General features: G+C 59.2%; 54 protein-coding genes and 1 tRNA gene (1 of these 55 cut by a window edge). 29 read left to right on the plus strand and 26 right to left on the minus strand.

Annotated elements, in window-relative coordinates:
- Positions 1-2,870 (minus strand): GAF domain-containing protein (locus NW814_RS00460; RefSeq protein WP_414404775.1); only part of this gene is annotated, 2,870 nt, incomplete at its 3' end.
- Between the two features lie 437 nt (positions 2,871-3,307).
- Between NW814_RS00460 and NW814_RS00465 the strand changes: the two genes are divergently transcribed.
- Positions 3,308-3,685: a hypothetical protein gene (locus NW814_RS00465; protein WP_414388824.1), complete on the plus strand. Its 378-nt coding sequence runs from the start codon at positions 3,308-3,310 to the stop codon at positions 3,683-3,685.
- A gap of 42 nt (positions 3,686-3,727) precedes the next feature.
- On the opposite strand, the gene NW814_RS00470 is transcribed toward NW814_RS00465, so the two are convergent.
- Positions 3,728-3,810 (minus strand) — tRNA-Leu (locus tag NW814_RS00470).
- Positions 3,811-3,931: 121 nt separating this feature from the next.
- On the opposite strand from NW814_RS00470, the gene tgt reads away from it, so the two are divergent.
- On the plus strand, positions 3,932-5,029 hold the full coding sequence (gene tgt, locus NW814_RS00475; RefSeq protein WP_414404776.1) for a tRNA guanosine(34) transglycosylase Tgt: 1,098 nt from the start codon (positions 3,932-3,934) through the stop codon (positions 5,027-5,029).
- Positions 5,030-5,320: 291 nt separating this feature from the next.
- Here the strand turns inward: tgt and NW814_RS00480 are convergent, their stop codons facing one another.
- The 3 genes from NW814_RS00480 to NW814_RS00490 form a co-directional block, all read right to left on the minus strand.
- A complete protein-coding gene (locus NW814_RS00480) occupies positions 5,321-6,949 on the minus strand; it encodes a hypothetical protein (protein ID WP_414404777.1) in 1,629 nt (542 codons plus the stop codon).
- A gap of 192 nt (positions 6,950-7,141) precedes the next feature.
- Positions 7,142-8,014, minus strand: coding sequence for a shikimate dehydrogenase (locus NW814_RS00485; protein ID WP_414394341.1), 873 nt, complete (start codon positions 8,012-8,014; stop codon positions 7,142-7,144).
- Positions 8,015-8,054: 40 nt separating this feature from the next.
- Positions 8,055-8,699, minus strand: coding sequence for an SIMPL domain-containing protein (locus tag NW814_RS00490; protein WP_414404778.1), 645 nt, complete (start codon positions 8,697-8,699; stop codon positions 8,055-8,057).
- 345 nt (positions 8,700-9,044) lie between these two features.
- Here NW814_RS00490 and NW814_RS00495 point away from each other — a divergent pair, with 345 nt between their 5' ends.
- A complete protein-coding gene (locus NW814_RS00495; RefSeq protein ID WP_414404779.1) occupies positions 9,045-9,308 on the plus strand; it encodes a DUF4404 family protein in 264 nt (87 codons plus the stop codon).
- Positions 9,309-9,510: 202 nt separating this feature from the next.
- On the opposite strand, the gene NW814_RS00500 is transcribed toward NW814_RS00495, so the two are convergent.
- Entirely contained in the window at positions 9,511-9,738 is a 228-nt protein-coding gene (locus NW814_RS00500) for a DUF2555 domain-containing protein (protein WP_414394335.1), read from the minus strand.
- Between the two features lie 62 nt (positions 9,739-9,800).
- Positions 9,801-10,151, minus strand: a complete 351-nt coding sequence (locus NW814_RS00505; RefSeq protein WP_414394334.1) for a hypothetical protein — start codon at positions 10,149-10,151, stop codon at positions 9,801-9,803.
- A 217-nt stretch (positions 10,152-10,368) separates the two neighbouring features.
- Between NW814_RS00505 and gltX the strand changes: the two genes are divergently transcribed.
- Positions 10,369-11,808 (plus strand): glutamate--tRNA ligase, encoded by a 1,440-nt coding sequence (gene gltX / locus NW814_RS00510; RefSeq protein WP_414404780.1) that lies wholly within the window; start codon positions 10,369-10,371, stop codon positions 11,806-11,808.
- Between the two features lie 36 nt (positions 11,809-11,844).
- On the opposite strand, the gene def is transcribed toward gltX, so the two are convergent.
- From def to NW814_RS00530, 4 genes are all read right to left on the minus strand, one after another.
- The gene (gene def / locus NW814_RS00515) at positions 11,845-12,396 is read right to left on the minus strand and encodes a peptide deformylase (protein WP_414404781.1); all 552 of its coding nucleotides are present in this window, start codon (positions 12,394-12,396) and stop codon (positions 11,845-11,847) included.
- 28 nt (positions 12,397-12,424) lie between these two features.
- Complete coding sequence (gene purF / locus NW814_RS00520) at positions 12,425-13,996, minus strand: amidophosphoribosyltransferase (RefSeq protein WP_414404782.1); 1,572 nt, start codon at positions 13,994-13,996, stop codon at positions 12,425-12,427.
- 95 nt (positions 13,997-14,091) lie between these two features.
- The gene (locus NW814_RS00525; protein WP_414404783.1) at positions 14,092-14,292 is read right to left on the minus strand and encodes a hypothetical protein; all 201 of its coding nucleotides are present in this window, start codon (positions 14,290-14,292) and stop codon (positions 14,092-14,094) included.
- 6 nt (positions 14,293-14,298) lie between these two features.
- Positions 14,299-14,721 carry a thiol-disulfide oxidoreductase DCC family protein gene (locus tag NW814_RS00530; protein ID WP_414404784.1) on the minus strand — a complete coding sequence of 141 codons (423 nt, stop codon included), beginning with the start codon at positions 14,719-14,721 and terminating at the stop codon, positions 14,299-14,301.
- A gap of 355 nt (positions 14,722-15,076) precedes the next feature.
- On the opposite strand from NW814_RS00530, the gene NW814_RS00535 reads away from it, so the two are divergent.
- Together NW814_RS00535 and NW814_RS00540 are read left to right on the plus strand one after the other, a co-directional pair.
- Positions 15,077-16,159: a glycosyltransferase family 4 protein gene (locus tag NW814_RS00535; protein ID WP_414404785.1), complete on the plus strand. Its 1,083-nt coding sequence runs from the start codon at positions 15,077-15,079 to the stop codon at positions 16,157-16,159.
- Between the two features lie 58 nt (positions 16,160-16,217).
- Positions 16,218-18,383, plus strand: coding sequence for a glycogen debranching N-terminal domain-containing protein (locus NW814_RS00540; RefSeq protein WP_414404786.1), 2,166 nt, complete (start codon positions 16,218-16,220; stop codon positions 18,381-18,383).
- A gap of 8 nt (positions 18,384-18,391) precedes the next feature.
- Here the strand turns inward: NW814_RS00540 and ispF are convergent, their stop codons facing one another.
- Positions 18,392-18,865 (minus strand): 2-C-methyl-D-erythritol 2,4-cyclodiphosphate synthase, encoded by a 474-nt coding sequence (ispF, locus tag NW814_RS00545; RefSeq protein ID WP_414404951.1) that lies wholly within the window; start codon positions 18,863-18,865, stop codon positions 18,392-18,394.
- A 364-nt stretch (positions 18,866-19,229) separates the two neighbouring features.
- A complete protein-coding gene (locus NW814_RS00550) occupies positions 19,230-19,523 on the minus strand; it encodes a TIGR02450 family Trp-rich protein (protein WP_414404787.1) in 294 nt (97 codons plus the stop codon).
- A gap of 107 nt (positions 19,524-19,630) precedes the next feature.
- Here NW814_RS00550 and NW814_RS00555 point away from each other — a divergent pair, with 107 nt between their 5' ends.
- The 8 genes from NW814_RS00555 (at position 19,631) to NW814_RS00590 (ending at position 30,048) form a co-directional block, all read left to right on the plus strand.
- Positions 19,631-20,038, plus strand: a complete 408-nt coding sequence (locus NW814_RS00555; RefSeq protein ID WP_414394318.1) for a hypothetical protein — start codon at positions 19,631-19,633, stop codon at positions 20,036-20,038.
- A gap of 93 nt (positions 20,039-20,131) precedes the next feature.
- Entirely contained in the window at positions 20,132-21,484 is a 1,353-nt protein-coding gene (locus NW814_RS00560; RefSeq protein WP_414404788.1) for a TldD/PmbA family protein, read from the plus strand.
- A gap of 146 nt (positions 21,485-21,630) precedes the next feature.
- The gene (locus NW814_RS00565; protein ID WP_414404789.1) at positions 21,631-23,100 is read left to right on the plus strand and encodes a glutamate-cysteine ligase family protein; all 1,470 of its coding nucleotides are present in this window, start codon (positions 21,631-21,633) and stop codon (positions 23,098-23,100) included.
- A gap of 190 nt (positions 23,101-23,290) precedes the next feature.
- Complete coding sequence (locus NW814_RS00570) at positions 23,291-24,319, plus strand: M14 family metallopeptidase (protein WP_414404790.1); 1,029 nt, start codon at positions 23,291-23,293, stop codon at positions 24,317-24,319.
- 277 nt (positions 24,320-24,596) lie between these two features.
- Positions 24,597-25,367, plus strand: a complete 771-nt coding sequence (locus NW814_RS00575) for a hypothetical protein (protein WP_414404791.1) — start codon at positions 24,597-24,599, stop codon at positions 25,365-25,367.
- 12 nt (positions 25,368-25,379) lie between these two features.
- A complete protein-coding gene (uvrB, locus tag NW814_RS00580; protein WP_414404792.1) occupies positions 25,380-27,467 on the plus strand; it encodes an excinuclease ABC subunit UvrB in 2,088 nt (695 codons plus the stop codon).
- Positions 27,468-27,550: 83 nt separating this feature from the next.
- On the plus strand, positions 27,551-29,362 hold the full coding sequence (locus NW814_RS00585) for a mechanosensitive ion channel family protein (protein ID WP_414404793.1): 1,812 nt from the start codon (positions 27,551-27,553) through the stop codon (positions 29,360-29,362).
- Positions 29,363-29,379: 17 nt separating this feature from the next.
- A complete protein-coding gene (locus NW814_RS00590; RefSeq protein ID WP_414404794.1) occupies positions 29,380-30,048 on the plus strand; it encodes a DUF721 domain-containing protein in 669 nt (222 codons plus the stop codon).
- On the opposite strand, the gene NW814_RS00595 is transcribed toward NW814_RS00590, so the two are convergent.
- On the minus strand, positions 30,032-30,877 hold the full coding sequence (locus NW814_RS00595) for a prepilin peptidase (protein ID WP_414404795.1): 846 nt from the start codon (positions 30,875-30,877) through the stop codon (positions 30,032-30,034). The genes NW814_RS00590 and NW814_RS00595 overlap by 17 nt on opposite strands.
- A 76-nt stretch (positions 30,878-30,953) precedes the next feature.
- Positions 30,954-31,154 (minus strand): hypothetical protein, encoded by a 201-nt coding sequence (locus NW814_RS00600; RefSeq protein WP_414394303.1) that lies wholly within the window; start codon positions 31,152-31,154, stop codon positions 30,954-30,956.
- A gap of 226 nt (positions 31,155-31,380) precedes the next feature.
- Here NW814_RS00600 and NW814_RS00605 point away from each other — a divergent pair, with 226 nt between their 5' ends.
- From NW814_RS00605 to NW814_RS00615, 3 genes are all read left to right on the plus strand, one after another.
- A complete protein-coding gene (locus tag NW814_RS00605) occupies positions 31,381-33,633 on the plus strand; it encodes a ComEC/Rec2 family competence protein (protein ID WP_414404796.1) in 2,253 nt (750 codons plus the stop codon).
- A gap of 97 nt (positions 33,634-33,730) precedes the next feature.
- Positions 33,731-33,820 (plus strand): cytochrome b6-f complex subunit PetN, encoded by a 90-nt coding sequence (locus NW814_RS00610; RefSeq protein WP_414404797.1) that lies wholly within the window; start codon positions 33,731-33,733, stop codon positions 33,818-33,820.
- Positions 33,821-33,846: 26 nt separating this feature from the next.
- Positions 33,847-34,008, plus strand: a complete 162-nt coding sequence (locus NW814_RS00615; RefSeq protein WP_414404798.1) for a hypothetical protein — start codon at positions 33,847-33,849, stop codon at positions 34,006-34,008.
- A 23-nt stretch (positions 34,009-34,031) separates the two neighbouring features.
- On the opposite strand, the gene NW814_RS00620 is transcribed toward NW814_RS00615, so the two are convergent.
- From NW814_RS00620 to NW814_RS00630, 3 genes are all read right to left on the minus strand, one after another.
- A complete protein-coding gene (locus NW814_RS00620; protein WP_414404799.1) occupies positions 34,032-34,403 on the minus strand; it encodes a DUF309 domain-containing protein in 372 nt (123 codons plus the stop codon).
- 4 nt (positions 34,404-34,407) lie between these two features.
- Positions 34,408-36,906 carry a GAF domain-containing protein gene (locus tag NW814_RS00625; protein WP_414404800.1) on the minus strand — a complete coding sequence of 833 codons (2,499 nt, stop codon included), beginning with the start codon at positions 36,904-36,906 and terminating at the stop codon, positions 34,408-34,410.
- A gap of 225 nt (positions 36,907-37,131) precedes the next feature.
- Entirely contained in the window at positions 37,132-37,944 is an 813-nt protein-coding gene (locus NW814_RS00630) for a TatD family hydrolase (protein ID WP_414404801.1), read from the minus strand.
- A 154-nt stretch (positions 37,945-38,098) separates the two neighbouring features.
- Between NW814_RS00630 and NW814_RS00635 the strand changes: the two genes are divergently transcribed.
- The 3 genes from NW814_RS00635 (at position 38,099) to NW814_RS00645 (ending at position 42,332) form a co-directional block, all read left to right on the plus strand.
- Positions 38,099-38,692, plus strand: coding sequence for a thioredoxin family protein (locus tag NW814_RS00635; RefSeq protein ID WP_414394410.1), 594 nt, complete (start codon positions 38,099-38,101; stop codon positions 38,690-38,692).
- 176 nt (positions 38,693-38,868) lie between these two features.
- Entirely contained in the window at positions 38,869-39,294 is a 426-nt protein-coding gene (locus NW814_RS00640; protein WP_414404802.1) for a hypothetical protein, read from the plus strand.
- Between the two features lie 158 nt (positions 39,295-39,452).
- Complete coding sequence (locus NW814_RS00645) at positions 39,453-42,332, plus strand: ATP-binding protein (protein WP_414404803.1); 2,880 nt, start codon at positions 39,453-39,455, stop codon at positions 42,330-42,332.
- On the opposite strand, the gene rlmN is transcribed toward NW814_RS00645, so the two are convergent.
- Positions 42,329-43,411 (minus strand): 23S rRNA (adenine(2503)-C(2))-methyltransferase RlmN, encoded by a 1,083-nt coding sequence (gene rlmN / locus NW814_RS00650; protein ID WP_414404804.1) that lies wholly within the window; start codon positions 43,409-43,411, stop codon positions 42,329-42,331. The two genes, NW814_RS00645 and rlmN, sit on opposite strands and share 4 nt — an antisense overlap.
- A gap of 136 nt (positions 43,412-43,547) precedes the next feature.
- On the opposite strand from rlmN, the gene NW814_RS00655 reads away from it, so the two are divergent.
- Positions 43,548-44,144 (plus strand): chromophore lyase CpcT/CpeT, encoded by a 597-nt coding sequence (locus NW814_RS00655; RefSeq protein ID WP_414394291.1) that lies wholly within the window; start codon positions 43,548-43,550, stop codon positions 44,142-44,144.
- Here the strand turns inward: NW814_RS00655 and NW814_RS00660 are convergent.
- The 5 genes from NW814_RS00660 to NW814_RS00680 all read right to left on the minus strand — a co-directional run bounded on the left by NW814_RS00660 (position 44,141) and on the right by NW814_RS00680 (position 46,622).
- Positions 44,141-44,671 carry a hypothetical protein gene (locus NW814_RS00660; protein ID WP_414394289.1) on the minus strand — a complete coding sequence of 177 codons (531 nt, stop codon included), beginning with the start codon at positions 44,669-44,671 and terminating at the stop codon, positions 44,141-44,143. The genes NW814_RS00655 and NW814_RS00660 overlap by 4 nt on opposite strands.
- Positions 44,672-44,803: 132 nt before the next feature.
- Positions 44,804-45,562 carry a hydroxyacylglutathione hydrolase gene (gloB, locus tag NW814_RS00665; protein WP_414404805.1) on the minus strand — a complete coding sequence of 253 codons (759 nt, stop codon included), beginning with the start codon at positions 45,560-45,562 and terminating at the stop codon, positions 44,804-44,806.
- Between the two features lie 6 nt (positions 45,563-45,568).
- Positions 45,569-45,832 carry a DUF3143 domain-containing protein gene (locus NW814_RS00670; protein ID WP_414394285.1) on the minus strand — a complete coding sequence of 88 codons (264 nt, stop codon included), beginning with the start codon at positions 45,830-45,832 and terminating at the stop codon, positions 45,569-45,571.
- An 88-nt stretch (positions 45,833-45,920) separates the two neighbouring features.
- Positions 45,921-46,337 carry a J domain-containing protein gene (locus NW814_RS00675; protein ID WP_414404806.1) on the minus strand — a complete coding sequence of 139 codons (417 nt, stop codon included), beginning with the start codon at positions 46,335-46,337 and terminating at the stop codon, positions 45,921-45,923.
- A 102-nt stretch (positions 46,338-46,439) separates the two neighbouring features.
- The gene (locus tag NW814_RS00680) at positions 46,440-46,622 is read right to left on the minus strand and encodes a 50S ribosomal protein L32 (protein ID WP_414394282.1); all 183 of its coding nucleotides are present in this window, start codon (positions 46,620-46,622) and stop codon (positions 46,440-46,442) included.
- 174 nt (positions 46,623-46,796) lie between these two features.
- Here NW814_RS00680 and NW814_RS00685 point away from each other — a divergent pair, with 174 nt between their 5' ends.
- The 6 genes from NW814_RS00685 to NW814_RS00710 all read left to right on the plus strand — a co-directional run bounded on the left by NW814_RS00685 (position 46,797) and on the right by NW814_RS00710 (position 52,808).
- Positions 46,797-47,909, plus strand: coding sequence for a CsgG/HfaB family protein (locus NW814_RS00685; protein WP_414404807.1), 1,113 nt, complete (start codon positions 46,797-46,799; stop codon positions 47,907-47,909).
- Positions 47,910-48,076: 167 nt separating this feature from the next.
- Positions 48,077-48,736, plus strand: coding sequence for an SDR family oxidoreductase (locus NW814_RS00690; protein WP_414404808.1), 660 nt, complete (start codon positions 48,077-48,079; stop codon positions 48,734-48,736).
- A 134-nt stretch (positions 48,737-48,870) separates the two neighbouring features.
- On the plus strand, positions 48,871-51,393 hold the full coding sequence (locus tag NW814_RS00695) for a dynamin family protein (protein WP_414404809.1): 2,523 nt from the start codon (positions 48,871-48,873) through the stop codon (positions 51,391-51,393).
- A gap of 390 nt (positions 51,394-51,783) precedes the next feature.
- Positions 51,784-52,152: a KGK domain-containing protein gene (locus tag NW814_RS00700; protein ID WP_414404810.1), complete on the plus strand. Its 369-nt coding sequence runs from the start codon at positions 51,784-51,786 to the stop codon at positions 52,150-52,152.
- Positions 52,153-52,193: 41 nt separating this feature from the next.
- Complete coding sequence (locus NW814_RS00705; protein ID WP_414404952.1) at positions 52,194-52,541, plus strand: KGK domain-containing protein; 348 nt, start codon at positions 52,194-52,196, stop codon at positions 52,539-52,541.
- Between the two features lie 12 nt (positions 52,542-52,553).
- Complete coding sequence (locus NW814_RS00710) at positions 52,554-52,808, plus strand: HNH endonuclease (RefSeq protein ID WP_414404811.1); 255 nt, start codon at positions 52,554-52,556, stop codon at positions 52,806-52,808.
- Between the two features lies 1 nt (position 52,809).
- Here NW814_RS00710 and NW814_RS00715 read toward each other — a convergent pair whose 3' ends face one another.
- Complete coding sequence (locus NW814_RS00715) at positions 52,810-53,808, minus strand: YgfZ/GcvT domain-containing protein (protein WP_414404812.1); 999 nt, start codon at positions 53,806-53,808, stop codon at positions 52,810-52,812.
- Positions 53,809-53,889: 81 nt separating this feature from the next.
- Here NW814_RS00715 and NW814_RS00720 point away from each other — a divergent pair, with 81 nt between their 5' ends.
- Both NW814_RS00720 and NW814_RS00725 read left to right on the plus strand, forming a co-directional pair.
- Positions 53,890-55,455: a hypothetical protein gene (locus NW814_RS00720; RefSeq protein WP_414404813.1), complete on the plus strand. Its 1,566-nt coding sequence runs from the start codon at positions 53,890-53,892 to the stop codon at positions 55,453-55,455.
- Between the two features lie 30 nt (positions 55,456-55,485).
- Complete coding sequence (locus tag NW814_RS00725) at positions 55,486-55,680, plus strand: hypothetical protein (protein ID WP_414394261.1); 195 nt, start codon at positions 55,486-55,488, stop codon at positions 55,678-55,680.
- On the opposite strand, the gene NW814_RS00730 is transcribed toward NW814_RS00725, so the two are convergent.
- On the minus strand, positions 55,677-56,287 hold the 3' portion of the coding sequence (locus tag NW814_RS00730) for an AEC family transporter (RefSeq protein ID WP_414404814.1). 352 nt of this gene lie beyond the right edge of the window; only the last 611 of its 963 coding nucleotides appear in the window; the start codon falls outside the window, past its right edge — the gene reads right to left on this strand; its stop codon occupies positions 55,677-55,679. The genes NW814_RS00725 and NW814_RS00730 overlap by 4 nt on opposite strands.

A 56,287-nucleotide genomic window follows, 5' to 3' on the forward strand; every position in this document is an offset into this window, starting at 1 on the left:
TAGCGCGGCACTTCCGGCGGCATGAGCACTGCCAGCTCCAGGCCCTTGGCGTGGGCAGTGGAAGCAAACAGATCCGCCACCTCTTCTAGACACGAGCGGAGATCAAAATCCAGGATCTCCAGCTCCATTTCCCCGGCCTCCAATTTGGAGAAGTCCAGGATGTCGTTGATGAGGGTGAGCAGCGCATCGCCGCTGACGCGGATAGTCTCCACAAAATCCCGCTGCTCTGGGGTAAGGGGCGTCTCCAGCAACAGACCCGTCATCCCCAACACCGCGTTCATGGGAGTACGGATCTCGTGGCTCATGGTGGCCAAGAAGCTGCTCTTGGCCTGGGCAGCTTGCTCTGCCGCTTTGCGGGCTTGTTCCAGCTCGAGGCTGCGCTTTCTCTCCCGCTCCAAAAGGGCTGCTTGGGTGAGGGCAATGCCGATTTGGTTGGCCAGTTGCGATAGCAGCTCAATCTCAAACGGCTGCCACTGGCGGGGTGCCGAGCACTGGTGAGCCAGCAACAGCCCCCACAGCCGCTGCTCCATCAATAGGGGCACCACCAGGTTGGCCTTGACCTGCATTTTTCGCAGCAGCTCCAGGTAACAGGGCTCCAGCCCTTCGGTCTCCACGTTGCTGACGGCGCAAACCCGGCCCTGGCTGTAGAGCTGGGCGTACTTTTCCTGAAAACAGGGATCCTCGATCACCTCTCCCATCAAGGAGGGGATCCCCGGCTGAGTTTTCTCGTTGGAGATGATCCCGGATCCATCCGGCTGGAAGTGATAGACCAAAACGCGATCTGCCTTGAGCAGGGCTTGGATCTCCGTCACTGCCGTTTCCAGGATCTCGGCAATATCCAAAGATTGGCGGATCTTTAAGCTAAGATCGGCCAGGAGTTGAGCCCGCCGGCTCTGGCGCTCCAGCTCTTCGGCAGCTTTTTTGCGCTCGGTGATGTTGCGGAAGATGCCCCGCGTGGCGACCATCACCCCATCTTCAAAGCGGCAGTTGACATTGCCCTCCACCCAGACCGTTTCCCCGTTAGCAGTTACAAAGGCCGCCTCGACGTTTTCCAATAGCTCTCCTGCCATGAGCCTTTGAAAAAGCATCTGGCAGTGTTGCCGATAGTCGGGGTGGATGATGTCGAAAACCCTCATTTGCTGGATTTGAGTTTCGTCGTAGCCCAGGGTTTCTTTCCAGGCGCGGTTGACATACAAAAAGCGCCCTTCGGCATCCACGCTCTGGATGAGGTCGCTGGCATTTTCAAAGAGATCCCGGTAGCGCTCTTCGCTTTCTTTCAGGGCCAGCTCTGCCAGCTTGCGGTCGGTGATGTCGAGACCGGTGCCTATGACAAACTCCACCTTGCCATCGGCGCTGACCAGGGCAGTGTTGGTCCAAGCAATCAGCCGCAAGGCCCCCTGCTTGGTGCGCCAGAAGTTTTCATGGCGGTTCAAGAATAGGGAGGGATTGCCCCTGAGCTGTTCAAAAGCCTGCTTTACACCAGGCACATCCTCCGCTGGGATCAAACCCAAATCCCACAGCAGCCGGTTCTTAACTTCTGCCAGCGAGTAGCCAGAGAGTTGCTCGGCGGCCCGGTTAAAGCGCAGGATGCGCCCTTCCGGATCCATGACCACCACCAGCGCCCCTGCCGTATCGATAACCGCGTTGGTAAAATCTCGCTCTTGCTTGAGGGATCGTTCTGCCTCTTCTCGCTCGGCAGTCTCCCGGCGGATGAGGAAGTAAACGGCGCTCAGAACCAGGTAAGTGAAAATCAGCCCCCCCAGGGCAACAAGATTGGTTCTCACCCAGGTTAACTGCAGTTCCTGATTGCGTTGCTCCAGAAGGCGATTCTCCTCCTGCTGCAGCACCCGAATCAACTCGACAATTTGCTCCGTTAACCTTGGCCCTTCGCTGCTTTCTAGAGCTTCCTGAACGGCAGGTAGCCCCTCTTGCTCCCTCAGCCGGATCAAATCCTGGAAAACCCTCAGCCGTTGCTCCAGCAGCAGCTCTAGGCGCTCCAGGCGCTCTTGCTGCAGGGGGTTGTCAGCAGTGAGCTCTTTCAACAAGCGCAGATGGGTGGAGGTGGCTTCAAGGCTGGCTTGGTACTCACTGAGATAGCGAGGATTATTGGTCAGAAGATAACCATATTGACCGGCCTCGGCGGCTCCGGTTTCCGCCAACAATCCCTCCAAGCTTTGGATTGCTTTCAGAGTGTGGGCCACTCGGCTTGTCAGTTGCGGCAGTTGAGAGGCATTCCGCTGAGCTGAGTAGGTGATCCCGCCCAAAAGCAAGGCAGCCAGGCCAAAACCGGCGGTAACTTTGAGGAGAAAGCGGTTTTTGCGGGCAGGTTTAGTATCCCCCGACTTAGGCAGCAGAGGCGTCTGAGCCAGTTCCCTCAAGCTACGGCGCAGCTCCAACTGAGCTACTACCTGATGGGCCAGAGCCTTGAGCTGCTCCAATTGCTCCGGGCTAAGCTGCCGAGGCTGATAATCGATAACGCAAAGCGTGCCTAAGGCTTGCCCTTCTGGAGTTACCAGAGGGATGCCAGCATAGAAGCGGATGTGGGGCTCTTGCGTAACAAGCGGGTTGTCGGCAAAGCGCGGATCCTGGGTAGCATCGGGCACCACCAGCGGCTCTTGGGGAGACAAGATGGCGTGGGCGCAGAAGGCCACATCCCGGGGAGTCTCCTGCACATCGACGCCGAATTTGGCTTTAAACCACTGGCGGTGTTCGTCGACAAGGCTGACCAGGGCAATGGGCGTGCCGCAGATGTAGGCGGCAAGGCGGACGATCTCGTCAAAGGCAGTTTCAGGTGCCGTATCGAGAATCTGGTACTGCCGCAGGGCAGCCAGCCGCTCTTTTTCGTTGGGAGGGAGGGGGGCTTTGGGCATAGGCCAGGAAGGGTTCCGATCCACCGATCTCGGAGGTCGATAGTCTCAAGGTAAAAGAGGTAACCCCAGCATAACCTCCAAGCCTCTCCACCGGAAGCTACAGGGATCCGCTCTCCAAGCCCGCTTCCTGCTGGATGAGCTGTCTGCATTCTCGCCCTGCTCAGCAGCTCCGTCAGACGAGGCAAAATTACAGGCCCAGACCTGACCTATCCAGATCCGCTGTAGGCAGAAGAGAAAAAAGCTGGTCGGATCTCAGTCTCGACATTCGTACTGGTGTCAAAGCCAGGGAAGATTGATACAATAAACTCCAATCTATGGTGTTAGTTAAGATGACCAGGCTATTTCCTATCGTTCGTATGGGAACTTCAGGTTGAAACTTTTTAACAAAGGGCCTAGCATGATACCACAAGCTCGGCAAAAGGAGAATAGATTTAGCTATGCAAAAGCTCCAAGATAGCCTGGTAAAGGCCTTGAGCATTGATGGTGCCTTGGGGGTAGCACTGGGGGATTGGAAAACCGGGATGTGCCTGGGATACAAGGGTACCAACAGCCCTGCCTTTCCCGAAGCTAATCTAGAGCTGGCTGTTGCCGGAAACACAGAGGTGATCCGCGCTAAGATGCGAGTTGCGGAGTCCCTTGGATTCACTGACAGAATTGAAGAGATACTTATCATTCTGGAAACTCAGTACCACCTGATGTATCTACTCAGGAATATACCTGGCTTGTTTTTCTATCTGGCCCTGGATCGAGAGAAAGGAAACCTGGCCCTTGCCCGTATTAAGCTGGCTCAAATTGAAAAGGAGCTGACTCTGTAAGAGGAAGTAGAGGTGAAGCCAGAGATCTTAGCTGTACTTAGATGCGGAACCGGGGACTTGAACCCCGATGGCATTGCTGCCACTAGAACCTGAATCTAGCGCGTCTACCATTCCGCCAGTTCCGCAGCGATCTATAAGTCTGCCCAAGAAAAGGGATCCCTGTCAAGGGCAGAGGCAGGTTCTGCAAAGGGATCCTACTCTTATGCTAAGCTCGGCTGCGCACGCAATGGATCCAGAGCGCTAACTTTGGCGGCTTTTACTTTTGTTTGCGAGGGCACCTGCCCCAACACACAGGCGCGGGCGGGATATTTCATCACCCCCCACGGCGAAATTCCCACCCCTTGCTTCATGCCGGTGGGAACTCTGGCCAACGTGAAGACCCTCACCCCGGCTCAGCTCAAGGAAACCGGTGCCCCCATCCTTCTCTGCAACACCTACCACCTCCACCTGCAGCCTGGCGAGAGCATCATCCAAGAAGCAGGGGGGCTACACCACTTTATGGGCTGGCCGGGCCCCATCCTCACCGACTCGGGGGGTTTCCAGGTCTTCAGCCTCAGCGCCATTCGCAAAATTGACGAGGAAGGGGTGACCTTCCGCTCCCCCTACGACGGGCGTCTGGTTCGCTTTACCCCTGAGCTTGCCATTCAAATCCAAAATGCCTTGGGCGCGGACATCATCATGGCTTTTGATGAGTGTCCCCCCTACCCTGCTAGTCCAGAAGCGGTAGCTGCAGCGGTGCGGCGAACCAATCAGTGGCTGAAGCGCTGTGTAGAGGCCCATCGCCGTTCAGATCAAGCCTTGTTTGGCATTGTCCAGGGAGGGGTTTACCCAGAGCTGCGCCACCAGGCGGTGGAAGAGGTCTGTCGGTTGGATCTGCCGGGGTATGCCATTGGCGGGGTGAGTGTAGGAGAGCCAGTGGAGCTGATGCACGCCGTGGTGCGGCAAACAGCCCCTCTACTGCCGGCAGATCGCCCTCGCTACCTTATGGGGGTGGGCACCTATGCTGAGATACGGGCCGCAGTGGCTGCTGGAGTGGATTTGTTTGACTGCGTGATCCCCACCCGTTATGCTCGCCATGGTACGGTAATCAGCCGGGGCAAACGCTGGAACATCAAGAATGCCGAACACCGCCGCAGCCTAGATCCCATTGATCCCGACTGTCCCTGCTACACCTGCCGCCACTTTAGCCGCGCCTACCTGTGTCACCTCATCCGCGCAGGGGAGCTCCTGGGCTACACTCTGCTTTCTATCCACAACATCACTGAGCTAGTGCGCTACATGCAGAAAATGCGCCAGGCCATCCTGGAAGGTAAGTTTCACGAAAATTGGGATCCCTGGAGCTAAGCCGGCCAGAAGTCTCTACCTTGTTTTCAAAGCCCACCGCGGACCTAATCGCCGGCACACCCTGTGCAGGACAGCGTTGTGTCTGCGGCTCAGGCTTTAATGGACTACGCCGAGCGCTACGCTCTGGTCCTAATCTCAACTTTGTAGCTCTGCGCCTATCTTCCGCAGCTGCCTGCCTGCTACTTTGCTCACGGCTCTACGACGCCGCTGCCGAGGCCGAGCTTCTGGAGCAGTTGCAGCAAGTGGTTGAGTCGAGGATTTAGACAGCAGCCTCCTAGATTGGTACGGGCGTTAAAGCTGGCAGGCACGGCGGCTGCGCTCTAGCTCCGGCTCGATCCAGGAGAGGGAGAAGTGACTCACACAGGACAACTGCGGGAAGCGGCGGGCCAGGGCTGCCATCTGGGTTTCTAGACTGGGGCGGTTTCGCTGCGCTTGTCCCCACAGCCCAGCAATAGCGGGACAAACAAAGGTTTGGGGAGAAGCTACAGCCAAAACTCGCTCCACTTGCTTGACCACACAAGAGCTGTCCTCGCACTTGGCATAGGCCATGGGGTGCCATTCCATGTTTGGATCAAAGCGATCCCAAGGCTGGAGGCGAGCATCAAACCCCTCCCCTACCTTCAGGTTGCCATCGGGGAAAAAGACAGCCCCGCTTGGAATTCCCCTTTTCCAGACGAGCTGGGCAGCTTGTCGAAGGTAATCGAGCACCCCCTGGCGAGCGAACTCAACGCTGAGCTCCCAGAGCTGCTGCTGCCAGCGTACTTGGCGAACGGCGGCAGGAGGGGTGGGCGTGGGAGAAGGAGTGGGAGCCGCCAACTTTTCTAAACTGCTCCTCCCTGAATGGGCAGGGGTGGAATGCTGCTCTCCCTGCCAATTCTTGCTTGCTGTGCTCCGGGTAACCCAGGTCGATAGCTCTGGAGAAAATACCCATTCCTCAGTCGCGCTGGGCCTGGGATCCCCTGGCCGACGCCACTTCGGCTCTTCAGAATAGGTGGCATCCAGGTGGAGAACATCCGCTACGGTAATGTAGCCCTGCCTTAGGTAACGCTCCAGCAAGGCTCGCCCCGCTGGGTTTTCTGCCAAGTCCAGGTAGGCCTGTCGGGCCCCCTCCCCGTGGATCCACAGATCCCGGACGTTAGTGGCTAGGCTTGAGGCCCCCGAGCCGCGGGGATAGCGAATGTAGTCGAAGAGGATTCCGTCCGGCTGCCGCTGCAAGATCCGGCGGATGAGCTCGGCAAGATCCCGTCGCGCCAGGGGGTGAAAGGGATCCACAAACACTTCATCGGGGCTACCCAAATCTTCGGGGAGGGCTGCTGCCGGATCCAAGAGGGTAGCAAGGCCACGACCGTTGCGGGCCAAGACGGACTGGCGATCCGGGCGCTGACCGTAGCTGTAGCCGAAATTGAGGGAAGACACCCACGCATAAGCCGAAAGCCCCCGCCGTCGCGCCGCCTTGAGAGCCAAGTCCAGCAAATCGGCAGTGGGCTGCAGGCTGGGCCAGATCCCTCCTGCCCCATCCGGCAAGATGGAGCGGCCGTCGTGCAGGGTCTCGATAAAGACGCGGTTGTAGCCTAGGTTCACCACTTGGTCGAACACCTGATCCAGCACGCCCGGATTGGCATCACAAGGATGCAGGCGCACCCAAATGGCCTGGACTTGCGGCCAACGGCGGCTGCGGCAGGCGAGCAAGGCAGCGCGATGTTCGGCTAAAACTTGGGTGTATTCGGCCCAAGCCGCATCCGACTGGGCAGCCCGCTGGCGCAGTTGAGCCTTGCGCGCCACTTCCTCCGGTGGCTGGCGGCAGTAGGCGTCAAGCCGAAAAGCCAGGGGAGATCCCCCTGGGAAAGAGAAATGGCCTGGCCACTGGAATTCGGCTTGGGCAGCACTCCTGGGCCCCAGCAGTATCAGGGCGCCAAGCACACCTGCCAGCCAGGGGATTCCGGGTGTTTTCCACTGCTGCCTTGGCAACCCCAACACCCTTAACTCCTACAGAAGCCTTAGCCCCGTCTCTCCTTAGAGATCGGCAAACCAAAGGCAATTGTTCCCGCCTAGCCAAGCCAAAGGACAACACCGCCAGAACTCGATATCCCCCGACTTCCGCATCTTCTGGGGTCAAGACTCAATTCGGTACTTAGCCAACTGCTGTCGAGCTGCCTGCCGCATTACCTCCACCGGCACAGGCTTGCCCCCCAGCCAGAGGGAGAGAGCTTTGGCCCCCTGGTGAACCAGCATCTCCAGACCACTGATGGGGGTGTGGCCCAGCTCAGCCGCCATGCGCAGCAGCGGCGTGGGATCCGGTACATAGATGAGGTCATAAACAACGGCGCCGGCAGGCAATAGGGCCAGTTGTTCCGAGCTAAGAGGGGAAAGTTCAGTAGCAGAGCCCGGCTTCTGCATGCCCACGGGGGTAGTGTTGACCACAAGGCGAGTTTCGGGCAAGCGGCGATCCAGCTCGGCCCAGCTTAGCGTCTCCAGCTGCGGCCAGGTTTGCTGCAGGGCCTGTAACTTCTCAAGGGATCGCCCAGCCACCCGCACTGGCCCCAGCCCCAACTCCAAACAGCCCTGGATGGCCGCCCGCGCCGCCCCGCCAGATCCCAGGATTAGGACAGGGATCCCTTTCTCTAAACCCAGCAAAGGTTGAACAAAGCCGTCGATGTCGGTGTTGGTGCCACCCCAGCCTCCCTCGGGCAAGGCGTAGACGGTGTTCACCGCTCCCACCGCTGCCGCCCGCGTTTCCACCTGGCTAAGCAAAGGCAGAATGGCCTGCTTGTGAGGAATCGTTACGTTAAACCCCCGCACCCCGATGGCTGCAAGCCCTGCCACCGCCACCGCCAAGCGCTCTGCCTTCACGGGAAAGGGCACATAGCAGTAGTCTTCTCCCATGGCCGCCAAAGCGGCGTTGTGCATCGCCGGGGAGAGGCTATGGGCTACCGGATCCCCAACTAGGCCCAGCAACTGCGTGCTTCCCGAAATGCGTCTTTCCACCCCCACTCCTCCAGGGATTCAAGTCTGGGCTTTTTGACGGCTAGTAGCGGATCTCAAGAGTCACTTGGGCGCGCACCGTTTGCTGTCCCCCTTCTACTGGCATGGTGGCTGCCTGGAGAGGGGCATCCTCCTCCGCTCCACCCATGCCTGGGGACGGGGGTTGGACATAGCTGTCGCTGTGAATCTGGATGCGTTCCACGGAACGGATGCTCAGGTTCAAGGCCCCCAGCACGTCACTGGCCTGGCGTCGAGCATCTTCCACAGCTTGGGTTAGGGCGCGGCTGCGTGCCTGCAACCGGGCGGCCTCATTGGCTCGGAAGCTGACCGACTCCACTTGGGTGGCTCCGGCAGCCACGGCTTCGTCCAGCACTTGTCCTGCTCGGGCTATGGGCACCTCAAATTGGAAGCTGTTTTGCCCCTGGATCCCTGTCAGGCGAGGCGGGCTCTCTCGGTAGTCGTATCGGGGATAGAGGGAAATGCCGGTGGTTTGCAGGGCGCTTACCTGCAGCTCTTTGAGGCGGTTGACCAGCCGCTCCGAACGCTCAGCCAGCTGCTGTTGGACAGATTGGGCCGTATCCCCTTGGATCACTACCCCTAGCCGGATCACCGCAATTGAGGTTTCCACGGCAACCGATCCCTGACCGGTTACAGTCAACGTTCGGGATCCTTTGTCGAGACTGGCCATCGCTCCTCCATTGCTGCCGACCACACCCCACGCTAACACGGCTAGCGCTAGCCCAAGAGCTAGCCAAGGCGCCCACTTCCTTTTCCAGCTGTTGCCCCCCTTCATTTCTTTCACCCCCCAGGAGTTCACCCCCAGCTTACTCCCACCGCTCCTCTAGCCGGTCGGACAAAAGCCCCAACCATCGGTTCCCTCACCTCACCCAGACGGTGCGTTCTTGCCCCATCCCCTATCGGCCCAGAGCAGCAGAAGCCAGGTTGCTGCCTATCTTAGCTGAGGGCGCTTCCACCTCTGAGATTCTCGGGCAAGCCGTATGATTTGATTAGGGCAAGGTGGTGGGACTCGAGAATGGCCGAATCAAGACTGCGCAAGCTGCTGCATGATCTTGATGTTGAGCTGCAAAAGGCCTCTGGCTTGGAGGAAAAGCAACGGCAGCAAATTGCCGCCATCTGTCAGGAAGTGGAAGCGCTCCTGGCCGAGATGGGAAGCCAACAAGACCGAGGGCTAAAGGATCGCCTGGAAGAAGCACTGGCCTTGTTTGAAACCTCTCACCCCAACCTCACCCTGATCCTGGAGCAGCTGATCGACACGCTGGCAGGGATGGGTTTGTAGCTCCGAAAGGCAGTGAACAACCGGAGCCAAGGCTGCTTGGATTCGGGTAGAAAAACTGCTGGCCTGGACGCCCGAGCAGAGTGCCGCCAATAGCCGCAAGATCCAAGACCTTCAAGAAAGCCATTCCAAGCTGGCCAAATTGGACCCACCCCGACTAGGCCCACCTGGTCAAGCAGGCTGAAGGAGAAACTCAGAGGCAGCTCTAATCTTCATCCACTTCTCCCCACTCCAACAAGTGGGCATAAGGAGCCACCAGCTTGGGAGAGTAAAAAGCAACGGCCTGCAGTAGGCGCCAGTCTTCCAGGCAGTCGAAGAGGTTAGGGTACTCATTGCGCTCCAGCCGCTCTGCAATAGCTGCCACATCAGCTGCAGTGAATTGGCGGGGATCCACACCCTTAGAAGGGGCTTTCACCTTGGGTTGGGCAGGCATAGGCAGCTAGAAACGCTACCAGCCAATCTTAGCCTCTCCTGGTTTCCCACTCCTCGGCTTGCCTAGCGGAGGATCTCAGCGTCCAAAACAGGCTCTGTCTGGGTGACGCGGTAATAGCCGGCCTGAGTACGAACTGAGGCTTGATAGGGGCTAGGCAAATCCAAAGAGCGCAAGGGCGGGATGTTAGTGCGCTGGTTTAGCAAGGCGGTGAAGAAGGCAGTGACTCGCTTGGCCTGGGAGCGCACCACCTCTTCAGGGAAAGCCACTGGATCCACCTCCCTGCCCTTATCCAACAGAATCTCATCCAAGGTATTCCCCACCGGGTAAGAAGGATAGGCAATTTGGCCAAAGACACCCCTTGCCGGGATCCCGGCGGCTAAACACCCTAGAACCATCGCCAAGGCTAGACGCATGTTCCGTAATTCCCTTTACGCTACAGCTTGTTCCTCAACACGGGAAGATCTGGGCGCTGCCCATCAACCTTTACCCCCGGGGAGCTTACCGCTTGACTGGCAGCTAAGGCGGATTCTACCCAAACTGCTTCGATTGGCAACCGCATACGGATTCCAACATGACAAGGGATCCCAATGCTGACTAGGATCGGGATGCCCTCTTTAGGAAGCGTTGCCTGTGAGTGTTCGCGTTCGCCTTGCCCCCAGCCCAACTGGCAACTTGCACATTGGCACAGCCCGGACAGCAGTGTTCAACTGGCTCTATGCCCGCCGCCATGGTGGCCAGTTCATCCTGCGCATCGAAGACACTGACCGCGAGCGCTCTTCCCCCCGCTACACCCGTAATATCCTCGCGGGGCTGGCCTGGCTGGGGCTGGACTGGGACGAAGGGCCTGTTTACCAGTCCAACCGCATGGCGCGCTACCGGGAAGTGGTGCAGCAGCTTCTGGATCGGGGGCTGGCCTACCGCTGCTATGTCACTGAGGAGGAGCTGGAAGCCATGCGGGCTGCCCAAAAGGCCGCTGGCAAAGCCCCCCGCTACGACAACCGCCACCGTTTCCTCACCGAGGAGCAGCGACGGGCCTACGAAGCTGAGGGGCGGCAGCCGGTGATCCGGTTTAAGATTGAGGAGCCGATGGAGGTCTCGTGGGTGGATCTCATCCGCGGCCCCATTACCTGGAACACCCAGGACTTGGGTGGGGACATGGTCATCGCGCGGGCGGATGGCTACCCTCTCTACAACTTGGCAGTGGTGGTAGACGATATTGACATGGGCATCACCCACGTCATCCGTGGCGAAGACCACATTGGCAACACGCCCAAGCAGATCTTGCTCTACCGGGCGCTGGGGTATGAACCGCCGCAGTTTGCCCATTCCCCCCTGATCCTAAACCAAGAAGGGAAGAAGCTCTCCAAGCGGGATGGAGCCACTTCGGTAACCGAGTTTCAGCAAATGGGCTTTCTGCCCGAGGCCCTCAAAAACTACCTGGCTTTGCTGAGTTGGTCTCCCCCAGATGGGGAAGAAATTTTCTCGTTGGAAAAAGCAGCTACCCTGTTTGACTTTGACCGAGTCAACCGGGCTGCTGCCCGTTTTGACTGGGACAAGCTGAACTGGCTCAACAGCCAGTACATCAAGCGGCTTTCGCCAGTGGAGCTGGTGGAGCGGCTTACCCCCTTTTGGCAGGCGGCGGGGTTTGACCTGGGATCGGTGCCCGATTCCAGTTGGCTAGAGGATGTGGCTCGCCTAGTGGCTGACGGCATCGACCGCCTGGCGGAGGCCCCTCCCCTAAGTCGCTTTTTATTCGTAGAGCCCCTTAGCTACAGCTTGCCTGCGCTGGAACAGTTGCGCTTGCCGGGAGTGGCAGAGGCAATGGCAGCCATGGCATCTGCGTTGGCTGCTGCCGAGCTGCCTCAGCCAGTTACTGCTGAGAGCCTGCAGCCACTGGTGGACCAGGTGGCCCAAAGCCAGGGGATGAAAAAGGGCTTGCTCATGAAAAGTTTGCGGGCGGCCTTGACCGGCGAGCTGCAGGGGCCGGATTTACTGACCTCTTTTGCCCTGTTGCACCGGCGAGGCTGGGCCTTGGGGCGGCTGCAGGCAGTGCAGAAGGTGGTGGGCTGACTAGGACGCTGACTGCTCTGCCTTTGCAGGCTTTTGTCAGGGTGGCAATTGTTGCTCTTCTGTGCCACCGGCCAAGCTGTGGATCTGGGCCTGGTACTCAGCTTCCGTCAGCAGTTGCTGCGGCTGCCGATCCAGGAACAACCGGCCCAAGAGGTGATCGTACTCGTGCTGGAAAACCCGTGCTGGGAAGTCCTGCCAAGTCACTCTCTGCCGGACACCTTCTGGGGTGTAGTACTCCACCTCCACCTCGCGGGCACGGGCCACTAGGCCACGGCAGTTGGGCACGCTCAAGCAGCCCTCCCACCCCAGCACCTGCTCGTCGCTCAAGGCCAAGGGGCGGGGGTTGAGCATCACCAGCGGCTCCATCTGGGGAGCGTCGGGATAGCGAGGGTTGGGACGGGAGGCCACAATGATGACCTGGAGGGGGGATCCCACCTGAGGGGCCGCCAAGCCCACCCCCTGGGCTTCTTTCAAAGTGGCAAGCATTTCTTCAATGAGGTTTTGCAAAGCCGGCGTTCCAAACTCAGTGACCGGCTCAGCTACTTGAGTCAGGATGGGATCCCCCAGTTGGCGCAGGCGCAAGGTCATGTTCCCTCCGCAGGCTCTCCAGCATTGGCTAGCGATCTTTGCGGCTGGCTGCTGTCTCCAGAGCGAGCTTGGAGCGCTTTAGCCCCTCTGGGACAGGAATGGGGTAGTGGCCGGTAAAGCAGGCAGAGCAAAAAGAATTGGGGTCCTGGCCTGTAGCCGCCAGCATGCCTTCCCAGCTCAAGTAGGCCAAAGAGTCCACCCCGATTTTCTCAGCAATTTCTGCCACCGAATACCTAGCGGCAATCAACTGGTCTTGGCTGTCCGTGTCGATGCCGTAGAAGCAGGGATGGGTAACCGGCGGACTGGAGATGCGCATGTGAACTTCGGTGGCCCCCGCCTGGCGCAGGGCCTTGACGATTTTCTGGCTGGTGGTGCCGCGCACAATCGAGTCGTCCACAATAACAATTCGCTTCCCCCGCAGCACATCTTCCAGGGGGTTGAGCTTCATGCGAATGCCCCGCTCCCGCATCGACTGGGTAGGCTGAATGAAGGTGCGGCCCACATAGCGGTTTTTAATCAGCCCCTCGGTGTAGGGGATCCCTGTCTGGCGGGCATAGCCAATGGCTGCCGGGGTGCCGGAATCGGGCACCGCGATCACCCAGTCGGCCTCTGCCGGAGCTTCCCTGGCCAGTTGTTCTCCCAGCCGCACCCGGTAGGAGTAGAGGCTTTCCCCATGCATGCAACTATCGGGGCGGGCAAAGTAGATCATCTCGAAGATGCACAGTTTAGGGTTGGCCTCCGCCCAGCGCACCGATTGCAGCCCCTGCCGGTCAATCCACACCAGCTCCCCCGGCTCCACGTGGCGCAGGTAATCGGCTCCGATGATATCCAGAGCACAGGTCTCGGAGGCTAAGACATAGTGTAACCGTGGGGCTTCGGGGCAATGAGGGCCGCCCACCATCTGGGGCTGCAGCAGCTCCTGCCTGGTGGGGTTGCGGCTCAAAAACCCCAACACCAGCGGGCGCACGCCGTAGGGATCCCGCGCTCCAATCAGCCCTTCGGGGGTGCCGATGACCAGGCTAAAAGCCCCACGGCAGCGGCGCAGAGCCCGACAGGTGGCTTCTACCCACCCTTGGCCCTGATTGACCGCCTGGGCAATGGCGTGGGCAATGCACTCCGAGTCAGTGCTGCCGGTGAGGTGGCGGTCGGCAGCTTCCAGTTCTCTGCGCAGCTCTTCGGCATTGACCAAATTGCCGTTGTGGGCCAAAGCCAGCGGCCCCAGGCGGCTTTCCACGATTACCGGCTGAGCGTTGGCCGCGCGGCTAGAGCCAGTGGTGGAGTAGCGGGTGTGGCCCACTGCCAAGTCGCCGCTGAGCTGGGCCAGGTTTACCTCGTCGAAAACTTGGGAAACTAGGCCCATCGCCTTGTGTACTCGGCAAAAAGCTCCTTCAAAAGTGGCGATCCCCGCCGATTCTTGGCCACGGTGCTGCAGGGCAAACAGCCCAAAGTAGGCTAGTCTGGCCACCTCCTCCCCAGGGGCCAAAATGCCAAATACTCCACAGGCCTCCTTGGGCTCCTCCTGGCTGTTCCAAAAGCCGGCAGGCCAGTTCTGCTCCTCTCCCCCCGCTGGAGATGGTCTTGCCCCCGCTTTTGCTGCCATGGATCCTCATCTTGCCGGTTGTACCTACCAGTCTAGCCTGAGCCCAGCCACTTCCCCCTCGACTGCGCCGGGATGAGCAGGTCACTGCCAAGTTGCTATAGGTCTTTCAGAGCGGAAGAGGGGCTATCGACTTCAATGGGGCCTAGCCCTCTCTTTTGAGCCAGGGTTTGCAGCTCTTGAACCAACCGTTGATCCTGGGAGGCGGTTCGAGCTCCCGACTCAGCAGCCCATGCCTTCAAGTCTTGAATTTGGTCGCGGGCAATGGCGGCTAGAGGAACCGTTTGCTGAATGGCCACCAAGTATTATGGGTTGTCAGCCAAGGGATCCCGGCAGGAAACACAAGCAGGGTAGACAGATAGGTATGGGGTGTTACGGCGGCCAAACCACTCGTAGCGGTGATCCCGGATCTGTTCGTAGCCTCGATCCCCTAGAAGCTTCAAGCCAGGAAAGTTGCGGTACAGAGCCAGCCACAGCTCCCCACCCGGCAAAAGGGCGGCAATTTGTTCAATGGCAGCGGATCCCTGCCAGCGGCGCTCTGGGTGCTCCAGATCGATGAGAATCATCCCCAGCTCCACCTGCTCCGGTGGGATCCCCCATTGGGCTAGGGTAGAAGCATCTTGCATGGGGGCATAGCAAAACTGCCGTCCGCGATCCAGTTGCTCCAAGAGCTGAACGCCGGTGGCACAGAGGTTGCAGAGGCCGTCGTAGATAACCATGTAGGGCATGGTGGGATCCCTCAGGCGGGCTGACCCAAAATTCGGGCTTGGTACTCTGCCTCTGTTTGCCGCGGCAGAAATAGCCGGCCCATGAGGCGATTGTATTCGTGCTGGAAATCGGCTAGGCTTGGAGGATGGGCTATTTTCTCACCAGCCAACGCAACAAAGCCATCCAGCTAGCCCATAGGCTGGATCTAGCTGGCTCCCTCTTTTTTTATCATCCGGCTTTAGCCAAGGGGTTGTAAGAAAATCCTGCAACCAGCTGTAACAGGGCTGGGCTGCCGGGGTCAGCACCTGGGAAGCGCCTTTAGCTCGGCGCAACCAACAATCCCGAACGGCTACCAATTGGGTTTGGAGGATAACGATGCGCATTGCCCAAATTGCCCCCTTGCACGAAAGTGTACCCCCCAAGCTCTACGGCGGCACCGAGCGGGTGGTCTCGTGGTTAACTGAAGAGCTAGTGCGGCGCGGGCACGAGGTGACTCTATTTGCTAGCGGCGACTCTCAGACCCAGGCTCGCTTGATCCCTTTCCAGGAGCGGGCTTTGCGCTTGGATCCCACGGCCATTGATACGGTGGCTCCCCACATCTTGATGGTGGAGAAGGCCTTTCAGATGGCCAACGAGTTTGACATTATCCATGGCCACATCGACTACTATCCCTACGCCCTGGCCCGCCGCCACCCTCAAGTTTCTTTTTTGGCCACTCTACACGGGCGACTGGACATTCCGGAGCTGCAGCCTCTCTACAGCGAGTTTCAGGACATTCCGGTGGTCTCCATCTCCAATGCTCAGCGGCGGCCGTTGCCCCAGGCGCGCTGGGTAGGGACGGTCTACCATGGCTTACCCCTGGATCTCCACCGTTTCTACCCAGAAAAGGGGGATTACCTGGCCTTTCTGGGCCGGGTCTCGCCGGAAAAAGGGTTGGACACGGCCATTGAAATTGCCGCGCGGGCAGGGATGCCGCTGAAGGCTGCTATCAAGATCGACGCGGTGGATCGCCAGTACTACGAGCTAGAAATTAAGCCTCTGGCTAGCCGCCATCCCAATGTGGAGATCATTGGGGAAATCACTGACCAAGAGAAAAACGAGTTCTTGGGCAAGGCCTACGCGGTGCTGTTTCCCATCCGCTGGCCGGAGCCCTTTGGGCTGGTGATGATTGAAGCCATGGCCTGTGGCACGCCGGTGATTGCTACTCGCTTTGGCTCAGTGCCCGAGGTGATGGCCGACAGCCGCTCCGGCTTTATTGTTGACTCCGTGGAAGAGGCAGTGGAGGCCTTGGAAAAGGTGGGATCCCTTGACCGAGCTGGGGTGCGGCAGGTGTTTGAGGAGCGGTTTAGCGTCGAGAGGATGGTGTCGGAATACGAGGCTCTTTACAGCCAATTGGTGAACGAGCGGCAGGAGCGCTCGAAGAAAGCCACCCCTGGCCTGTCAACTCTGCCCAGGTAAAGCTTGAGCTAGCTGCGAGGCTGCTGTTTTGCTGCTTTGGTTGGGTGCGAAGACCGAGATGGCCGAAGACATCATCCAGATTCAGGATCAGTACTACATCCGGGCCAGCGCTTCGCTAGTGGAGGCGCGTCCCCACGTCCTCAAGCAGGACAACTGCTTTGCTGTTTTTGACCGCCTGGGAAACATGCGCCCCCTCGGCATCCGGGATCACGGCCTGTTTCGCGATGACACCCGCTTTTTATCTCGGCTGGTCTTGGACTTACAGGGGAAGCAGTTTCTGCTGCTCAGCTCAGAGGTGCGGGAAGACAGGGATATTCTGGCGGTGGATCTCACCAACCCCGAGTTCACCACCTCGGAGGGGCAGTTCATTGAACAAGAGACGCTACACGTCTTGCGCACCACTTTCTTGTGGAACAACGTGGCCTATGAGCGCATTCGCATTCACAACTACGGCTTAGAGACGCTCCGCGTGCCGCTTACCCTGCGCTTTGAGGCCGACTTTGCCGACATGTTTGAGATTCGCGGCATCCGGCGGGCGCAGCGGGGGCAACTGTTGCCGGCCCAGGTGACGCCGGAGGGGGTAACTTTGCGCTACCACGGCCTAGACGGACTGGAGCGGCAGACGCGGCTCCTATTTTCCCCTCCTCCGGACGTGGTTTCGGAAAAGCTAGCGCAGTGGTGGGTGCCGCTGGCACCTCAGGAGGAGCGGGATCTGGAAGTAAGGGTAGTCTGCAGCTATGGCGGCGAGGAGATCCCGCCCCTGACCTACCAGGAGGCGCTGCAGGCAGAACGGGAGCAGCGGGCGGCGCTAAGAGCTTTGGCCCACCGCATCGACACTGGCAACGCTCAGTTTAACGAGTGGCTCAACGCCTCGCGGGACGACCTGGTGATGATGCTGGCCCGCACTCCCTATGGGCTCTATCCCCACGCTGGCGTACCTTGGTTTGCCACAGTCTTTGGCCGCGACGCGCTGATCACTGCCCTAGCCACCCTTTGGTGGTTCCCCGATTTGGCGCGGGGAGTGCTGCTGTACCTGGCAGCCCACCAGGCCCAGGAGGTAGACCCCAGCCGCGATGCCGAGCCGGGCAAGATCTTGCACGAGCAGCGCTACAGCGAGATGGCCAAGACGCGCGAGATCCCCTTTGGCAATTATTTCGGCAGCATCGACTCAACGCCGCTGTTTGTGGTGCTAGCAGGGCGCTATGTGCGCCGCAGCGGCGACCTCGAGCTGTTGCGGCAGTTGTGGCCCAACATCGAAGCAGCCCTAAGCTGGATGGACACCTACGGGGATCTGGACGGCGACGGCTTCTTGGAGTATGCCAGCAAGGCGCGACGGGGCTTGCGCAATCAGGGCTGGAAAGATTCGGAAGACGCCATCTTCTATGCCGACGGATCCCTAGCGGAGCCACCCATAGCCCTGTGCGAGGTGCAGGGCTACGCCTACGAGGCCAAGCTGTTGGCAGCGGAGATGGCAGAGCTATTGGGGCGGCAAGAGCAGGCGGCGCAACTGCGGCAGCAAGCAGAAAAGCTGCAGCAGCAGTTTTGGGAGCAGTTTTGGTGTGAAGAGCTGGGCGGCTACGTCCTGGCTTTGGACGGGCGCAAGCAACCCTGTCGCGTGCGCAGCTCCAACATGGGCCACTGCCTGTTTTCCGGGATCGCTCACCCGCAGCATGCCGAGCGCATTGCCCGGCAACTCTTGGAGCCGGCTTTTTTTAGCGGCTGGGGGATCCGCACCCTGGCGGAAGGGGAAGGGCGCTACAATCCCATGTCCTACCACAACGGCTCCATCTGGCCCCACGACAATGCCCTGATTGCGGCAGGGCTCTCCCGCTATGGCTATAAGGCGGAGGCGGCCCAGGTGTTGACAGCCTTGTTCGATGCCAGCCAGTTTCTAGAGCTGCGGCGGCTGCCGGAGCTGTTCTGTGGCTTTCGGCGGCGCCAGCGGGAAGGCCCCACCCTTTATCCGGTGGCCTGTCTGCCCCAGTCTTGGGCGGCGGCCAGTGTGTTTTTGCTGTTGCAGGCTTGTCTGGGGCTGGAGATCGACGGGCTGGCCCAGCGGGTGCACCTGACTCAGCCCACCCTGCCCCTGTGGCTGCCCCATGTTACCCTCGAAAACATTCAGGTGGGGCGCGGATCCCTGGACATTGGCCTGTATCTCCAGGCAGGAGGGGTGGGGATCAACGTCCTGAGAAGCACAGGGGATGTGGAGTTGACGGTGAGGTAGGAATGCCCTCAGCGTTCCACCAGCAAGGCTACAGCAAAGGCAGCCATAGCCTCCCCCTGACCTACAGGACCCAGTTTTTCGTTGGTGGTGGCCTTGATCCCTACCTGCTTGGGCGATATTTGCATAGCCTCGGCTAGACGAGCCTGCATGGCAGGGATGTGAGGCTTGAGCTTGGGCTGCTCCGCTACCACGACGCTATCGACGTTGGCAATGCGCCAGCCTTCTTGGCCCACCAGCTGCACCACTTGCTGTAGTAAAAGGATGCTATCTGCCCCTTTCCAACGCTCTTCTTCAGGGGGAAAGTAGTAGCCGATATCCCGCAGGGCGGCAGCTCCCAGGAGGGCGTCCATGATGGCGTGGGTGAGGACATCGGCGTCGCTATGGCCCAATAGCCCCTTTTCGTAAGGGATCCGGATCCCGCCCAGGATCAGGGGGCGCCCCTCGACGAGGCGGTGGATGTCGTAGCCCTGGCCAATGCGCACTTTTCCGGCTCCCTTGGGAAAACCATCGAGACCCCTGTCGACCATCGCCCCCTCCGAGGAGCTAGGGGGATGGGAGTCGAGTAACCGACAAGCAGCTTTTGAGAACGCCTCTTTCTATTCTGCCGGCTCCAGAGGGGAATAGCAGATGGGACAAGACGAACCACTGTAGCAGTCGAAGCAGATGAGGTGAGACTTCCCGTAGGGATTGGCGCAGCGCTTGGCCCACTGATAATCGCTGTAGCTAAGATCTTTTCCGCAAACGTCACATCTGGCCATCTCGCTTTCTTCTCCTCAAGCTTCCGAATTAAAACACCACACTAGAGAGATGATCCTAATCGATCCCTGAGCCCCAGCTTGAGAGAAACTATCCCCCAGCCCTGTCCAGTAGGGGATCCTGCCGCCCGCAGGGAATCCCGTCTTCCAGCGGCGTCCAGCCCGGCTGCCAAAGATCCCGGTTCTTCAGGGTGGCCGCGTTGACCCAGAGGCGCACCTGGGGATCGCAGACGGCCTTGAGCTCGGCAAACACTACCCCTCCTTCCCCCTCTTGGCGAGCGGTAACCTGAAAATGTCGCCAGCCCAGCACAGGCTGAACCGAAGTCCACTTGGAGCCGAGGAGGTGGGGAAAGCGCTGCTTTCGGCGGGGTCTGCTACGGGCCATGGGTTGAGGACTGGCTGCTACCCTACCGCTGCCTGGGGGCGAGCGAGGAGCGGTAGGATGGCTAGAAGTGCTCTGGCATTCCAGCCTACCCCCTAGCCTATCCAACGATGGTGCAACATGGGCAACCGCTGTGGCTCTTTTGGCAGCAGGTGCTTCTGAAAGCGAGACTTCTATTGCTCCTCCTGGCGTGTCTGGTTTTGGGCACGGGACTGCCCTGGGTCGCGTCCAGCGCTTGGGCAGCAACTGAGCCAGGACTATCTGGCAAACTAACGGGGCCGGAGTGGCGCCAGGCCGATCCCGAAGCCAAGCAGGCGTTTTGTCGCAAAGCCTTTCAGGCGTTCCGAACCTCTCCTGCCCAGAGCTACATCATCAGCTCCAACGTGCAGGCCTTAACCCCAGAGGGCCTGTGCCGGCGCATAGACCAGTTTTACCAGTACGCCATCCACGACGAGATCCCGCTCAACCAGGCGGCCAATATCGCTCCCCTGCTTTTTTCGGATCAGCCGCTGGAGTAGGGGCCGCCGCCTGAGGGAGGGCTTGTCTCCTGCTCCTGAGCGAGATCTTGGCCCTAGGTTGATAATAGAACTGTTCTCTTGCCCCTCTCAGCCATGCCCGGCTCTGTTATTTCCCCCGAAAACTTGCTAGATCTCTGCGAACAGGGTGTGCAAAAGGCCTTGGCTGCCGGCGCTGACCAAGCCGAGGTGTTTGCCAACTCAGGCCGCGAGACGGAAGTCACTTTTGAGAAAAATGACCTCAGCCTAGTTCGCACTAGCTGTGAAACCCTGTTTGGCATTCGGGTTCTCTGCGGCGGCAGGCTGGGCTTTGCCACCTCCAACCGCCCAGAAGATCTGGCCGAAACAGCAGCTGAGGCGGTGGCCATGGCCAAGGCTTCGCCGGCGGATCCCCTCAACGGCCTGCCGGATCCCCAGCCTCTGCCCCAGGTGCCCTTTGCCCTTGACCCAGGCCTGCTGGAGCTGGATGCTGCCGAGCTGACGCAACTGGGATCCCAACTGGTGGAGTGGGTGCGCTCCAAAGACCCGCGCATCACCATCGACAGCGGCTCCTTCAGTGTGGAAGAGGATACCGTGGCCATTGCTTCTTCCACCGGCATCCGCGCCAACTACCACAGCGTTGAGGCGGGCGGATCCCTATTTGGCATGGCCATCGATGGGGATGAGGTAGGCAGCTTTGCCTACGACGGCGACAGCGTCCAGAAGCGGGCGGATCTGGTGCCGGCCCTAGAGCGAGCTTTTGATCGCTTTGTGCAAAAGTGCGTGGGGGCCCTGGGGGCTAGCAAGGGAGAGAGTTTTCGTGGCCCCATCGTCCTGCCGCCGGATGTGGTGGAGGAGTTTCTGGGAGACCTCCTCTTTGTGCTGGGGGCGGATGCAGTGCGCAAAGGCAAAAGCCCCCTGGCCCAGAAGATGGGATCCCTCATCGCCAGCCCTCTGTTGACGCTGGTTTCGGAAGGCCTGGGCTTGCCCGGCTACCCCATTGAGCCCTTTGACCGCGAGGGGATCCCCCGCCAAGTTACCCCCCTAATCCACGAAGGGATCCTCTGCAACTTCATGTACAACAGCTACGAGGGCCGGGCTGCCGGCGTTCCCTCCAATGGCCATGCCACAGGCGGAGCGGGCAGCTTGCCAGGAGTGGGGCCGGCCTGTCTGAGCTTGGCTCCAGGGACAACGCCCCTGGCGGAGTTGTACGCGATGGAGCGGGGCATCATCGTCACCCGGCTTTCTGGCAGCAGCAACCCCATCACAGGAGATTTCTCTGGGGTAGTAAAGGGGGGCTTCTTGGTCAAAGGCGGCGAAAAACGCCCCATCCTGGAGACCACCATTGCCGGCAATCTCTACGACTGTTTGCGCAATATCTCTGCCATTTCCCAGGAAGTAACGATTTTCAACGGCACAGCTGCCTTTCCTGCCCTGCGCATTGAAGATGTCTCGATAACGGCAGGATAGCTGACCAAGTAAGTGCCCTGGGATATCCAGCCAGCAACCATAGGCTAGAGCTGGCCAGGAGGCAACAGCGGTAAACTGTCCTACCCCGGGATCCCTGGCAGCAGCGATACGGTGGTCTTATTCCCAAAAGCCGCGGAGTTGTCTCGATGGGCCAGGAGATCGCCTGCCTGAGTTTTAGCGACGAAGACTTTGCCGAGTTCAAAGCTCGGCTGCAGCAAGAAACGGACTTGCTCGACCGCTGGTTGGCCGGTGCGCCGGGGCTGGATCCGGCTTGTCAGCCCTTTGCCCAGGGATCCCCGGTGGGCGGGTTTGAGCTGGAGGCATGGCTGGTCACCCCCCAGGGAGATCCGGCCCCGATAAACTCAGCCTACCTGGAAGCGGTGAACGATCCGCTGGTGGTGCCGGAACTGGCCCAGTTCAACGTGGAGATCAACAGCCGGCCCCAAGTTTTGGTCGGCTCGGCTCTGCGGCAGTTTCAGCAAGAGCTGGGCCAAACGTGGGATCGCTGTTGCCGAGTGGCCGAGCAACTGCAGGCGGGGCTGATGACGATCGGCATTTTGCCCACGCTGCAGCAGCAGCAGCTCACTTTGGAGATGATCTCGCCTCGCAAGCGCTACCTGGCCCTCAACGAGCAGATCCTGAACCTGCACCGGCGCGAGCAACCCTCCAGGATCCCGCCCCTGGGGCTGACAATCGAAGGGCCTGCCACCCTGCTGCGGGTCACCCACCCAAACGTCATGCTGGAGGCAGCCACCACCTCTTTTCAAATCCATCTGCAGGTGGCCCCCCACCAAGCGGTCCGCTACTTCAACGCTTCCCTGCTCGTGTCGGCCCCCTTGGTAGCGCTGGCGGCCAATTCTCCCTATCTGTTCGGGCACGACCTATGGGCGGAAACCCGCATCCCTGTGTTTGAGCAGGCGTTGGATGGCCCACCCCCCCTTGCCCCCACCCACCAACCTCGCGTCACCTTTGGGCAAGGCTATGTGCAAGAGTCCCTGATGGAGTTGTTCTGGGAAAATCTGCGCTGCTATCCGGTGGTGTTGCCGCAGAGGCTGGCCTCACCTCCTACTGAGCTAGCCCATCTGCGCTTGCACAACGGCACCATCTGGCGCTGGAACCGCCCTCTGGTGGGGGTGGATCCCTATCCCCATCTGCGCATTGAACAGCGGGTGGCTGCAGCAGGTCCCACTCTACCCGACATGATCGCCAATGCCGCCTTCTACTTTGGCCTGGTGCAAGCTCTGGGATCCCGACCCCTTCCCCCGGAGCAGGAGCTGAGCTTTGCCCAGTGCCGCGCCAATTTCTACGCGGCTGCCCGCTTCGGCCTCGAGGCCCCCATCACCTGGCTCAAGGGGTGGCAGGGATCCCTGCGCCAATTGCTGCTGGAAGAGCTAATTCCTTTGGCCGAGGAAGGATTGGCGCAACTGAACTTGTCCTCCCAGGATATCCAGGAGTACCTGGGCATTCTCCGTGCCCGCGTCGAGTTGGGGCAGAATGGGGCCACCTGGCAGCGGCGCTACGTGGCTCGGCATGGTAAAGATATGCAACAATTGACCTGTGCCTACTGGGAACGGCAGCGGCAAGGTCAGCCGGTACACACTTGGGATCTCGACTAGGAAAGCGCCCTCCCCGTATGGCAGGGGATCCCCCTGGGCAAGATGGATCCCTTGCCCAGCTTGGAAGGGGGGAGATGCCTTCTCCAATCAAAGGGCAGGGCGACGACCCAAGCCACCAGCACGGTAGCCAGTTGTTCATTTCTGCTCCTGAGCAGCCAAGAGTTTGCGTTGAAGTGCTTGTCCAACCCTCATGCTCACCGTTCTCGACCACCTGCCGGATCAACTCCTGGAGCTAGAGGCCCATCAACTCTACGACCGCTTGGGCGGGCCAACCCTCATCCATCTGCGGGGAAGGCGGGATCCCCCCTTGTTTGTGTCTGTCCTGCTGCACGGCAACGAAACCACTGGTTGGCAGGCAGTGCGACAGCTTCTGCGCTGCTACCGCGGGCGAGAACTGCCCCGTTCCCTGTCCCTCTTCATCGGCAATGTACGGGCTGCTCGCTATGGGCAGCGGCGCCTGGACGGCCAGCCAGACTACAACCGCATTTGGGGCCCCGGCTCCACCCCCGAGCATGCCATGGCCGAGGCGGTTTTGCGGCAGATGCGGCAACGCGGCGTCTTTGCCAGCGTTGACATCCACAACAACACGGGCACCAACCCCCATTACGCCTGTGTCAATTACCTAGATCCTTCTACCTTGCACCTGGCCACCTTGTTTGGTCGCACTGTCCTCTACTTCAGGCGGCCAGAAGGCGTGCAGAGCATGGCCTTTGGGCGCTTCTGCCCGGCAGTGACCCTGGAGTGCGGCAAGCCGGATCAGCCCTACGGCACCCAGCATGCCTACGCATTTCTGCAAGCCTGTCTTCATCTTTCGGCCATCCCGCAGCGCCCCGTCCTTAGACAAGACATCGACCTCTTTCACAGCATCGCCATTGTCAGGATCCCGGAAGAGGTGAGCTTTAGCTTTGGGGAAGAAGAGAGCAAGCCGCAGGGATCCCAGCCGCACCTGCGCTTCCCCCCCAACTTGGATCTGCTTAACTTTCGGGAGCTACCTCCCCACACCTGCATTGGATGGACCACCAACGGTTTCTACCTGGAGGTGCAAGACGAGCAAGGCCAAAATGTGGCGGAGCGCTTTTTCTATGCCCAGGATGGGGAAATTCGCACCCGTGTGCCTCTTGTGCCAGCCATGCTCACCCTCAATAGCCATATCATCCGCCAAGATTGCCTCTGCTACCTGATGGAGCGCTGCCGCACCGCTGTCGCGAACGAGGACTAGAGGGTTGAGGAGCTCCTCCAATTTCCAACGCTTGTGGACTGCCGCCCACCAGACTTGCTGCTCAACCAAGCGGACTTGATCACCGCTCTACACCCCTGATGCCCCTTGCCTGCTCGCTCCCCTGGCCTGCATTTTGAATGGGCACGCTTTTCGCTCAGAAGGAGCCGCGTCTTGAGTGGCAAGGGGTTAGACTGGGAAGCACTGGCCGTCGGCCTCAGGCGGGTGTGCCGGTCAACGCCACCTGCCCATAAGAACTTTTGGGAGGGGGTGAATGGCGATGGCTCGCAGCAAGCTGTCAAAGCAAGAACAACAGCAGATCGTCAATGCCTACCGCGACTCGGTAGCTACTGTTGCTGAACTGGCGGAGCAATTCCGCGTCAGCCTCGCCACCATCACCCGCGTTCTCAAGGAAAATATCCCTCCTGACGAGTACCAGCAGCTAATCCAGCTCAGACGCTTAGCAGCCCGCCGCAAAGACAGGGACAAGGAAGAGATGCCCCAGCCACAACAGGTTTTGTCTCCAGAGGACGCCTCTAATCAAGCGGGCGAAGGAGTAGAACTGCCCCCTGAAGCACTGCCAGCCCACCTGGTGGCTGAGCTGCAGGAAGATCTGGCTGCAGAAGAAGACGACGATGAGGCGGAAGAGGAGGAAGACACCAGTGACGATCTGCCGGAGGACGCTGAAGCAGAGCCAGATCCCCTCGCTGGGCCTGTCCATCAAATTCAGGTGCTTCCCCTGGAGGAGCTGGAGCTGCCCGAGACCTGCTACGTGGTGGTGGACCGCTACCAAGAATTGGCCACCCGCCCCCTCAAGGAATTTTTGGGGCCGGGATCCTTGGAAGGGATCGAGAATGCCAATACGCTGCCCGTTTTTGACAACCACAAGGTGGCCCGGCGCTTTTGCGAAATGAGCCGCCGAGGCAGCAACACCCACCCGCCCTACCGGGTCATCCACTTTCCCGGCTACATTCTGGAAGTTGTGCGCTCGCAGTTGCAAAAGAAAGGCATTACTCATCTGCTGGTAGATGGACAAATCTACAGCTTGTAAAGGGTTAGACCTATGTCTGAGTTTCAACTGGTTTCCCCCTACCAGCCCACCGGGGATCAGCCTCAGGCAATTGCTGGCTTGGTGCAGTCTATTTTGGAGGGCCATCGCTTTCAAACTCTGCTAGGGGCAACCGGAACTGGCAAAACCTTTACCATTGCCCATACTATCCAGCAGATTGGCAGGCCAACCCTGGTGATGGCCCCCAACAAAACCTTGGCCGCACAACTGTGCAACGAGCTGCGCGAGCTTTTTCCCTACAATGCTGTCGAGTATTTCATCAGCTACTACGACTACTACCAACCGGAAGCCTATTTGCCCAGCACTGACACCTACATTGCCAAGTCTTCTTCCATTAACGAAGAAATTGACATGCTGCGGCACTCGGCTACCCGCTCCCTCTTTGAACGGCGGGATGTCATTGTTGTGGCTTCCGTAAGCTGCCTCTACGGCTTGGGCATGCCGGAGGAATACCTAAAGGCTTCTATCCCCTTCAAAGTGGGCCAACGAATTGACCAACGGCAGGTCTTGCGGGATCTGGTCGGCATCCAGTACGAGCGCAATGATCTGGAACTGGCGCGGGGGCGGTTTCGCGTCAAAGGGGATGTGCTGGAAATTGTGCCTGCCTATGAGGATAGAGTAATTCGCATTGAGTTTTTTGGCGATGAGATCGAGGCCATTCGCCTCCTTGACCCGGTGACAGGCGCGATCCTCACCAGCGTCAGCGCCCTCAGGGTTTATCCAGCTCGCCACTTTGTAACACCCGAAGAGCGGCTAGAGCAGGCCATCCGCAGCATTGAGGAAGAGCTGGAAGAGCAGCTAGCTCTCTTTCGCCGCCAGGGCAAGCTCTTAGAAGCTCAGCGGCTGGAGCAGCGCACCCGCTCCGATTTGGAAATGCTGAGGGAGGTGGGCTACTGCAACGGCATTGAAAACTACTCCCGGCATTTGACGGGGCGCAAGGAGGGGGAGCCGCCTGCTTGCTTGGTGGACTACTTCAAGGCCAACGATTGGCTATTGGTGGTGGACGAATCCCACGTTACCGTGCCGCAAATCCGGGGCATGTACAATGGGGATCGCGCCCGCAAACAGGTGTTGGTGGATCACGGCTTTCGCCTGCCCAGCGCCCTTGACAATCGCCCCCTTAAAGCCGAGGAATTTTGGGCCAAAGTCCACCAATGCATCTTTGTTTCCGCCACGCCCGGCAACTGGGAATTGGAACAAAGCGAAGCTCAGTTTGAAACCATGGTGGAAAATGGCAAACCCCTGAAGTTCTACATACCGGGCACAGGCCGGGTTGTAGAACAAGTTATTCGGCCTACCGGTGTCGTGGATCCAGAAGTGCATGTCCGCCCCACAGCCGGTCAAGTGGAGGATCTGCTCTCAGAAATCTACCTGCGCCTAGAGCGCTCGCAGCAGGGCTTCCCGGAACGGGTCATCGTAACCACCCTTACCAAACGCATGGCTGAAGATCTCACGGAGTACTTGCAGGAATGCGGGATCCGGGTTCGCTATTTGCACTCTGAAATTACCCCCATTGAGCGCATTGAGATCCTCCAAGATTTTCGGGAAGGGGCTTTTGATGTCCTGGTGGGGGTCAATTTGTTGCGGGAGGGGTTGGATCTGCCGGAAGTCTCCTTGGTGGCCATTTTGGATGCAGATAAAGAGGGATTTTTGCGGGCGGAGCGATCCCTAATCCAGATGATTGGGCGGGCAGCGCGCCATGTCCGCGGCATGGTGGTGATGTATGCTGACACGCTGACTGGCAGCATGGCAAGAGCGATTGCCGAAACCCAGCGCCGCCGCCAAATTCAGTTGGAATACAATCGCCAACACAACATCACCCCTAAGCCCATCGTTAAGAAAAACAGCAATGCCATTTTGTCTTTTTTATCCATCTCCCGCAAACTCAAGGGCAAGGATCTGGAAAAAGCCTTGCCAGCGCTGGATGAGATCCCTCTATCCAAAATTCCAGAGCTCATTAGCGAGCTAGATGCAAAGATGAAAGCGGCAGCTAAAAACTTGGAATTTGAAGAAGCTGCCCGGCTGCGCGACCAAATTAAAAAGCTGCGCCAACGGCTTTTGGGCCACCCCTGGAGCGCCTAAGCTCCCAGCCTGCCTCCCCAGCCGCGGGACTTGCTCGTGCCACCATGGGCATACCGCCAAGCCTCCTCAGGATTCCTGAAACCATGGGTGTTCGTCTCCGCCGAGCCATTCAAGATTCCCTCTTGCTGAAGGGGGCTGTACTCGCGCTGGGGCTGACGATGGGGATTGGTCTCTGGCTTTCCCCTGCCCTCTTTGCCCCCTTTGAGAACCGCCTGGCGCAGGCACTTGAGCTGCGGGATCCTGGAGTTGCCCCCGAGGGAGCTCCTTCCCCAACCCCGCTGGGGATCCCGTTGACTGGCCAAGAGGGCACAGCAGTGCTAGTGGGGGGAGTCCCGGTGTTTCGCCTGCAAACGGCAGAATACCCCAGCGACGTGCGGGCTGATAATGTGCGGGCAATCATCGAGCGCTTTTTGGAAGAGGGCCAGTTGCCGGAGCCAGAGGTGCGGGTGGCTCAGGATGCCAATGGGCAGTACGTTCTCCGGCTGGGAGAAAGAGGCCGCTTTGAGGCCACCCAACGGTACTTGTTTACCGTCACCTATGCCGATGCGGCTGCCGAGCGCAGGGTGCCGCTGGCTCAGGTAAGCCTCAACGATGTGCGTCTAGTGGCCAACAGTTGGGCACGGCGGCTGGAACAAGCCATCGCTGAGTACCGGCAGGATCGGCTGGATCTGCAGCGGACGCGGGATCCGCGCGTGCTAGTGCTCACTACCTTGGCTGGGCTGGCCAGCGTGGCTGTGGGGTTCTTTCTCTGGCGGCTGTTCGACCGTAGCCTCGTCCGCCTGCAGAGGTGGCTAGAGCTCCGGGCTGACCCAGGTTGGGGAAGCTGGATCGACATGGGAGGATCCCTGCTGCGCAGCCTAGGAGCGATGCTTATTGCCGGCATCTCGCTGGACCGCAGCATTAGCTTCATACCCGCCCTGCGGCCCTTTCAGCGGGCTTTTTACGCGCGCTTGGGGCAGGTGGTGGACACAGCACTGGGCGTTCTCATCCAGCCGCTGCCCAATTCCAATGTTTCCATTGCTAGCCTATTGGTCTTCTTTGTCCTGGCCACTTTGGTCTTTACGGTTGCCCACTATATCAGCGTTGGCTTAAAGCAGCGGTTTTTGGGTCGCCTTGGGCTGGACTTGGGCACCCAGGAGTCGACGGCGGCCATCTTCAAATACGTCCTCACCCTATTTGGGATCCTGCTAGTGCTGCCCTTCAGCGGCCTCAACCTCAGCTCCTTGGCTGTGATTGCAGGGGCGGTGGGCTTAGGAATTGGCTTTGGCCTGCAAAACCTTTCCAACAACTACATTAGCTACCTCGCCATCCTCCTAGAGCGTCCCATCCAGATTGGGGATCTAGTCGAAGTGGACAACTTGCTTGGCACAGTAGAGCACATTGGCCCGCGGGCCACTGTCCTGCGCACCTTGGATCGCATCTTTGTCATTGTGCCCAACTCTCGCTTCACTGAGTCAAAGGTGGTGAACTGGAGCTACCGGGATCCCCGCTGCCGCATCCACATTCCCGTGGGCGTAGCCTACGGCTCCGACACAAAGGTGGTTACCGAAGCCCTGCTTGCCGTTGCTAGGGGAAATCCGCGGGTTCTGACCAACCCGCCCCCGCAGGTGTGGCTTAGATCTTTTGGGCCTTCTTCCCTTAACTTTGAACTGTTGGTGTGGATCAACCGTCCTCAGGACCAATTTGTCTTGACTAGCGAGCTCAACTTCGCCATCGAGGCCGAGTTTCGGCGGCGCGGGATCCGCATCCCCTTCCCCCAGCAAGACATCCACATCCGCAGCTTGGAAGGACTGGTTTCCCTCAGCCGCAACGGCGGATCCCGTTCTCTGCCTGACGCTGCTTCTATCCAGTCGGCCCTCAGCGAAGCAGCCCAGTTCTCGGAAGACAAGGATTAGGGTTAGGGAGAGACACCATGCTGCAAAGCCTGGAGCGTGTGTTGGCCAGTTTCAGCGGCCACCCCCTTTGGGCCGAGCTCAACCAAATGCAGACCCTGCGGCAGATCTGGCCGGAAGTGGTGGGAGAAGCGGTAGCCGCGCAAACCTACCCGGTCAACCTGCGCCGCCAGGTGCTGCAGGTGGCCACTTCTACCCCTGCTTGGGCTCAGAACCTCACCTTCCAGCGCCAACGGATTCTCAAGAAACTTAACAGCCGCCTCCACCCTCCCCTCGCGGATATCCGCTTTAGCCCTGCCGCTTGGCATGCGAGGTCGGGCTTGGCTAACTCTTTTGCCTCCGATGCGGAACTGGTGGACAGGTTCTACCCCCCTCCCCCTGTATCCTCAACTCCCAAGCGGCCTACCACCCCTCGCCGCTCCAGCTTATCTCCCTCTTCTGTTCGCGTTAGCGGGACGGAGTCCTTAGAGGCCAAAGCTGCCTTTGAGCGCTGGGCTCGGCTAGTGAAACGGCAACAAACCCAGCAAAACCTGTTTCCCTGCCCTGCCTGCGGCTGCCCCACTCCTGCTGCCGAGCTGGAGCGTTGGTTGGTCTGTGGGTTTTGCCATCGCCAGTCCTTGCGTGGATCCAGCCGCCGCTACCCCAGGGAGTTGCCGCCTGCAGGAATAGCGTCTACTCCAGCAGGTTGACCCAGCGCAAGTAGGCTTCGACCAACGGGGATCCTGCCAAGGCAGCCGTAGCCCCGCCTAGAGCCAGGTAGGGTCCAAAGGGAACAGGTTTGCCCAGGCGAGCTCGTCCTCTGGCCATGGCCAATAAGCTAACCAGCAAGCCCAACGCGGAACCCAAAAGGAGGGTCACGACCACCCCCTGCCAGCCCAGCCACATGCCAATGAGGGCCAGCAACTTGCCATCTCCTCCGCCCATGGCCTCCCGCCGCAAAACTTGGCGGGCCACCAGACCAATGCCTTCCACTAGCCAAATGCCCAGCACCGCGCCTGCCATCCCAGCCACCAAAGACGAGCCTGTAGCGGCCAGGGATCTGGATCCCTCTAGCCAAGGCAGCACCAAGCGGGCCAGCAGCCCTGCCAGCAAGCCAGAGCGGGTGAGCGCTTCTGGTAGCAAAAACGTATCCAGGTCAACCAAGGCCAGCGCCAGCAGCCAGCCCAACAGCAAGCAGGTGAGGATCCCGCGGGGAGAAAACCCCAGCATCCCAACGCTGAGGCCAAACAGACCCATGGTCAAGGCCTCGACGGCAGGGTAGCGCCAGGCGATGGGATTCCCGCAGTGACGGCAGCGACCACGCAGCAAGAACCAGCCCAGGATGGGGAGGTTCTCCGTCGGCCCTAGGGGCGTCTTGCAGTGGGGACAGTGGGAGCCAGGATAGAGTAGAGAGAGACCCCGAGGCAGGCGGTAGACCACCACGTTGATAAAGCTGCCCACGCAGGCCCCTAGGATCAGCACCAGCACCCAACCCAACAGGCGCAGTTCCCAGGCGCCGGCCAGGAAGTCTGCCCTCACCGCCGTTCCCAGGCAACAAAGACTAACTCTGCCATCGTATAGCGTACACCCTCCAGATGGGCAGGGGAGCAGGGCTTCAGCGCAGCGGCTCCAACTGCTGCAAGGGAATAAAGGTCTCCTGAGGCAAGAGAATGGGAAACTCCGAGAAAATCAAGTCGCCCCGCAGGGTACGGCGATGGATGACCACGCCCCGCGGTGGCTGCTCCACCACCTCTGGGCGGTGCTGAAGATGAAGCTGGTAGATCTGGCGAGCTGCTTGTAGCAAAGTGCTGTCCATGAGCAGTCTCACCCCCTGCTGGTGGTTCGATCCTTAGGATATCGCGGCGCAGAGCCGGTGGGCCATCCATCTTTATTTCCCAATTCAGGAAGTTGACCGGCAAGGAACCGAGAGAGGTCGCCAAACGAGCTTGAGCTGGGGGGGTAGCCAGCAGGGCAGGTTAAGACAGGGCTATAGATCCCGCTTGGGTAGGAGAGTACAGTGGGGGCAAGCGCGCTGAGAGCAGATGGAGAGAACCTACCTGCTGGGGCTGGGCTGGATCCTAGGCCTGTTGCTGCGGGCCTGGCCGGCAGTGAGCGGCTGGGGGTGGGGGATCCCTCTAGGGCTGGGGTTAGTGGGATCCCTGGTCTACCGGCAACGGCCGCGCCTGGGGCGCACCTGGCTGGCGGCGGGGCTGGTGGGCTGCCTGGCTTGGGCCTACCTGGGCTGGCGGCAGCCGGTTCCCGGCCCAACGGATATTAGCCTTCTAGCCCCCCAGCAGCAAATGAGTCTGGTGGGCACCGTCCTTTCGGAGCCCCGTCCTACCCGCGGCGAGCGGCAGCAGTTTTGGCTCGAGGCGGAGCAGGTGCTGGAGGCCGACTCCACTGCCCGCCAGGTGAGCGGCAAGCTCTACGTCACTGCTAGCCCGGCAGCCCTCCAGGGCAGGGATCTCCATCCCAACCAGCGGGTGCGCCTGGTGGGATCCCTCTACCTTCCCAGTCCGGCTTTGAACCCGGGCAGCTTTGATTTTCAAGCCTACCTGCAGCGCCAGGGAGCTTTTGCCGGCTTCAGCGCCCGCGAGGTGATCCCGCAGCCGGGAGGAAAAGTCTGGGGAGGTTGGGTGTTGCGGCGGCGGGTGCAGCAGGCCTTCGTCGCCGGTCTGGGGGAGCGGCAGGGGAACCTCTTGGCCTCGCTGGTGCTGGGATCCCGGGCTGCCCAACTGGATTTCGACTTGCAAGATGCCTTCCGAGAAATCGGCATGGCCCATGTTCTGGCCGCTTCTGGGTTTCACGTGTCGCTACTGCTGGGGGTGGTGTTTGTCCTGACGCGGCGGCTGGCAGTGCGCCTGCAGCAGGGGATCCTCCTGGCAGCCTTGGGGGTTTACCTCACCTTGACAGGGTTTACCCCTTCGGTGCTGCGGGCGGCAGTGATGGGAGTGGCGGCCATGCTGGTGCTGACGGAGCCGCGGCTGGAGGGGAAAGTTAGGCTCAACCCCCTGGGAACGCTGCTGGTGGCAGCGGTTTTGCTGTTGCTCTATCAGCCACAGTGGATTACAGACCTGGGGTTTCAGCTCAGCTTTGCCGCCACCTTGGGCCTGCTGGTGGGGACAGCTCCCATTGTTTCCCGTTTGGACTTCTTGCCCCCAGCAGTGGCTACCGCCTTGGCTGTTCCTCTGGCCGCCCAGATCTGGACCTTGCCGCTGCAAGTGGCCATCTTTGGCCGCATCCCCACCTATTCCCTGCTGGCCAACCCGCTGCTGCTAATCCTGCTGCTGCCCCTGCTGGTGGCCGGGTTTGGGGTGGCCTTTGTGGCTTTGCTCTGGCCGGGGCTAGGATCCCTGCTGGCCCAGCCCCTGACGTTTTTGATCACACCCTTGATCAACTGGGTGAGCTGGATGGCCAGCTGGCCCTTAAGTTCCTACTACACCGGCAGGGTCTCGCTGCTCCAGTGTCTGCTCCTCTACGGGGCGCTGGTGGCCCTCACCTTTTGGCCGCAGTGGCGACGGGCTTTCCGCTGGCAGGGCACTGCCCTGATCATGGCCGCCATCCTGCTGGGGCCGAGGTTGTGGCCGGGGCCGCCAGTTCAGATCACCGCTTTGGCCAGTGGCCCCATCCCCATTCTGGTCATTCAGGCAGAAGGACGCCACCTCTTGCTCAACAGCGGCGATCCCCGCCTGGCCGAGCGCACGGTGCTGCCTTTTCTGCGGCAGCAGGGCCTGCGCCGTCTGGAGGGAGCGGTAGCCATGACCTCTAGGGGCTCTGCCAATGGCGCTTGGGAGATCCTGCTTTCGGCTTTCTCCATTGGGCACTTCTGGGACGGGGGCGGGATCAGCGCCGCTTCCGAAAGCTACCTGCGCTCCCTCAGTGCCGTGCAAGCTGCCGGGATCCCCTATCAAGTCTTGCGGCCCGCCGACCGCATCCCTTTTTCCGAGCGGCTGAAGCTGCAGGCTGTCCATACCAACCCCCTGGTGTTGACCCTGGAGGCCGAGGGATCCCGCTGGCTGCTTTTGGGGTCCGCCAGCACCCAGGTCCAGGCCGAGCTAACCGGATCTCCCCTGCTGCCGGCCCAAATTGACTGGCTGTGGTGGGATGGGGGATCCCTAATCCTGGACTTGCTGGAGCGCTTTCAGGTGCAGGCGGGCATCAGCTCTGGCTCCGCCGGCGAGGCAGTGGTTACTTGGTTTCGGCAGAGGCAGCGGCCTCTCTACTTAGCCGAGCGCGTTGGAGCAGTGACCTGGTCGCGGCAAGGCGTGCAAACCCTGAGAGCGCAAGAGCTCTAGCACCTCCTCCCCAGGCGGGCTTGATTGTGGAGGCGGTGGGGATCCCATCCCCTAAAATGGGATCACCCCGATAAGCCCTCTTTGCTCGGCTAGACCTATGGACATCATCACCTTTGGCTGGGTTGCCGTTGCTGCTTTCTTTGCCTTTTCGATTGCCTTTGTGGTTTGGGGCCGCAACGGCATGTAGCCCTATCCTTCGGTGTTTCTGGCCCTATGGAAACTGCCTTGCCCTGGATCCTCCGCCTTGCCTATGGGGGCATCTTTTTGCTCCTAGCGGCCATAACTTTGGGCGTTGGCTACATCACCTTGATCGACTGGCGGGATCGGCGGCGACGCAACGAAGTTGAGCGCAAAGCCCGTCGCTCCAAGCGCTAGCGCCGCTGTTGGGCCTGCTCACGTCAGTCTTCAACCCAACTCAGGGTGGGGATGGCCAGGTAAGGCAGGGGATCCTGGGGTTGCAGTTGAGAAAGATGCCGCAGGATGCCCTGGTTAGCCTGCCACAGGGCTTGCACATCCCATCCAGCGTAGGTGGGCAGAAAGTCCGCCAGCTTGCGGTTGGCCTCCCCCAACAGGATCATGCAGCCGCGGCGGTTGCCGTTTTGCAGGTGATAGTAGGCCACGGCGGTTTGCAAAAGCCCCTGGTAGAAGCGCCGCTCTGGATCCACTGCCTCCATCCACAGGGCCTCTAGGGTGTCGTGGCAGGCGTAAAATTCCCCCCGGTTAAACTGCTCGGCGGCCAGACGCAGCGCTTCTGAGGGGGCGTCGCTCATGTCGCTAGGCACAGGCCAGGGGGGATGTCTGCACAGGCAGGGATCCCTTCGGCAACACCAGGGTAAAGCAGGTTTTGCCTTGAGAACTCTCCACCGAGACGCTGCCCCCCAGCCGCTGCATCCACTGCTTGACCAAAGCCAGGCCCAGGCCGGTGCCGCCCCGCTTCCAGGGATCCCCGCTGGGAATGCGGTAAAACTTCTCGAAGATGCGCTCCTGCTCGGCAGGGGGAATTTCCACCCCCTCGTTGATCACCCGAATTTCCACCTGCTGCGGGCCAGAGCGCTGCGCTGTTACCCAGATGTTGCACCTTGGGGGAGTATACTTGCAGGCGTTGTTGACCAGCTCCTGCACCACCCGCTCCAGGCCGCCCCGATCGGTGAGCACCTTGCCCACATTTGGCGCAATCTGCCACTGCAACCGTTGCTGGTTGGCCTGGGCCTGCTGTAGAAACGGCTCCAGCACGCTGGGCAGCCAGGTTGCCAGCGGCACTTCTTCCAGATGGAGCGTTTTGGATCCCTGCTCCAACCGCTGCAGATCCAGCAGGTCGTTCACCAATTCCGCCTCCCGCTCACACTCCTGCTCCAAAATCTTGAGATATTGCTCTCGTTTTTGGGGGGCGCGGGCGGTTTTCAGCAGTTGGATGGCCATCCTCATGTTGGTGATGGGGGTGCGCAGCTCGTGGGAGACGGTGCTCAAAAAATCATCTTTGAGGCGGTTGAGGCGCTCCAGCTCACCAATTTGCTGCACAGAAGCCTGGTAGAGGCGGGCCTGGCGGATGGCAATGGCGCAGTGATCCGCCACCTGCTGCACCACCTGCACCTCCAGTTCATCAAAGCACTCGGCTGCCGGCTTCGCCAGCCAGAGATCCCCCAGCACCCCTTGGTCATCCCGCAGCGGGCACACCAGCAGGGTCAGCCCTTCCCGACGGGGGATCCAGCCCTGCCCAGGCAAGTGGCAGAATTGCACCGCTTGACCCCCTTGCAGGTGCCGGTAAAGATCGGGGTAGTCGGCCAGGGTCAGGGTGATCCCACCGGCAGGTGGTAGAGCAGAGGTGTATTCATAGCGCACCGTCGCCTGGCCAGATGCCCAATCGTAGAGACAGAGATCGCAACCTTGAATGGGCAACCCCAGAGCCAACTCCTGCACCACTGCCCGCAGGATCTGGGCTTCCTCCAAACTGCTGCGCACCTGGTCGGTGACCCGCTGCAAGAGGGCATCCATAGCCAGAGATCGCTGCAGGGCCGCCGTCCGCTCCTGCACCTCCTGCTCCAGACGGGCGTTGAGGGTTTGCAACTGCCGGTAGAGCTGATTTTGCGTAATGGACAGGGCCAAATGTACCCCGACCCGACTCATCAGCTCTTGCTCTGCAGCTGACCAAGCCTTAGGCTCGTCAATTTTCAGCTCCCGCCAGGCAGCAAAAGAGATCAAAGGCAGTTCTTGTCTGGGATCCCCCTGGGTAAACCAACGGTAGCCCGCCCAGTGGGTTTCTTGGTAAACGGCCCCGCGAAACACGCTCAGCCAGCCCACCGGCTGGTCATTCCAGGCGAGCTGGGCCACCAGCAGGCCACGAATGGGTGTCTGCTTCATCTGCTCTTGCAGCTCCGGCCATTTCTCCAAGTGGGATAGCGACCACATCTTCACCCAGCCCCCCGCTCCTCCGGCCCTTCCGAGCTGCTCCTGTAGCCAGGTGTCGTAGCTTGCCGGGGGTTGCACACCATGACAACAGAGGGTGTCTGCGCCCATAAAGTGGATCCGCAGCCGCGCCCCGATCCCCTGCAAACCGGCAGCAAGCTGCTCCAGCACCGTAGTCAAGGTCGTCTCCGGGTGCAGGGGCGAGTAAACTAGAGCAGCAATTTGGTTGATGAGGCGTTCCTGCTGCGCCTTTTGCCGCGCTTGCTCCAGCAATTCCGCCTGAGCAATGGCAATGGAAACTTGATCCGCCAGCAACTGCACCACCTGCAGCTCTTCTTGGGAGTAGGGACGAGGCTCAGCATGATGGGAGACCAACAGCCCCCATAGCTCCTGGTGATGCATCAGGGGAACCACCAAGGAAGAGGCCACCCCCATGGATTTCAAATAGTGAACATGGCAGGGATCCACGGGCCGCTGCAGCGGCTCGCCCAGAGGAACCCTAGCAGACAACCCCCAGGACTCCGGCTGGCTGATGGAACGGCTCTGCGCCTCCACATCCACAATTACCCGCACCTGAGCTAGGCGAAACAACCGCCGCGCCTCCTCGGGAATGTCCCCTGCCGGAAAAGTCAGCCCCAAGAGCGAGGGCAGCCGCTCCCCGCCTCGTGCTTCCGCCACCACCGTCCCATGCCCTTCCGGGTCGAAGCGGTACACCTTCACCCGATCCGTTTCCAGAAAAGACCGTATCTCTTCCGCTGTTGCCTTGAGGATTTCCTCCAGCTCCAGGGATTGCCGAATCTGGTGGGTGATGCGGTTGATGAGGGCATCTCGGCTGGGTCGAGCTGCGGCAGCCCACGTTTTGGTATCCATAGTTGCAAGCCCCTAGCCCCTGGAATTAGCGGAAAGTACCTAAAAATACATCCCTTTTTTCCAGCATAGGATGCCCTTGAGAAGAGCAGTCGGAGTTCAAAAGAAAAGTTAAAGAAAAAGTTAAAAATGGCAACCCAGGGTTTCCCGGGTTGGAATCGTCTGAGATCGGGTGAGATCTAGGGTCGGGAATGGCCTACGGTCCACCCGCGCCCTCGGAAAGCAGAGCTAGAGGAGAGGCAGCTGAAACAGGCGAGCGGCATTTTGGCTGGTTTCTTCTGCCAGTTTTTCCGGCGGGATTCCCAACAGCTCCGCCAAGGTTTGGGCCACCCGCTGCACATGGGCTGGCTCGTTGCGTTTGCCGCGGAAGGGAGTAGGGGCCAGGAAAGGGCAATCGGTTTCCACCAGAAGCTGGGACAGGGGCACCTCCAAGGCCGAGCGGCGCACCGTCTCCGCGTTCTTAAAGGTCACGATGCCGCTAAAGCTAATAAAGCAGCCCAGCTCCACAAAGAGCCGCGTCTCCTCCGGGGATCCGCTCCAGCAGTGCATCACCACCCGCAGCGATTCCCCTGTGGCCATGGCCTCTTGGAGAATCTCATAGGTGGCCGCTGCCGCCTCGCGGCAATGGACAATCAGGGCTAGATCCTGCTCCCGGGCAATGGCAATGTGGGCGCGGAAGGATTCTTTTTGCCGCTCGATATCTGACGGGTCGGACTTGTAAAAATCCAAGCCCGTCTCCCCGATAGCCACCACCCGCCTGTCGCCTGCGGCCAACTGGGCAATCTTTTCGGCCAGCTCTGGCTGCCACTGGCGCGCCTCAAGCGGATGCAGTCCCACCGACAAGAACACCTCGGGATACTGGTCGGCAATGGCCTGCAACTGGGGAAACTCCGCTGGCGTGACGCAGGAATGTACTAGTTGCCGGATCCCGGCCTGGCGCCAGCGCTCGGCCACCTGGGGCAGATCTTCTGCAAAGTCGGGATAGTTTAAGTGGACGTGGGTGTCCACCAGGGGGGCAGCGGGCAAGACGGCGGTGCTCAAAGCTCAGCTCCCGGACAAAATGTTGCGAACTCTATCCAATTGTAAAGGCCGTTCCCTGCCTGTTTGGGATCTGTCGGCAGGATCCCGTGCTCACAACTCCTGGGGAGCGGGATGAGCCATGATGATTGAGGAAACTTTACGCTGGAGGTTTGTTATGGCTCGTACCCCCTCAACGATGCTGCCTTTGGGCACCCCCGCCCCTGACTTCAGCTTGCCGGATGTGGTAACTGGACAAACCATTTCCCTTTCTACCTTTGCCGACAAGCCCGCTTTGCTGGTGATGTTTATCTGCCAGCACTGCCCCTACGTGAAGCACGTGCAAGAGGAGCTGGCTCGCATTGGCAGAGATTACAAGGACCGCGGCGTCGGCATTGTAGCCATCAGCGCCAACGACGTGGAGAAATACCCCGAGGACAGCCCCGAGAACTTGAAGAAGATGGCCGAGACCTTGGGCTTTACCTTCCCCTTCTGCTACGACGAAAGCCAAGAGGTGGCCAAAGCCTTTTCAGCCGCTTGCACTCCCGACTTTTTCCTGTTCGATGCCGATCGCAAGCTGGTGTACCGCGGCCAACTGGACGACAGCCGCCCCGGCCTGCCGGATGTGCCAGTGACTGGCAAAGACTTGCGGGCAGCGCTGGATAACCTGCTGGCGGGCAAGCCCATCGATCCCAACCAAAAGCCCAGCCTTGGCTGCAACATCAAGTGGAAGCCCGGCAACGAGCCCGACTACTTCAAGCAAGCCTCTTGAAAGTCCTGGGGCGGATCCCAAACTTCCCCTAGACCCCCATCTTCGCCCTAGAGCAGGCCAGTAGGCCCTCAAGCAACCTCCCCTCCCGCAAGGGGGGTTGTCTTTATTTTTACTTTTTTATCCCGGAATAGGGGATAAGATAGGGCCACAGTCATTAGAGATACGTAGAAAGCAGCATGCAAGCTACTCTCGACTTAACCGTGGATTACCGGACTTACCGCTTGGCAAGGATCCTGAGCGAAAACCTTTCCCTGGGGGAACTGCGGGAGGTCTCTCCAAAATGGCAGGACATAGCCCCTGCTGCAGACAGGACTCAAGCCCCACCGGAGCAGGTTGAGCAGCGCCACCTCGCTCCTCAAAGTAGGACTCAAGCGGAGGCAGCCGTGAATGCCCCTGCTGGTTCGGCGTCCAGCATTCGAGAGGTGGTTGAACAAGTGTTTCAGAGTGGCTTCCTCAGCCGGGAACAGGAGAGCCTCATCAACGAACTACTTTTGCGGGGACGTTACACGGAGGGTGAGCTAGAGATTCTGGATCAGTTGATTGAAAAGTTGCGCAGCCACAAGGTCGAAGCAGAGCAGCTAACGCTTACCCGGTCGGCTTAGCCGCTCAAAATCCAGCCTTGGTAGCAGCTAGTACAGAAGTAAGCTACACCTGTGAAGTACCATAATTCCCTTGGCCTTTCTATAGAGTCCTGTTCTGTCGGGTGCTTACTAGCGCCGGAGGACTCGTTGGGGAGGTTCTCCCATCAGGTAGAGCACTGATGCAATCTTCTCCCTTGCCGCTCCGCTCCATCCCTTTGCGGGTAGCGCTGCTAGCACCCTTAGTGCTGGCAGTGGTAGGAGGGGCAGGCGGGGTATCCTACTTCTCCTGGCGGGCTGGGCAGCGGATGGCGCTGCAGTTGGCTAGGCACTTGAAGAGTGAGGTTAACGACCAAGCCGAGGATCACCTACACAGATATCTGCAGGCCCCCCTGCAGGTAAATGCCCTCAATAGGGAGGTGCTGCGCTGGGGACTTTTGCCCAATCTGGCCGCCCCGCGGCTAGAAGTGCTGGAAGCCTATTTTGCCCGCCAGTTGCAGCAGTTTCCCAAGCTGAGCGACATCGGCTTTGTCTCAGTTCATGGGGGGTTTGTAACCGCCCGCCGCCACGCCGATGGCTCCATCTGGACCTACCACACGCCGGGCCTGCAGCCGGGATCCGTCCAAGGCCGCCAACGGGATCCAGAAAGCGGGGATCCCACTGGCTTGACGCGGCAACTAAGCTCTTTAGATTTGCAGCAGTTGTCTTGGTTTCCCGAAATCCTGCAACAGGCAGAGGCCCGCCGTACCTGGCTGGTGAGCAACTTTTTTGTCGAGTCTTCCCACCAAAAACCGGAGCGGCTAATCCTGACGGCACTGCCCTTGGCGGACGCGGAGGGCCAAGTTTACGGCAGCCTGGTGGCTTCCCTCCCGGTTCATCACCTGCAGGCTTTTCTAGAGGATCTGCAGGCCGGCTTGGAGTATCCAGGGACGACCTTGTTGCTGGATGGGGAGGGCCAGGTGGTGGCCAGCACGGAGAAGCCATCTCCTCAACCGCGGCTGCTGGCTGTGCAAGAGCAGGTGGGATCCTGGGAGATGGCGGCCTCACAAGGGCTGCTGCGTCTTGAGGTGGACGGGATCCCCCACTGGGTGCAGGTAAAGGCCATTCAGGAGGAAGGGGGGCTAGGTTTCTATTTCCTACACGGGATCCCGGAGAGCACCCTGTTGGCCCCCGTCTATAGCAGCACGCAGCAGGCGGCTCTGTGGGGAGGGGGGCTGCTACTGGGCTTTCTGGGAGTTGGGATCCTCCTGGACAAAGCCCTCTCTCGCCCGCTGCGCCGCCTTACCCAAATAGCCGAGCAATTTGTGCACAGTGGGATCCCAGCCTTGGCCTCTATGGATCCCGGCCCCATCCAAGAGGTGCAGACCCTGGCCAAAGCTTGGCAGCAGGCGGCCGCTAACCAACAGGCTTTGTTGGATCGCCTCTGGCAACAGCAGCAGCAGTACTGCGCTGTGGTGGAGCAGCAGACGGAGCTGATCTGCCGCTTTCGGCCCGATACTGCCATAACCTATGCCAACCCGGCCTACCTGCGCTTCTTTGGCCGCTCCGCAGAAGAAACGATAGGCAGGCGCTGGAGGGATTCTCTGCCGCCGGAAGAACGGGAGGCGGTACTGCAGGCGCTGGCCGTCCTCACGCCTGAGCACCCCTTCCACCGCAGCGAGCGGGAGTACCCCGGCAAAGACGGACAATCCCGCTGGGTAAGCTGGGTAGATCGGGGCATTTTCGACAGCCAAGGCCAACTGGTGGAGATCCTGTCGGTGGGGCGGGAGATCACCGAGCAAAAGCGGGCCCAACAGCAGCTAGAAGCCCTTAACCGCGAGCTAGAAGCCCAGGTGGCGCTGCGCACCGCCCAGTTGGAGCAGGCTTTGCGCTTTGAGGCAGTGCTGCGCTCCCTTAGCGGCCAGATGGTGGCCAGCCTCAAAGAGGGAGAGATCTTGGAAGAGGTGGTCAAGAGCCTAGCCGAGGCTCTCAACCTGACTGGCTGTCATATTTTCTTGACCAGCGCCGATGGATCCTCTTGGATCCGGGCTTGCTCTTTTCCAGAGAAGGCGGATCCCGCCTCCCTTAACGACCCTGAGCTTGGGCACCTGCTGCACTCCCACGCCTTGCCCTGGGAAGTCCACTGGTGTTGTCAAAGAGGCGGGCGCTGGGTACACCTCTTGGCTTGCTCCCTTCGAAACCACCAAGAGCGGCTGGGGCTCTTGCTGTTGGAGCGGCAGCAGGAGTTTTTCGAAGCCGAGAGACAACTGGCCTATCAGGTGGTCAACCTGTGCGCCCTGGCCCTGCGCCAGGCCCGTCTGTACGAGGAGACCCGGGCCCAAGTGAAGGAATTGGAGCGGCTCAACCTGCTCAAGGATGATTTCTTGAGTACCGTCTCCCACGAGCTACGCACCCCCATGGCCAATGTGCGCATGGCCCTGCAGATGCTGCAAATAGCCCGCGATAACCCTAAGAAACAGCAGCACTATTTCGCTATCGCTCTCAAAGAATGCAACCGACAAATTGATCTCATCAACGACCTGCTGGACATACAGCGGCTTTCAGCCGAGAAGTATCTGCTCCAGCCGGAAGAGATCTTCCTGCCGCACTATTTGCGGGATCTGGTGGCGGCAGCCCAGCCTCTAGCCCAGGGCAAAAAGCAGAACTTGCAACTGCGCCTAGAAGAGGGGATCCCCCCCCTTAAGGCAGATCCCAAGGCTCTGGGCCGCATCCTGCGCGAGCTGCTGCACAACGCTGTCAAGTACACCGCCCCTGAGGGATCCATCCGTCTGCAGGTAACTCCAGAAGGAGAAGGGATCCTCTTTGTCTGTAGCAACAGCAGCGAGATCCCAGAGGCGGAGCTGCCCCGCATCTTTGAAAAGTTCTATCGGATCCCGAAGGCGGATCGCTGGGAGCACGGCGGCACCGGGTTGGGGTTGGCTTTGGTCAAGCAACTGGTAGAGCACATGGGGGGGCAAATCTCCGTCAGCAGCGCAGAGGGATGGACCCATTTCCGCGTCTGGCTACCTTCTGCCCTGCCAGCAGCAACTGCAAAAAACCTTGGATCTGCGGGCGCCGCCTAGGAACGGCCAAGGGCCGGCTCAGGGGAAGGCAAGCTGGAAGCGCGCAAGAAGGATCCCCGCAGCTGACCGCAGGCAGCGTTGCCATCTAGGCCACGGGTCTGGCGCACGCTGGCCTGGACGTGGTGTTCCTCTAGCAGGCGGACGAACTCCGCCACCCGCGCTGGGTGAGGGCGCTGATAGTTGGCCTCGGCGATGGGGTTGTACGGGATCAGGTTGACGTGTAGGCGTGCTCCCGACTGGCTGGCCTGGCGCAGCAGGTGGGCCAATTGACGGGCATGGATGGGCAGGTCGTTGACCCCGGCTATAAGCGTATACTCAAAGCTAACCCGCCGTCCCGTGCTCAGCATGTAGTCGCGGCAGTCCTGAATCAAAGCCTCCAGGGGATAGTGGGCTGCGGAAGGGATCAGCTGTTGCCGCAGCTCCTGGTTGGGGGCATGCAGGCTGACGGCCAAGGTAATCTGCAGCTTTTGCTGGGCCAGCCAGGGGATCTGCCGGGGCACGCCCACTGTCGAGAGGGTGATGTGCCGCTGGCCAATGCCAATATCCTGATTGAGGCTGCGGATGGCCTGCACCACGGTGTCGCGGTTGAGCAGGGGCTCCCCCATGCCCATGAAGACCACGTGGCTGACGCGGCGGCCAAAGTCTTCCTGCACCGTTAACACCTGATCCAGGATTTCGTGCAGCTTGAGGTTGCGCCGGTAGCCCATCTTGCCAGTGGCGCAGAAGTCGCAGGCCATGGGGCAGCCCACCTGGGAGGAGACGCAGACGGTCAGCCGTTTGGCGGTCGGGATCCCCACCGTCTCGATCAACTCCCCATCCGCTAGCTGCAGCAGCAACTTAACTGTGCCGTCGCGGGTCTCCGTCCGCTGCACCACCTGGGAGCGCCCCACTGGGTAATCCCCCAGCGCCTCGCGCCAGGCCTTGGGAAAAACCGTCACCTCCTGCAGGGAGCGGATCCCTTTTTGGTAGAGCCAAGTGTGCAGTTGTTGCCCGCGGTAGGCCGGCTGCCCCTGGGCAACTGCCCAGTCTTTCAAGGCAGCTAGGGATTGCCCAAGCAAGGGAAGCGGTGGGGCGGACATAGGCCAGTGGGCAACAGATCCCAAAAGTTGGGTTCTTCCACTCTAGCTTGAAGCCCCAAAGGCTTGCTTTGGCAGCCAGGGCCAGGGTCTTGGATAATGAGTTTGCCCTTGCACGACTAGGACTTTGGCTTGCGCTATGTCGGTTTCGCCGCAACTGGCCCAACTGGCTACGTGGATGGCCGGCCACTTCAACAATCAGCAGCAGGCCATGGCTGAGCCGGTCTGGTTTGCCAACATTCACGTCTACCAGTGCCCTCTGCCGTGGTCGGTGTTTCAGGGGATAGGGTTTTACGTGGAGCAACTGTATGACATCTACCCCGACCAGCCCTACCGCCAGCGGGTCATCCACCTTTTCGAGACGCCGGAGGGGATCCGCATCCAAAACTACGCCTTGGGATCCCCTGAGCTCTACAAATGTGCTGGCCGAGATCCGGGAAAACTGGCCAACCTGACGGCGGCAGAGCTGGAACTCTTGCCCGGCTGTGTGATTCAGGTGGAATGGACGGGATCCTGCTACCGGGGCCGCAGCGTGCCCGGCAAAGGCTGTATTGTCGAGCGCAAAGGCAGAACCACCTACCTATACAGCGAGTTCGAGATCGGGGCCGACTACTTCCACAGCCTGGATCAGGGCCGTGACCCCGAAACGGATCAAGTGGTCTGGGGATCCCTTTCGGGCCCCTTTCGGTTTGTTAAAAAACAGGATTTTTCCTGCTACTTGCCCCGCTGGAGCTAGCTAGGTGCCGTCCAAATCCAGAAGGCGATGATCCCATCCCAAAGGAGTAGCAGCAGGGCAAAGCCGCCCAGCAGGGCGTACATCCAAGGCTGGACATAGGGGCGCAGCCCGTCGATTTCCAGTCCCGTATGGCGCTGCACCAGCGCTACCAGTTCCCGGAAGCGGCTCACCCGCATGGGCAAAAGGACGCGATCCCCACTGCGGCTGACCAGGTAGTACACCAGACCTCCTTGGCTAGTGGAGCGGGGTTCAAGGTGCTCGACCTCTGCCCAGCGGATCTGCCACTCCTGCCGCACAAAGGGCGGCACCCAGGCGGGGTAGGTGGCCCGCATGCCCACCGCGTCCACCTGGATCTGTTGGCTCAGGGATCCCAGGAGTAGCCCCCAGCCCAGCAGCAGGGCTGCCAGCAGAGCTCCCTGCGCTAGAGGCGTGCCTTGGCGGGCCAGCAGAAGAGGTAGGGGCAAGACTAGTGCCCAGTACAGGGCTTGCACCGAGAAGCGGATCAAAGGCGAAATGGGGAAGGTCATAGACACTCCCAGCCTAGGGCGTGACGTCTCCCCTCTCCATTGAGGGGCATTCCTCTTGCAGAAAGGTGGGTGGCGCTGGCCAGTCAGAAAGGATCCCGAGCACAGCTTGGCCCCGTTCGCGTTCGGCACGCCCTAGAACCGATCCTTCATGCCTCGCAGCCGAGCAAAAACCTGCACCGGATCTAGAACTCCGGTGGCCGCTTGCAAAGCCGGCTGATCCCAGCGCAGGAAGGGGTTGGTGCGGCGCTCTTCGCCGATGGTGCTGGGCACAGTTGGGGATCCCGCCTGGCGCAGGGCCGCCACCTGCTGATAGCGCGCCTGCAGGTCAGGGTTGTCCCCGTCCACCGTCAGGGCAAATCTGAGATTGTTCAAGGTGTATTCGTGGGCACACCACACCCGCGTGGCTTCCGGCAACTGCCGCAGCTGATCCAGGGATCCCACCATCTGCTCTGGAGTGCCCTCAAAGAGTCGCCCGCATCCCCCCGCAAACAGGGTATCGCCACAGAAGAGATCCCCGCTCTCAGGGAAGTAGTAGGCAACATGTCCCCGGGTATGACCGGGCACAAACAGCACCGTCGCCTGCCGGCCCGCAAACTCCACTGTCTCTCCTGCCCTGAGCTCCACCGTCTGGCCAGGGATCCGTCCCCGATCCGCCTGGCTGCCGTAGACAGCCGCACGAGGATAGCGCTCCAAGAGCTGTCGGTTCCCCCCCACATGGTCGTGGTGGTGGTGGGTGTTGAAGATAGCTACCAACTCCGCCCCCAGCTCAGCCAGTTTATCCAGCACCGGCTCGGCCACTGCCGGATCCACCACCGCTGCCGTTGCCGTTTCGGGATCGTAGAGGAGGTAGATGTAATTGTCGCGCAGGGCAGGCAGTTGCAGAATGCGCATGGCCACTTACTCCTCGAAAATGGCCCGTTCTACATCCTTGCGGCTGAGGGAGTAGGGGAAAGACAAAGTCTTGGTGTTGCCGTTGGGGTAGGTGTAGCGCACCCAAATGCTAGTTTCTTCCAAGCGCAGGCAAGCTTTCCAGCCAGGCCGTTCGCAAAACCACTGCTCCACATCCTGGGGATCTCGAGTACAACCCTGTTCCTCCAGCCACTGTTCGATCGAGGGGAGCGAGTGATTGTACAGAGGTGTGGTTTCAGGCGGCAAAGGCATGGCGAGATGGCAAAAGCTACCCCCGCTACTCTATTCAAGCACTTTAGATGCCCAGCATTCCCTGGCCTCCCGCGGCTGGGCAGCTCAGTTAGCCCACTCTCCCCTCCCGCAGCCAAGCCAAAACGCCTGCCAATACTAGGCAGAGCACAAAAGTAGCAGCCATCAGCAGCAGGGCACAGAGCTCACCAGCAGAAAGCGGTCGGGTTTCCATGGGCAGCTCAAGGGCCTCTGCCTCCCGCGAGCCTCTTTGCTCGGGCGATCCCGCCTTGGCCCTCATTGCCTGGAGGCTTGCGTCGTAGATAGCCCGCTTGGCAGGGTTGCTGAGAACAAGGTAGGCTTCCTGCAACTCTTGGAAGCAGCGAAGCGCCACCTCCGGCGCCAGAGGAGAGGTGTCAGGGTGGTAGCGCTTGCTCAACTGCCGGTAGGCCCGCCGAATTGCTTCAGGAGAGGCTCCTGGGGACAGGCCCAGCCGCTGGTAGTAGGTCAGAGAGCTCAACGAGCGCATGCAAGTTGCTGGGCAAGACTAGGGGCAACAGAATGGCTCCTAGGAGAGCTTGACCTTAATGTAAACCACTCTTTGAGCTATGGGGATCCCCCCTGCCAGCCTCTATTCTTCTCCCTCCTCCTCTTCAGACTTGGCTTTGGGGTAGTAGAAACTGGTGTTGCGACCGCTGAGAATGGCGCGCCCAATGGTCATCGCTCGCTGGGCGTGGATCTTGGCTTTGGCTAGCCAAACAGCATACCGCCTGCGACTGCGAGCTTTAGAGGTTTTCTTCTTAGGAACAGGCATAGCTTGTACAAAAGCACAGCTTTACTAGGCTAGCACTGGGCTTGCACCCTCGATCCCAGGCGGGTCAAGCTTTTTCCGGCAACTCCCCAAGGGCAAGCACCTCCGCCCAATCTTAGCTGTTGAGATCTGTCAACTCTTCTACGCAAACCTTCCCAATCCCTTTTGCCAACAGCCTTGGAATCGGTATTCTGGAAACAGGCGGCCAGGCGACGTCGGCCACCCTCCTTTAGGAGATCGATCATACACAGCCTCTTTTCCATCTTGCTGGCCGGGATCCCCCTGGTCAGCTTAGGTTGGACAGGGATCCCAGCGGCCGCCCAATCTGCTAACCCCTCCCTCTGCCGGCAATTTCCTCAAGACATTCGCTGCAATCTCTCTGCTCCCAGCCAAGTTGGACAAGCACCGCAACCCACCGCTCGCCCTCGCGTTGCAGTTTTGGATTTTGATTTCAGCAGCCTCAGCAATCCCTACAGCCTGCCCGAGGCTGCCCGTGGGGTGAGCGATCTGCTGGTGGATCGGCTGGTGAGAGATGGCACTTTCATCGAGCGCTCGCGGCTAGATGCAGTCTTGGCCGAGCAGAACCTGGGTCGATCTGGGCTACTGGACGCCAACACTGCTGCTCAGGTGGGCCGCATCCTAGGAGTCGATGCCGTGATCCTCGGCAGTGTAACCCAGTTTGATGTAGCAGTGCGTCGTTCTGGAGGTGGGGCACCGGTTCTAACCCCTTTTGGCAACTTTCCGCTGGCAGTGGGGGTTGAGTCGGTGGACGTCGATGCCAACGTGCAGCTCAACGCCCGCCTGGTGAGCACCAGCACTGCCGAGATCTTGGCCGTGGTTGAGGGCAAAGGCAACGCTAGCCAGTCGGATAGCACGGTTGCAGTGGCCGGCTTTGGCGGCGGATCTGCCACCAGCAATGAAGAGAAGCTGCTGGTTTTGGCCAGCCAACAGGCGGTGGAGCAAATTGCCCAGCAGCTGGCCGGCTTTGCCGAACGCTTAGCGGCCCAGCCCCGCTCTTTGCCAACGGTTGATGCCCTAGTGGCCGATGTCTACGGCAACCAGGTGATTTTGAACAAGGGCAGCCGCGACGGCTACCGCGTGGGATTGATCCTTTCTGTGGAGCGAGTTGTCCGCGAGGTTAAGGATCCGGCCACAGGAGCAGTCTTGCGCAAGTTGACCGAGCCAGCCGGGCAGATTCAACTGACAGAGGTGGACACAAGCTCCAGCGTTGGCCGCATCCTCAGCGGCTCGGGCTTTAGGGTTGGGGATGTAGCCAAGCCCCTGCGGTGAAACTGCAAAACAAGTTGCCTTCAAAGTTTTCAGCACTTTTTCATGCCAGGCCTGAGGCTTAACTGCTTCTGTCATCCCGGTCTAGGCAAATTTTGAGAAGATAGTTAGCAAGGCTAGCCCAGAAGTTGGGCAGCTACGGGCAATCAGAGCAGCTTGGCAGGGAAAGGATGAAAGCTTTTGTTGCAGGGGCTACGGGAGAAACGGGGCGGCGTATTGTCAAAGAGCTAGTGGATCGCGGCATCCCGGTACGGGCGTTGGTGCGCAGCCGCGAGTTGGCTGCTCAGGTTCTGCCCCCCAAAGCGGAAGTGGTGGTGGGGGATGTGCTGGATCCGACCACGCTGGAGGCTGGCATGGAGGGATGCACGGTGGTGCTCTGTGCTACGGGAGCCAGGCCCAGTTGGGATCCCTTGCAGCCCTACCGAGTGGACTATGTGGGCACCAAAAACTTAGTGGATGTAGCCAAAGCCAAAGGGATCCAGCACTTTGTTTTAATTTCCTCCCTGTGTGTTTCTCGGCTGTTCCACCCCCTCAATTTGTTTTGGCTAATTTTGGTGTGGAAAAAGCAAGCCGAAGAGTACTTGCAAAAAAGCGGCCTCACCTACACCATCATTCGGCCAGGGGGCCTGAAGAACCAAGACAATGAGGATGGCATTGTCCTCTCTCCACCAGACACTCTATTTGAGGGCAGCATTCCTCGCACCAAAGTAGCCCAAGTGGCTGTTGAAAGCTTATTTCAGCCGGCGGCGAAAGACCGCATCTTTGAGATCATCGCTAAGCCTGGTGTTCCCAGGCGGGAGTGGAGTGAGCTTTTTGCCGTAGCAGGCTAGGTCCCGCACTGCAAGAACGCCTCCGTCAGCCGTCGAGCGTGGGGTGAGGGTCTCACCGGAAAAAAGTAGCGTGAAAGCCTTCACCTCAAGGCCTAGCGGGTTATAATCTTCCCAGCTTTTCGGAGGTTCCTGCTATGACCATGCAGCTCCCACCCCAGTGTGAGAACTTAAGAGAACAAGTTGAAGCCATTCTCAACCTCTGGCAAAAGGATCCCACGCTTTCAAGTAAGCAAGACACAAAGCGGGTTCAGGCTTCACTGAGCAAAGCAATTTCTCCAACCTTTGAGATTGTGTTTGCTGGTGCCTTCAGTGCTGGCAAATCGATGTTAATCAATGCCTTACTGGAAAGGGAGCTTCTCTACAGCGCTGAAGGACACGCCACAGGAACCGAGTGCTACATCTCCTATGCAGAACCTGATGCCGAAAGAGTAGTGCTGACCTTCCTCAGCGAGCAGCAGGTGCAGGAACAAATGGCTGCTTTTTGCGGTCGCCTAGGCTTAGCGCTCCCTAGTGGCAACGGCTTAGAGGAGGCTACACTCAGTCGCCTCAAGGAGCAAGCCGAGGCCATTGTTCAACAAGAAGGCGGCAAGAGCAAGTCAGAGCGGGCAAAGCAGGCAGATGCGCTGCGCTTGTTGATTGAAGGTTTTCAGCAAAACCGTGTCAGGATCTACCCAACTGAAAACAGAGTATTCTCTATGGAGCAGCTTAACTTAGGCAACCTAAAAGAAGCTGCAAGTTTTGCCCGTCGAGGTGCCAACAGTGCGGTTTTGCGGAAGATCGAGTACTACTGTCATCATCCTCTACTAAAGGACGGAAATGTTATCGTCGATACTCCTGGTATTGATGCACCAGTTAGAGCAGACGCTGAACGTACGTATCAAAAAATTGCTCACCCAGATACTTCCGCAGTTGTCTGTGTCCTCAAATGCGCCTCAACTGGCGAGCTAACTAAGGAGGAAACAGAACTTATTGAGCGCATCCAGAGTAATAGCAGCATTCGAGACCGAGTTTTTTATGTGTTTAACCGCATTGATGAAACCTGGTACAACCCGCAGCTAAGGCAGCGACTAGAAACAACCATTGATCAGCAATTCCGTGGAGCTCGTATATTCAAGACAAGCGCCTTGCTTGGCTTCTACTGCTCACAGATCAAGGGAACTGGCCGAGGGAACAGATTTGGCTTAGACACGATCTTCTCAGAAAGTATAAGGGAACTGGGCAGTGAGGAACAGACTCCTCAGTTTGTCATCGAGTTTGTCAAGTACTGTAGCTCAGGAAGACTGATTGGCACTCCCTTTCGCACTCTAGTGCATGGCTATGAGACGCCTATAGATAACTATGTTCGAATTCTCAGTGAGTGGGGCATGCCTTTGGTTGATTACATGATCGAGGATAGCGGCATAGAAGAGTTTCGTAGTGGGATTACTCGTTATCTAACAGAAGAAAAGCGTCCGCAGTTGTTTCTAGACCTTGCTAATGACTTGCGGCCCCTTTGTGTTGAGCTTAGGAAGTCTTACCTTGATCTCTACAGGGACTTGGATAGTCAGCCTAGGGAAGTCAGTGGCATGATTGAGTATGAACTAGCGCTTATCAACCAGCAGCTAAACAAAATAGGAAGAGACTTTTATGACCACATTGAAACTATGGTTAACGAAATTATTAACGGCATGGATAAAGACTTTGAATCTGATTTTCGCAAGTTGCAAGCCAAGATGGTGCGTAGGCTGGATGAACTTCTAGACACCTTCTCCGTGGATGGCACCTATAGCCAAGCTGTTCGTATTCATCAGCGTAACTCCACAGCCCCATTTCTAGCTGTCTTGGTTGAGGCCTTCTACTATCTCTCGAACCACCTAGAGGATATACTAGTTGAATCCGCCATTACAGTTGTGGAGAACTCTTTCCGCCGGCTTATCGATCGAGTGCGTAGCTCAGATTACTACAAGCAGCTACTCCGTCTGCTCGGGTCTGATGGGGAAATAGAGAAGAAGCTCCTAGAGGTTAAGGACAAAGTTTGCACCTCCCTGGTCAGCGGTGCTCGAAAAGAGTGTGACCGGTACTTGAGAGAGAGTCCTCGCTTCTATGATGAGGGTACTTTCTCGATTTACCAGTTTCGCGAAGTTTTGAAGCAAACTGCCCAATCCTACGACATTTCTGCTATTCGAGACGCTGAGCCTGGGATCCGGCAGTTACTCAAGCTTGACTTTGAGCCAAAAGTTAGCCAGACAATACGTTCTAACTTCCGTCAGGAAACCAACAACACTCTCAAGACTCAGCTGTTGCCGGTTGCTAGGCAGATAGCTGATGAGATTTTGCAAAAGTACCCTGAGGCGAAGCAGTTTATGGAGGCAACTTTAAGGAAGGAGGCCGAAGAAAAAATTGCCCTTAACCAGCAGCGTCTGAAAGAATTGGAGGCAAACATAGACAAATACAACCGAGCTGTTTCTGGGATCAACCTCTGCCTGCAAGCTTTAGGCCTCAATCGTGAGATGCTGCCCTTAATTCTTCTTCCTGATTCCTCTGCCACTGTAGAGTCGACTGAGATTTCGGAAAGCTCAAGTGAGAGAAACACAGATCAAGTGTCTGCTCCTGCAAGCACTGCATCTTCAGCGGAGAGCTTTGCAGAGTTAGATAGTTTCCTTGACGATCTGACTTGATGACCTGAGATAGAGAGGCCTGTTTTTGGATCCCCAGCTAGAAGTGTGGGATTTAGGGTGATGCCTCTAGGTCAGTACCCAAAAAGGATTGTCTCTAGGCGAGAAACTTTTAGGGTTGCTGGCTTGGTGGGAGCGGCCCAAGAAGCCCTAACCAAAAAAGAAGAGCTAAGCTGGAAGGAGCTGACTGGTTTGGTGAAGGGATTAATTGTCATCTCTTGCTGCCAGGCAGTAAGGGTTGGTAAGCCGGTAGAGTAAGGCTGCGGCTAGCTGTGGAGGTAGACTTTGAGCCGGATGATGGAGGCTCAGAGAGCCAGGGTGGATCCCCTCTGGATGACCTACGGGAAAGTGAGGAGTAGCTCAGACTAGCAAGACGCAGGGGAGGTTAGGCAAGTGTTAAGTAATGATCAGCCTCAGGAGCGCTTTGTTGAGCTAGATACTTCCCAAAATACTGTCATCGACATAGGAGGACGACTGATCTACTTGCAGGAGTTTGCTCGAATATGCTCGGACTTTGTTCGCAATAGCTTCATACCCAGCTTATATAACAAACTTAGCGACAGAGAAATCTCAGTTCCACAGGTTAACTTGAGCGAAACAATTAACGCTGAAGGAACTCGTGCCATACTTCTGCGCTCCGGCTCACCGTGGACCCGCGGCAGAGTCAGGCTAAGGCTAGTGGTTGAGTTTGAGGCGGAACAGGCGGAATTGGGAACTGGTGGATCCCCTTTGGATGACATTTGGGGAGATGTAGGTTCCTAAAATGGACTAGGTGGAGTGGAGTTTCTACCATGGCTGAGCCAATGCTTCTCAAATCTACCGATACGCAAACTGTGGTTCAAGTCGGTGAGCAAGTTTACCTCCCGAGTGCTCTACATGAAGCAATTGTATCCTTTCTTGTCATCAACAGAGATTCAATAAATAAGCACCTTGATTCTAAGAAGATTAGTACCGATATAATGAGCTTAATAAGTGGAACTAACTCTCGAATAATACGACCTGGTCGAGCATGGATTTCTGGACAAGTATCGATCAAAATTTGTCTAGAGTTTGTTCCTGAAGATCAAACTTCGGCTTCCGAAACCTTAGATCATGATCGCCTTCCCATTGACGCCGCCACCTCTCCACTAGACGACTTGCGAGCTACTTAGATTTGACCCGCTATGAGGGAAACGAAAAGGAACCAGCGCATCCTCATCCCGCCAGCTGTGCGGGAGTACGTCTTCCAAAGGGATGGCTTCCGCTGTCGCAGTTGCGGCAAATCGCCTCCAGAGGTGCAGCTTCAGGTCGATCACATCATTCCCCTTGCCCAGGGCGGCAGCAACGACATCAGCAACTTGCAAACGCTGTGTAAACTCTGTAATCAGCGCAAAAAGGACAGGTGGGATCCCCGCTTTCGCCGCCATTTCGATCTCTAGCTCAAACAACGGGAGGAAAGCTTAAAAAGGGCGGGCGGGTGAGGAGGCCGGTTGTTGAACCAACCTCCACTTCCCATCCTTCGGCGGGCGCGAATTTGGTGCGCACATAGCCCAAGCCCCAGTAGCCTTGGGAGGTGGAGCCAGCGCTGGTTAGCACACCGATCTTTTCCCCTTGGCGCACAATCTCGGCGCCAGGCTGGGCCTCGCCCTGGAGGCGGATCCCCCAGAGGGTTTGGCGAATGCGCCTATAGGTTACCTGCTTGGCCAAGACTTCCTGGCCAATGTAGCACCCCTTGGAGAGGGAAACGGCGTGCCATAGGCCGGCTTCCAGAGGGTTGTAGTCGGGGGTCAGCTCGTGGTCAGCAGCAGGGCGACCGGCCTCCAGGCGCAGGGCTTCCCAAAGTTCGGCTGAGGCCAGCTCCGCTCCAGCTTGCTGCAGGCAGCTAGCAAGGGCGGCTTTGTGTTCGCTGGCCCCCCAGAGGGTAAATCCCGGCTGGGCAAGGCCGCTGCCACAAGCCAAATGGACAGGGATCCCTTGAATCTCCACCTGGCGGTGCTCGTATAGCTTTGTCGGGATCCCTTCTGAGGTCACCACCTTCTCGAGGAGGCGCTGGCTCTGCGGGCCAATTAACCCAAAGGCAAAAGTCTGGTCGGTTGCATCAGCTATTTGGGCCCCGCGCACGAAGGGCAACAGGCGTCCCAAGCTCTGCAGTAAGAGGCGACGTCGCTGCGGCGAAGTCCAAATCCAGCAGGCCTCCTCTTCCACGTAGACCGTCGCCAGGTCTATGATCCCTGCTGTGGGGGTAACAAACACGGTATCTGCCCCCTGGCCAGGTTTAAGAGCCTTGAGATCCTGAGTGCTCTGGCTGTGCAAGTAATCCAGGGCGGCGGATCCCTGTATCCGCAAGCGGCCCCACGCAGAGCGATCCAAAAGCAGGGATCCCGCCTGGGCGGCTCCAAGCAGGGACGAGGGCGTGGGAACCTCAGAAACACCCGACATCGCTCACCCCAGAGGTGTCGTTTGGTTTTCTTCACCACCTTAGAATAGGCTAGTTCACCTGAGCGTCTGTGGCGGATCCCTGTGATCGAGGTTGAAGTCCACCAACAGTTGCGCCAGCTCTTGCGGCAGCTCCCTGAGGCCGGGTGGCCCCATCAGTTGACGATGGCCCGCATGGTGGCCCGGGGATTGCGGCTAGGACGCAGCACCTTGATCCAGGTGCCGAGCGGGGGTCAGCACCGCCTCAGCTATCTGCTGCCGGCTTTGATGTGGCCCCATGGTACCTTGCTGTGTGCCCCAGCGTCTGTGCAGGCGCAAATTCTGGGGGAGGAGATCCCCTGGCTGCAGCAGACTTTGCAGTTGCATAAGCCGGTTTTGCAAAAGGATCGCTGGCCAGATGCCGACTTTCAAGGGCTGCTGTTGGTCGATCCCCTGGATTGGCTGCAGGCGCGCTTGAGGGGAGCAGAGATGCCAACCGGGATCCCGTTGATCTTGGACGGCGCCGAAGACCTGGAGGAGTGGGCCTACCAAGCGCTGACCCTAACCATCGAAGCCAACCACTGGCAGCAACTGCGGCAGATCTTTCCTGCTGAGGCTGAGCGAATCTCCCAGGCCCAGGCTCAGTTGGCTCTACAGCTTTTGCGACGGCCCCTTTCCCGCTGCTTAGTTCAGGCAGACGAACAGGTTCACCTGGAGGTAGCGCTGTCCCTGGTGGCCAGCTACCGCGGCTGGCTGCCGGATCCTTGGGATCAGCTCCGCCGGCGGCTTGGGGCCGAAGGGGATCCCGCTTCCCGTTGGGTCTGGTGGGCGGAAACCAATCGCGAGACCGGCCGCCTCACACTTCGCCACAGCCCGGTGGCTTTGCACGAATGGCTAGCGCCCATCTGGGCTACCCAACCCGTGGTAATTATCGGCGAGGCGCTGGATTTGGATCGGCAGGCAGAAAGCTATCGCTGGCGCTTAGGCTTACCGGATTTGACGCCCCTACGCTTTAGCTCAGGCGAAGAGTGGATCCGCTCCGGGGGGGAGCCCCTGCCCAGTTTGGCTCTCTATTTGCCGTGGCTGCCCTTGCCCAACAGTCCTCTGTTCCGGGAACACTTGCTGCAGGAGCTAAAGAGCCTGATTGCAAAGGCGCAGGGCTTTGTGGTGGTGCTGGTTTCGGATCAACCCCTCCAGGTGCAGGTCGGAGCTGCTTTGGCCGCTGAGTTTGGCTCGCGGGTACGGGTGAATAGCCCCTTTCGAGGAGAAAAGGGCATCTTGGTCTGCGACTGGTCCTACTGGCTGCAGCACAAGGCTAGCCTACCTTGCCCGGAACTGCTGGCCATTGCCACCCTGCCGTTTCCCTCGATGGAAGATCCCAGGGTGGCCGCGCGAGTGCAGTATCTGCAGCGCAGTCGGCAGGACTGGTTTCGCCAATACCTTTTGCCGGTGGCAGCCAGTCAACTGCAGCGAGCCGTCGCCCCCTTGCGGCAGGGATCCGAAGTAGCTGAGGCCACTGGCTTGCCCCAACGTTGGGTGGCGATTCTGGATAGCCGCATCATTGCCCGCAGCTACGGCGTTGCCCTTCTCAATGCCTTGGGGCCAACTCTGCGCATCCAGCAGCCCAGCCAATTGTTTAACCAAAGCCAAGCCGAACCTGGGCTATCCTAGGATTAGCGCTAACCTTGTTTGGCGGGGATCATGACCAGTCCTGCTCTCAGCCCCAATCCAGCACCGCACCTGCAAGCAGTTTGGAAGTCGTTGCGGCAGGCCATCGTGGAAAGCTCAGGCTTCCAGGGATGGCTGGAGGGGCAGGAGTTGCCCAAGGAGGAGGCTGAGTTGGATCGCCTAGTACATCGTTACCTGGAGCAGGCTCTGTCTCACTTGGCCTACTAGGATCCCCACAGCAGCAACCAGCAAGGTAGGGTCAGCAAGGCTGCCACGTAGCCTACGGCTAGAGTTGTTGCCGTTAGCTCGCGATCCAAGTCGTATTCTTCCGCAAGCACCAGGGTGGCAACAGCAGGGGGCATACCCGTCTGCAAGACCAACACCAGCTTGGCCAAAGGAGGATAGGGAGTCAAGGCTAACCCCAAGCCCACCAAAAGGGGAACGGCAACAAGTTTGATGAAGAGGGCCACGGCGGCGGGGCGAAGGGATCCCCAGTGCGGCACCTGGGCTAGCCGTATGCCCAAAAGGATTAAGCTCAAGGGAATCGTGCTCCAGGCAAAGGCAGTCAGCCCTTGGGCCAGCCATTCTGGGAGAGGGTGGCGAGCCATTGCCAGGCCGACAAAGAAAGACCAGAGAGTGGGACTGCTTAGGACGCGGAGCGTGGCCTGCCAGGGAGGGGTGAAGGAAGCGCTGTAGCGGCTGGCAACCCAGACTCCCAGACCGTAGGCGGTCAAGAGGGTGCCCAACAGGTCGTAAAACAAAGCCCAGCCAAAGTAGGCGCTCCCGCCCACTGCTAAGCAGATGGGGTAGCCCAAATAACCCGTATTTCCCAGGG

This window comes from Synechococcus sp. R65.1, assembly GCF_047461755.1.
In the GTDB taxonomy this organism is placed as follows: Bacteria; Cyanobacteriota; Cyanobacteriia; order Thermostichales; family Thermostichaceae; genus Thermostichus.

Excerpts from the sequence above, each read along its gene's own strand:
- NW814_RS00465 (WP_414388824.1), top strand. The coding sequence starts at position 3,308 with ATGCAAAAGCTCCAAGATAGCCTGGTAAAGGCCTTGAGCATTGATGGT.
- NW814_RS00490 (WP_414404778.1), bottom strand. The coding sequence starts at position 8,699 with ATGGCCAGTCTCGACAAAGGATCCCGAACGTTGACTGTAACCGGTCAG.
- NW814_RS00495 (WP_414404779.1), top strand. The coding sequence starts at position 9,045 with ATGGCCGAATCAAGACTGCGCAAGCTGCTGCATGATCTTGATGTTGAG.
- NW814_RS00500 (WP_414394335.1), bottom strand. The coding sequence starts at position 9,738 with ATGCCTGCCCAACCCAAGGTGAAAGCCCCTTCTAAGGGTGTGGATCCC.
- NW814_RS00505 (WP_414394334.1), bottom strand. The coding sequence starts at position 10,151 with ATGCGTCTAGCCTTGGCGATGGTTCTAGGGTGTTTAGCCGCCGGGATC.
- def (WP_414404781.1), bottom strand. The coding sequence starts at position 12,396 with ATGACCTTGCGCCTGCGCCAACTGGGGGATCCCATCCTGACTCAAGTA.
- purF (WP_414404782.1), bottom strand. The coding sequence starts at position 13,996 with ATGGCAGCAAAAGCGGGGGCAAGACCATCTCCAGCGGGGGGAGAGGAG.
- NW814_RS00530 (WP_414404784.1), bottom strand. The coding sequence starts at position 14,721 with ATGCCCTACATGGTTATCTACGACGGCCTCTGCAACCTCTGTGCCACC.
- NW814_RS00535 (WP_414404785.1), top strand. The coding sequence starts at position 15,077 with ATGCGCATTGCCCAAATTGCCCCCTTGCACGAAAGTGTACCCCCCAAG.
- NW814_RS00540 (WP_414404786.1), top strand. The coding sequence starts at position 16,218 with ATGGCCGAAGACATCATCCAGATTCAGGATCAGTACTACATCCGGGCC.
- NW814_RS00550 (WP_414404787.1), bottom strand. The coding sequence starts at position 19,523 with ATGGCCCGTAGCAGACCCCGCCGAAAGCAGCGCTTTCCCCACCTCCTC.
- NW814_RS00555 (WP_414394318.1), top strand. The coding sequence starts at position 19,631 with ATGGTGCAACATGGGCAACCGCTGTGGCTCTTTTGGCAGCAGGTGCTT.
- NW814_RS00560 (WP_414404788.1), top strand. The coding sequence starts at position 20,132 with ATGCCCGGCTCTGTTATTTCCCCCGAAAACTTGCTAGATCTCTGCGAA.
- NW814_RS00565 (WP_414404789.1), top strand. The coding sequence starts at position 21,631 with ATGGGCCAGGAGATCGCCTGCCTGAGTTTTAGCGACGAAGACTTTGCC.
- NW814_RS00570 (WP_414404790.1), top strand. The coding sequence starts at position 23,291 with ATGCTCACCGTTCTCGACCACCTGCCGGATCAACTCCTGGAGCTAGAG.
- NW814_RS00575 (WP_414404791.1), top strand. The coding sequence starts at position 24,597 with ATGGCTCGCAGCAAGCTGTCAAAGCAAGAACAACAGCAGATCGTCAAT.
- uvrB (WP_414404792.1), top strand. The coding sequence starts at position 25,380 with ATGTCTGAGTTTCAACTGGTTTCCCCCTACCAGCCCACCGGGGATCAG.
- NW814_RS00585 (WP_414404793.1), top strand. The coding sequence starts at position 27,551 with ATGGGTGTTCGTCTCCGCCGAGCCATTCAAGATTCCCTCTTGCTGAAG.
- NW814_RS00590 (WP_414404794.1), top strand. The coding sequence starts at position 29,380 with ATGCTGCAAAGCCTGGAGCGTGTGTTGGCCAGTTTCAGCGGCCACCCC.
- NW814_RS00600 (WP_414394303.1), bottom strand. The coding sequence starts at position 31,154 with ATGGACAGCACTTTGCTACAAGCAGCTCGCCAGATCTACCAGCTTCAT.
- NW814_RS00605 (WP_414404796.1), top strand. The coding sequence starts at position 31,381 with ATGGAGAGAACCTACCTGCTGGGGCTGGGCTGGATCCTAGGCCTGTTG.
- NW814_RS00610 (WP_414404797.1), top strand. The coding sequence starts at position 33,731 with ATGGACATCATCACCTTTGGCTGGGTTGCCGTTGCTGCTTTCTTTGCC.
- NW814_RS00615 (WP_414404798.1), top strand. The coding sequence starts at position 33,847 with ATGGAAACTGCCTTGCCCTGGATCCTCCGCCTTGCCTATGGGGGCATC.
- NW814_RS00620 (WP_414404799.1), bottom strand. The coding sequence starts at position 34,403 with ATGAGCGACGCCCCCTCAGAAGCGCTGCGTCTGGCCGCCGAGCAGTTT.
- NW814_RS00625 (WP_414404800.1), bottom strand. The coding sequence starts at position 36,906 with ATGGATACCAAAACGTGGGCTGCCGCAGCTCGACCCAGCCGAGATGCC.
- NW814_RS00635 (WP_414394410.1), top strand. The coding sequence starts at position 38,099 with ATGGCTCGTACCCCCTCAACGATGCTGCCTTTGGGCACCCCCGCCCCT.
- NW814_RS00640 (WP_414404802.1), top strand. The coding sequence starts at position 38,869 with ATGCAAGCTACTCTCGACTTAACCGTGGATTACCGGACTTACCGCTTG.
- NW814_RS00645 (WP_414404803.1), top strand. The coding sequence starts at position 39,453 with ATGCAATCTTCTCCCTTGCCGCTCCGCTCCATCCCTTTGCGGGTAGCG.
- rlmN (WP_414404804.1), bottom strand. The coding sequence starts at position 43,411 with ATGTCCGCCCCACCGCTTCCCTTGCTTGGGCAATCCCTAGCTGCCTTG.
- NW814_RS00655 (WP_414394291.1), top strand. The coding sequence starts at position 43,548 with ATGTCGGTTTCGCCGCAACTGGCCCAACTGGCTACGTGGATGGCCGGC.
- NW814_RS00660 (WP_414394289.1), bottom strand. The coding sequence starts at position 44,671 with ATGACCTTCCCCATTTCGCCTTTGATCCGCTTCTCGGTGCAAGCCCTG.
- gloB (WP_414404805.1), bottom strand. The coding sequence starts at position 45,562 with ATGCGCATTCTGCAACTGCCTGCCCTGCGCGACAATTACATCTACCTC.
- NW814_RS00670 (WP_414394285.1), bottom strand. The coding sequence starts at position 45,832 with ATGCCTTTGCCGCCTGAAACCACACCTCTGTACAATCACTCGCTCCCC.
- NW814_RS00675 (WP_414404806.1), bottom strand. The coding sequence starts at position 46,337 with ATGCGCTCGTTGAGCTCTCTGACCTACTACCAGCGGCTGGGCCTGTCC.
- NW814_RS00680 (WP_414394282.1), bottom strand. The coding sequence starts at position 46,622 with ATGCCTGTTCCTAAGAAGAAAACCTCTAAAGCTCGCAGTCGCAGGCGG.
- NW814_RS00690 (WP_414404808.1), top strand. The coding sequence starts at position 48,077 with ATGAAAGCTTTTGTTGCAGGGGCTACGGGAGAAACGGGGCGGCGTATT.
- NW814_RS00695 (WP_414404809.1), top strand. The coding sequence starts at position 48,871 with ATGACCATGCAGCTCCCACCCCAGTGTGAGAACTTAAGAGAACAAGTT.
- NW814_RS00705 (WP_414404952.1), top strand. The coding sequence starts at position 52,194 with ATGCTTCTCAAATCTACCGATACGCAAACTGTGGTTCAAGTCGGTGAG.
- NW814_RS00710 (WP_414404811.1), top strand. The coding sequence starts at position 52,554 with ATGAGGGAAACGAAAAGGAACCAGCGCATCCTCATCCCGCCAGCTGTG.
- NW814_RS00715 (WP_414404812.1), bottom strand. The coding sequence starts at position 53,808 with ATGTCGGGTGTTTCTGAGGTTCCCACGCCCTCGTCCCTGCTTGGAGCC.
- NW814_RS00725 (WP_414394261.1), top strand. The coding sequence starts at position 55,486 with ATGACCAGTCCTGCTCTCAGCCCCAATCCAGCACCGCACCTGCAAGCA.